48 protein-coding genes (1 of these 48 only partly in view) are annotated in these 56534 nt (G+C 37.9%); 19 read left to right on the top strand and 29 right to left on the bottom strand.

Annotated elements, in window-relative coordinates; genetic code table 11:
• Nucleotides 1-1459 precede the first annotated feature (1459 nt).
• From MM213_RS15605 to MM213_RS15575, 7 genes are all read left to right on the top strand, one after another.
• On the top strand, nt 1460-3715 hold the full coding sequence (locus MM213_RS15605; protein ID WP_241413737.1) for an ATP-dependent helicase: 2256 nt from the start codon (nt 1460-1462) through the stop codon (nt 3713-3715).
• A gap of 211 nt (nt 3716-3926) precedes the next feature.
• Complete coding sequence (locus MM213_RS15600) at nt 3927-4598, top strand: DUF4290 domain-containing protein (RefSeq protein ID WP_241413733.1); 672 nt, start codon at nt 3927-3929, stop codon at nt 4596-4598.
• Nucleotides 4599-5906, top strand: a complete 1308-nt coding sequence (gene murA, locus MM213_RS15595; RefSeq protein ID WP_241413731.1) for a UDP-N-acetylglucosamine 1-carboxyvinyltransferase — start codon at nt 4599-4601, stop codon at nt 5904-5906.
• Nucleotides 5907-6037: 131 nt separating this feature from the next.
• Nucleotides 6038-6685 carry a hypothetical protein gene (locus MM213_RS15590; RefSeq protein ID WP_241413729.1) on the top strand — a complete coding sequence of 216 codons (648 nt, stop codon included), beginning with the start codon at nt 6038-6040 and terminating at the stop codon, nt 6683-6685.
• Nucleotides 6686-6687: 2 nt separating this feature from the next.
• Nucleotides 6688-7974, top strand: a complete 1287-nt coding sequence (locus tag MM213_RS15585) for a M20/M25/M40 family metallo-hydrolase (protein ID WP_241413728.1) — start codon at nt 6688-6690, stop codon at nt 7972-7974.
• 258 nt (nt 7975-8232) lie between these two features.
• The gene (locus MM213_RS15580) at nt 8233-8823 is read left to right on the top strand and encodes a hypothetical protein (protein ID WP_241413727.1); all 591 of its coding nucleotides are present in this window, start codon (nt 8233-8235) and stop codon (nt 8821-8823) included.
• A 313-nt stretch (nt 8824-9136) separates the two neighbouring features.
• Nucleotides 9137-10918: an alpha-amylase family protein gene (locus tag MM213_RS15575; RefSeq protein ID WP_241413726.1), complete on the top strand. Its 1782-nt coding sequence runs from the start codon at nt 9137-9139 to the stop codon at nt 10916-10918.
• A gap of 619 nt (nt 10919-11537) precedes the next feature.
• Here MM213_RS15575 and dnaN read toward each other — a convergent pair.
• The 10 genes from dnaN to MM213_RS15525 form a co-directional block, all read right to left on the bottom strand.
• The gene (dnaN, locus tag MM213_RS15570) at nt 11538-12662 is read right to left on the bottom strand and encodes a DNA polymerase III subunit beta (RefSeq protein ID WP_241413725.1); all 1125 of its coding nucleotides are present in this window, start codon (nt 12660-12662) and stop codon (nt 11538-11540) included.
• 588 nt (nt 12663-13250) lie between these two features.
• Entirely contained in the window at nt 13251-14945 is a 1695-nt protein-coding gene (gene gldG / locus MM213_RS15565; RefSeq protein ID WP_241413724.1) for a gliding motility-associated ABC transporter substrate-binding protein GldG, read from the bottom strand.
• Complete coding sequence (gldF, locus tag MM213_RS15560; protein WP_241413723.1) at nt 14942-15664, bottom strand: gliding motility-associated ABC transporter permease subunit GldF; 723 nt, start codon at nt 15662-15664, stop codon at nt 14942-14944. The genes gldG and gldF overlap by 4 nt, the downstream gene beginning before the upstream one ends.
• A gap of 4 nt (nt 15665-15668) precedes the next feature.
• Nucleotides 15669-16580, bottom strand: coding sequence for a gliding motility-associated ABC transporter ATP-binding subunit GldA (gene gldA, locus MM213_RS15555; RefSeq protein WP_241413722.1), 912 nt, complete (start codon nt 16578-16580; stop codon nt 15669-15671).
• Between the two features lie 130 nt (nt 16581-16710).
• A complete protein-coding gene (locus MM213_RS15550) occupies nt 16711-17874 on the bottom strand; it encodes a DUF4934 domain-containing protein (RefSeq protein WP_241413721.1) in 1164 nt (387 codons plus the stop codon).
• 69 nt (nt 17875-17943) lie between these two features.
• Complete coding sequence (locus MM213_RS15545; RefSeq protein ID WP_241413720.1) at nt 17944-18192, bottom strand: hypothetical protein; 249 nt, start codon at nt 18190-18192, stop codon at nt 17944-17946.
• Nucleotides 18193-18525: 333 nt separating this feature from the next.
• Nucleotides 18526-19641 carry a DUF4934 domain-containing protein gene (locus MM213_RS15540; protein WP_241413719.1) on the bottom strand — a complete coding sequence of 372 codons (1116 nt, stop codon included), beginning with the start codon at nt 19639-19641 and terminating at the stop codon, nt 18526-18528.
• Nucleotides 19642-19703: 62 nt separating this feature from the next.
• A complete protein-coding gene (locus MM213_RS15535; RefSeq protein WP_241413718.1) occupies nt 19704-19946 on the bottom strand; it encodes a hypothetical protein in 243 nt (80 codons plus the stop codon).
• 184 nt (nt 19947-20130) lie between these two features.
• A complete protein-coding gene (locus MM213_RS15530; RefSeq protein WP_241413717.1) occupies nt 20131-20940 on the bottom strand; it encodes a purine-nucleoside phosphorylase in 810 nt (269 codons plus the stop codon).
• Between the two features lie 320 nt (nt 20941-21260).
• Entirely contained in the window at nt 21261-21773 is a 513-nt protein-coding gene (locus tag MM213_RS15525) for an FKBP-type peptidyl-prolyl cis-trans isomerase (RefSeq protein WP_241413716.1), read from the bottom strand.
• A gap of 134 nt (nt 21774-21907) precedes the next feature.
• Between MM213_RS15525 and uvrA the strand changes: the two genes are divergently transcribed.
• Together uvrA and prfA are read left to right on the top strand one after the other, a co-directional pair.
• Nucleotides 21908-24730 carry an excinuclease ABC subunit UvrA gene (uvrA, locus tag MM213_RS15520; protein WP_241413715.1) on the top strand — a complete coding sequence of 941 codons (2823 nt, stop codon included), beginning with the start codon at nt 21908-21910 and terminating at the stop codon, nt 24728-24730.
• Between the two features lie 267 nt (nt 24731-24997).
• Nucleotides 24998-26074 (top strand): peptide chain release factor 1, encoded by a 1077-nt coding sequence (prfA, locus tag MM213_RS15515; RefSeq protein ID WP_241273981.1) that lies wholly within the window; start codon nt 24998-25000, stop codon nt 26072-26074.
• 244 nt (nt 26075-26318) lie between these two features.
• Here prfA and MM213_RS15510 read toward each other — a convergent pair whose 3' ends face one another.
• Both MM213_RS15510 and MM213_RS15505 read right to left on the bottom strand, forming a co-directional pair.
• The gene (locus MM213_RS15510) at nt 26319-26846 is read right to left on the bottom strand and encodes a hypothetical protein (RefSeq protein WP_241413714.1); all 528 of its coding nucleotides are present in this window, start codon (nt 26844-26846) and stop codon (nt 26319-26321) included.
• Between the two features lie 97 nt (nt 26847-26943).
• Nucleotides 26944-27351, bottom strand: a complete 408-nt coding sequence (locus MM213_RS15505) for a hypothetical protein (RefSeq protein WP_241413713.1) — start codon at nt 27349-27351, stop codon at nt 26944-26946.
• Nucleotides 27352-27689: 338 nt separating this feature from the next.
• Here MM213_RS15505 and MM213_RS15500 point away from each other — a divergent pair, with 338 nt between their 5' ends.
• The 3 genes from MM213_RS15500 (at nt 27690) to MM213_RS15490 (ending at nt 29418) form a co-directional block, all read left to right on the top strand.
• Nucleotides 27690-28193 carry an Xre family toxin-antitoxin system antitoxin gene (locus tag MM213_RS15500; protein WP_241413712.1) on the top strand — a complete coding sequence of 168 codons (504 nt, stop codon included), beginning with the start codon at nt 27690-27692 and terminating at the stop codon, nt 28191-28193.
• On the top strand, nt 28193-28663 hold the full coding sequence (locus MM213_RS15495; RefSeq protein ID WP_241413711.1) for an RES family NAD+ phosphorylase: 471 nt from the start codon (nt 28193-28195) through the stop codon (nt 28661-28663). Before MM213_RS15500 ends, MM213_RS15495 begins: the two co-directional genes overlap by 1 nt.
• A 212-nt stretch (nt 28664-28875) precedes the next feature.
• Nucleotides 28876-29418 carry a GNAT family N-acetyltransferase gene (locus MM213_RS15490; protein WP_241413710.1) on the top strand — a complete coding sequence of 181 codons (543 nt, stop codon included), beginning with the start codon at nt 28876-28878 and terminating at the stop codon, nt 29416-29418.
• A 120-nt stretch (nt 29419-29538) separates the two neighbouring features.
• On the opposite strand, the gene MM213_RS15485 is transcribed toward MM213_RS15490, so the two are convergent.
• Together MM213_RS15485 and MM213_RS15480 are read right to left on the bottom strand one after the other, a co-directional pair.
• Nucleotides 29539-30783, bottom strand: a complete 1245-nt coding sequence (locus MM213_RS15485; RefSeq protein WP_241413709.1) for a cystathionine gamma-synthase family protein — start codon at nt 30781-30783, stop codon at nt 29539-29541.
• A 248-nt stretch (nt 30784-31031) separates the two neighbouring features.
• The gene (locus MM213_RS15480; RefSeq protein WP_241413708.1) at nt 31032-33845 is read right to left on the bottom strand and encodes a YCF48-related protein; all 2814 of its coding nucleotides are present in this window, start codon (nt 33843-33845) and stop codon (nt 31032-31034) included.
• A gap of 181 nt (nt 33846-34026) precedes the next feature.
• On the opposite strand from MM213_RS15480, the gene MM213_RS15475 reads away from it, so the two are divergent.
• From MM213_RS15475 to MM213_RS15460, 4 genes are all read left to right on the top strand, one after another.
• Nucleotides 34027-34680: a Tll0287-like domain-containing protein gene (locus MM213_RS15475; protein ID WP_241413707.1), complete on the top strand. Its 654-nt coding sequence runs from the start codon at nt 34027-34029 to the stop codon at nt 34678-34680.
• 23 nt (nt 34681-34703) lie between these two features.
• On the top strand, nt 34704-35744 hold the full coding sequence (locus tag MM213_RS15470; RefSeq protein ID WP_241413706.1) for a WD40/YVTN/BNR-like repeat-containing protein: 1041 nt from the start codon (nt 34704-34706) through the stop codon (nt 35742-35744).
• A 280-nt stretch (nt 35745-36024) separates the two neighbouring features.
• Nucleotides 36025-36765: a 1-(5-phosphoribosyl)-5-[(5-phosphoribosylamino)methylideneamino]imidazole-4-carboxamide isomerase gene (locus MM213_RS15465; RefSeq protein WP_241413705.1), complete on the top strand. Its 741-nt coding sequence runs from the start codon at nt 36025-36027 to the stop codon at nt 36763-36765.
• Nucleotides 36766-36953: 188 nt separating this feature from the next.
• A complete protein-coding gene (locus tag MM213_RS15460) occupies nt 36954-38351 on the top strand; it encodes an MltF family protein (RefSeq protein WP_241413704.1) in 1398 nt (465 codons plus the stop codon).
• A gap of 392 nt (nt 38352-38743) precedes the next feature.
• On the opposite strand, the gene MM213_RS15455 is transcribed toward MM213_RS15460, so the two are convergent.
• The 4 genes from MM213_RS15455 to MM213_RS15440 all read right to left on the bottom strand — a co-directional run bounded on the left by MM213_RS15455 (nt 38744) and on the right by MM213_RS15440 (nt 41325).
• Nucleotides 38744-39217: a T9SS type A sorting domain-containing protein gene (locus MM213_RS15455; RefSeq protein WP_241413703.1), complete on the bottom strand. Its 474-nt coding sequence runs from the start codon at nt 39215-39217 to the stop codon at nt 38744-38746.
• 38 nt (nt 39218-39255) lie between these two features.
• The gene (locus tag MM213_RS15450) at nt 39256-40185 is read right to left on the bottom strand and encodes a M12 family metallo-peptidase (protein ID WP_241413702.1); all 930 of its coding nucleotides are present in this window, start codon (nt 40183-40185) and stop codon (nt 39256-39258) included.
• Nucleotides 40166-40663, bottom strand: coding sequence for a hypothetical protein (locus tag MM213_RS15445; protein ID WP_241413701.1), 498 nt, complete (start codon nt 40661-40663; stop codon nt 40166-40168). The genes MM213_RS15450 and MM213_RS15445 overlap by 20 nt, the downstream gene beginning before the upstream one ends.
• 191 nt (nt 40664-40854) lie before the next feature.
• Nucleotides 40855-41325, bottom strand: coding sequence for a hypothetical protein (locus tag MM213_RS15440; protein WP_241413700.1), 471 nt, complete (start codon nt 41323-41325; stop codon nt 40855-40857).
• 502 nt (nt 41326-41827) lie between these two features.
• Between MM213_RS15440 and MM213_RS15435 the strand changes: the two genes are divergently transcribed.
• Complete coding sequence (locus MM213_RS15435; RefSeq protein WP_241413699.1) at nt 41828-42967, top strand: DUF4221 family protein; 1140 nt, start codon at nt 41828-41830, stop codon at nt 42965-42967.
• A 53-nt stretch (nt 42968-43020) separates the two neighbouring features.
• Here MM213_RS15435 and MM213_RS15430 read toward each other — a convergent pair whose 3' ends face one another.
• The 6 genes from MM213_RS15430 to MM213_RS15405 form a co-directional block, all read right to left on the bottom strand.
• The gene (locus MM213_RS15430; protein WP_241413698.1) at nt 43021-43443 is read right to left on the bottom strand and encodes an organic hydroperoxide resistance protein; all 423 of its coding nucleotides are present in this window, start codon (nt 43441-43443) and stop codon (nt 43021-43023) included.
• A 3-nt stretch (nt 43444-43446) separates the two neighbouring features.
• On the bottom strand, nt 43447-43893 hold the full coding sequence (locus tag MM213_RS15425) for a MarR family winged helix-turn-helix transcriptional regulator (RefSeq protein WP_369413940.1): 447 nt from the start codon (nt 43891-43893) through the stop codon (nt 43447-43449).
• Nucleotides 43894-43963: 70 nt separating this feature from the next.
• Nucleotides 43964-45277, bottom strand: coding sequence for a Gfo/Idh/MocA family protein (locus tag MM213_RS15420; protein WP_241413697.1), 1314 nt, complete (start codon nt 45275-45277; stop codon nt 43964-43966).
• Nucleotides 45278-45472: 195 nt separating this feature from the next.
• On the bottom strand, nt 45473-46510 hold the full coding sequence (locus MM213_RS15415; protein ID WP_241413695.1) for an ABC transporter ATP-binding protein: 1038 nt from the start codon (nt 46508-46510) through the stop codon (nt 45473-45475).
• Nucleotides 46511-46530: 20 nt separating this feature from the next.
• Entirely contained in the window at nt 46531-48168 is a 1638-nt protein-coding gene (locus tag MM213_RS15410) for an ABC transporter permease (protein ID WP_241413694.1), read from the bottom strand.
• 9 nt (nt 48169-48177) lie between these two features.
• Nucleotides 48178-49209: a Fe(3+) ABC transporter substrate-binding protein gene (locus MM213_RS15405; RefSeq protein WP_241413692.1), complete on the bottom strand. Its 1032-nt coding sequence runs from the start codon at nt 49207-49209 to the stop codon at nt 48178-48180.
• 143 nt (nt 49210-49352) lie between these two features.
• On the opposite strand from MM213_RS15405, the gene MM213_RS15400 reads away from it, so the two are divergent.
• Both MM213_RS15400 and MM213_RS15395 read left to right on the top strand, forming a co-directional pair.
• Nucleotides 49353-50285: a hydrogen peroxide-inducible genes activator gene (locus MM213_RS15400; RefSeq protein ID WP_241413690.1), complete on the top strand. Its 933-nt coding sequence runs from the start codon at nt 49353-49355 to the stop codon at nt 50283-50285.
• A gap of 100 nt (nt 50286-50385) precedes the next feature.
• On the top strand, nt 50386-51486 hold the full coding sequence (locus MM213_RS15395; protein WP_241413688.1) for a BamA/TamA family outer membrane protein: 1101 nt from the start codon (nt 50386-50388) through the stop codon (nt 51484-51486).
• A 262-nt stretch (nt 51487-51748) separates the two neighbouring features.
• Here the strand turns inward: MM213_RS15395 and MM213_RS15390 are convergent, their stop codons facing one another.
• From MM213_RS15390 to polA, 5 genes are all read right to left on the bottom strand, one after another.
• The gene (locus MM213_RS15390; RefSeq protein WP_241413686.1) at nt 51749-52234 is read right to left on the bottom strand and encodes a KilA-N domain-containing protein; all 486 of its coding nucleotides are present in this window, start codon (nt 52232-52234) and stop codon (nt 51749-51751) included.
• A gap of 63 nt (nt 52235-52297) precedes the next feature.
• The gene (radA, locus tag MM213_RS15385) at nt 52298-53674 is read right to left on the bottom strand and encodes a DNA repair protein RadA (protein WP_241413684.1); all 1377 of its coding nucleotides are present in this window, start codon (nt 53672-53674) and stop codon (nt 52298-52300) included.
• 240 nt (nt 53675-53914) lie between these two features.
• A complete protein-coding gene (locus tag MM213_RS15380; protein WP_241413683.1) occupies nt 53915-54241 on the bottom strand; it encodes a nucleotidyltransferase domain-containing protein in 327 nt (108 codons plus the stop codon).
• Entirely contained in the window at nt 54225-54689 is a 465-nt protein-coding gene (locus tag MM213_RS15375; protein WP_241413682.1) for a nucleotidyltransferase substrate binding protein, read from the bottom strand. Before MM213_RS15375 ends, MM213_RS15380 begins: the two co-directional genes overlap by 17 nt.
• Nucleotides 54690-54814: 125 nt before the next feature.
• Nucleotides 54815-56534 carry the 3' portion of a DNA polymerase I gene (gene polA, locus MM213_RS15370; protein ID WP_241413681.1) on the bottom strand. It continues 1103 nt past the right edge of the window, so the window shows 1720 of its 2823 coding nt (coding positions 1104-2823); its start codon lies beyond the right edge, outside the window; the stop codon is at nt 54815-54817.

Below are 56534 nucleotides of genomic sequence, written 5' to 3'. Positions count from 1 at the left end.
CTTAATTTTTCTCCCGAAGAAACCCCAGATCTACGCAGAAAGGACAAAAACTTATCTAAAACCAAAATCCAATTTAAAAATCTGCGAGCATCAGCGTAATCAGCGGGCCATAATCTTTCTCACGAAGAAACCCCAGATCTACGCAGAAAGGACAAAAACTTATCTAAAACCAAAATCCAACATAAAAATCTGCGACCATCAGCGTAATCAGCGGGCCTTAATTTTTCTCCCGAAGAAACCCCAGATCTACGCAGAAAGGACAAGAACTTGAATAAAATAAAAATCCAATTTAAAAATCTGCGAACATCAGCGTAATCAGCGGGCCATAATCTTTCTCCCGAAGAAACCCCAGATCTACGCAGAAAAATCAAAAACTCCTATAAACCCAAAAACCAACATAAAAATCTGCGACCATCAGCGTAATCAGCGGGCCTTAATTTTTCTCTCGCAGATACCACAGATCTACGCAGAAAAATCAAAAACTCCTATAAACCCAAAAACCAACATAAAAATCTGCGAACATCAGCGTAATCAGCGGGTCTTAATTTTTCTCCCGAAGAAACCCCAGATCTACGCAGAAAGGACAAAAACTTATCTAAAACCAAAATCCAATTTAAAAATCTGCGASCATCAGCGTAATCAGCGGGCCATAATCTTTCTCCCGAAGAAACCCCAGATCTACGCAGAAAGGACAAAAACTTATCTAAAACCAAAATCCAATTTAAAAATCTGCGAACATCAGCGTAATCAGCGGGCCTTAATTTTTCTCCCGAAGAAACCCCAGATCTACGCAGAAAGGACAAAAACTTATCTAAAACCAAAATCCAATTTAAAAATCTGCGACCATCAGCGTRATCAGCGGGCCATAATCTTTCTCCCGCAGATACCACGAACCTATGCAGAAAGGACAAAAACTTATCTAAAACCAAAATCCAATTTAAAAATCTGTGAACATCAGCGTAATCAGCGGACCATAATCTTTCTCCCGAAGAAACCACAGATCTACGCAGAAAAGACAAGAACTTGTATAAAACCAAAATCCAACATAAAACTCTTCGAACATCAGCGTAATCAGCGGACCATAATCTTTCTCCCGAAGAAACCCCAGATCTACGCAGAAAAATCAAAAACTTATCTAAAACCAAAATCCAATTTAAAAATCTGCGAGCATCAGCGTAATCAGCGGGTCATAATTTTTCTCCCGCAGATACCGCAGATTTACGCAGAAAGGACAAAAACTTGTATAAACCCAAAAACCAACATAAAAATCTGCGAACATCAGCGTAATCAGCGGGCCATAATTTTTCTCCCGAAGAAACCCCAGATCTACGCAGAAAGAACAAGAACTTATCTAAAACCAAAATCCAATTTAAAAATCTGCGACCATCAGCGTAATCAGCGGGTAATTAAAGCCAAAAAATCCATTAACTTTGAAGCTTGTAGAATGGAAAGATTAACAATGGATTACCTTAAAGGACTGAACCCCCCACAAAAAGAAGCTGTAGAACACACTGATGGGCCTGTGATGATCATCGCAGGTGCCGGATCAGGCAAAACACGGGTGCTTACATACCGTATTGCGCATTTGATCCATGCCAAAGGTGTTGACCCTTTCAACATTCTTTCATTGACTTTTACCAACAAGGCTGCGGCAGAAATGAAGGGTCGGATTGAAAGGCTTATAGGTCTAGAAGCTCGAAATACCTGGATGGGAACTTTTCACTCTACTTTTGCCAAAATACTCCGTGTCGAGGCCGAAAAACTCGGTTACCCTTCCAATTTCACTATTTACGACTCTGATGATAGCAAATCGCTCATCCGCTCTATCGTACGAGAAATGAAGCTCGATGATAAGGTCTACAAGGCAAACACCGTACTTTCTAGAATTTCAGGCGCCAAAAACAGGTTAATTTCGTGGGAAACTTACCTCACTGATCCCTACATCAAGGCAGATGATGATGCAGCGATGAAACCAAAGATGGGGGAAATCTACAAAACCTACCAAAAACGACTCTTCAAATCCTCTGCAATGGATTTTGATGATTTGCTATTCAACACAAACGTACTCTTCAGAGATCATCTTGATGTCTTGAACAAATATCAGCAACGCTTCAAATACGTGATGGTAGATGAGTTTCAAGATACCAACCTTTCACAATATCTCATTACCAAAAAACTGGCTGCGGTTCACCAAAATATTTGTGTTGTTGGCGATGATGCACAAAGTATCTATGCTTTCCGCGGTGCGGATATCCAAAACATCCTGAATTTCGAAAAAGATTACCCTGACCTTTTTGTAGTCAAACTCGAACAAAACTATAGATCGACCAAAAACATCGTACAGGCAGCCAACAGCATCATTGCCAAAAACAAAGCGCAGCTCAAAAAGAATGTCTGGACACAAAATGATGAAGGCGACATGATCGAACTCATAAAGGCAAGTTCAGACAGTGAAGAAGGAAGAGTAGTGGCAACAACGATTTTTGAGGAGAAAAATAACAAAAAACTGAACAACAGTGATTTTGCCATCCTATATAGAACCAACTCTCAATCAAGATCCATGGAGGAAGCTTTGAGAAAAATGAACATCACTTACAAAATTGTCGGTGGTTTGTCATTCTACCAAAGAAAAGAGATCAAAGATTTGATGGCCTATATGCGCTTTGTGGTCAATAGGGACGATGAAGAAGCTTTCAAAAGGATCATCAATTATCCAAAAAGGGGTATTGGTGATACCACTGTAGAAAAAATGCTTGTCGCTGCTTATGAGCATGACATTCCCCTTTGGGAAGTGATGATAAATGCCAACAGTTTCTTGTCGGGACGAGCTTCCAATGCCGTGGAAGACTTTACGACAATGATCAAAAGCTTTAGTATTGAAGTCGAACGGAAAGATGCATTTGAAGCTGCCTCATCTATCTCCAAACAGTCTGGACTGCTTAGAGATCTGTACGAGGATAAGACTATTGAAGGCCTCAATCGATATGAAAACGTCCAAGAATTGCTCAATGCGATCAAAGAATATGTTGACAATCCGGAAAATGAGGACAAATCTTTGGGAGCTTTTCTTCAGGAAATAGCCCTATTGACTGACAATGATAGAGACAAAGACACTACAGATTCTGTGACCCTGATGAGTATTCACGCATCAAAAGGACTAGAATTTAAACAAGTATTTGTCGTAGGAATGGAAGAAGATCTTTTTCCTTCCCAAATGATGATGCAAAGCCGTGAGGATCTAGAAGAAGAAAGGCGACTATTTTATGTAGCATCTACCAGAGCTATGGACAAACTTTACCTGACATATGCCTTGACAAGGTATCGCTATGGGAGACTTTTGAACTGTGAGCCCAGTAGGTTTCTTGAAGAAGTGGATCCTGAGTGTATCCGCGTCAATAAGCGTATGACAGCTTCGCCGGCAGGTGCATTGCGAAATGAAGGTAGTGAAGGAAGAAATGGATTTATTGGTATCAAAAAAAATCCATCCATGCGACCACAAACTACCGCTAAAGTTCATACCCCAAGCCCTGATTTCAAGCCTTCAAATACCAACAATCTTGGTGAAGGTATGAAAGTAGAGCATCCAAAATTCGGTTTTGGCAAGGTTTTGAAGATAGAGGTAGAAGGAATCAATAAAAAAGCAACGATACAATTCGAGAATTTTGGAGAAAAGACTTTATTACTTAGCTTTGCAAAGCTTCGAATAATGGAATAATTGGTACTTTCTCAATTATTATCATTTAATTGCAGATGATTCGTTATAGATTTGAAAGACAGAGATTAAATTATCAAAATTTGATCAATGCAAATCATCAATATATGAATGCAGTATAGCAAATAAAGTTGCTAAAAGCATATAATTAAGTCAGGCCTGATATTGTGAGATTTTTTGTAACTTCATCACGATATTATGAATGGTACTGATCATGAATAATTTAGAAGAAAATAAACATACAGTCATTTTGAAAGAATACGGAAAAAATATCCAAAGGCTAGTCATGCATGTGACTGGCATTGAGGATCGTGAAAGGCGAACACAAAGTGCCTACACACTTGTTGAAATTATCAAGCAACTGAACCCCAACCTCAAGCTGGAAAGTGACCAAAAACTTTGGGATGATTTGTATATCATGTCAGACTTCACCTTAGAAGTAGATGGCCCTTACCCCATGCCCGAGAAAGAATTGTTAGGCAAAAAGCCACTTCCTATCGGATACCCAATTGGTGAAGTGAAATTCAAGCACTACGGCAGAAACATTGAAAAGCTCATCGAAAAAGCGGTAGAAATCGAAGACGATGAAGAACAGGAAGCTGCAATCATCTACATTGGACAGTTGATGAGGAGTTTTCATTCGACGTGGAACAGAGACAACTTTGATGATCAGATCATTTTGGATGATATCAAAACACTCTCCAAAGGAAAATTACACATAGACCTGGAAAAGGTGAAGGAAATGGGACTTTTCGAAACCAATACAAGAAGAGATTTCAAAATCCCAATCGAGGCGGAAAATTCAGGAAGCAACCGCAGAAACTTCAGCGGAAACAATAGAAGAAGAAATAACAATAACGGCGGTCATTCCAAAAAACGTAGATAAATGTCTTCATTCAGAGTAAAAGGTGGGTTGAAACTAAAAGGAGAAATCACACCTCAAGGAGCTAAAAACGAAGCGCTTCAAATTCTTTGCGCAGTGTTACTTTCTCCAGAAAAAATCACCATCAATAAAATCCCCAACATCCGCGATGTAAACAAGCTAATCGAATTGCTTGGGGATATGGGTGTGAAAGTGGAAAAAATCGGTCCAGAATCTTACACTTTCCAAGCTGATCAGATTGACTTGAAATATTTGGACACAGAAGACTTTTTGAAAAAAGCTTCTTCGCTTAGAGGATCAGTAATGATATTAGGCCCCCTTTTGGCAAGGTTTGGGACAGGTAAGCTTTCAAAACCAGGAGGAGATAAGATCGGAAGAAGGAGGATGGATACCCATTTTACGGGCTTTCAGAAACTTGGAGCAGAGTTTCGATATGACAATAAAAGGGAAATCTACCATATCGATGGCAAAAACCTCAAAGGGGCTTACATGCTTCTCGACGAAGCTTCTGTAACAGGTACAGCAAATATCGTCATGGCAGCAGTTTTGGCAGAGGGAAAAACTACCATCTATAATGCCGCATGCGAACCATACTTGCAACAGCTTTGTGAAATGCTCAATAGAATGGGAGCTAAGATTTCTGGAATTGGTTCTAACTTATTGAACATAGAAGGTGTGAAGTCACTCAAAGGAACCGAGCACACATTACTTCCAGATATGATTGAGATTGGGTCATTTATCGGCCTTGCTGCTATGACCCAATCAGAAATCACCATCAAAGATGCGCAAATCCATAGATTGGGGATTATCCCAGATACATTCAGAAGGATGGGGATCAATTTGGAATTCCGAGGCGATGATATTCACATCCCGGCACAGAAACACTATGAAATCGATACTTTTATTGATGGGTCTATTCTGACAGTTGCAGATGCAATTTGGCCTGGATTTACTCCTGACCTATTGAGTATCATTTTGGTAACTGCGACACAAGCTAAAGGAACCGTCTTGGTTCACCAAAAGATGTTTGAAAGCAGATTATTCTTCGTAGATAAACTGATAGACATGGGGGCTCAAATCATACTTTGTGATCCACATAGAGCAACAGTAATTGGTCTTGACAGAAAATATGCATTGAGAGGCATTCGCATGACTTCTCCTGACATCAGAGCGGGTGTAGCATTGTTAATTGCTGCACTTTCTGCTGAAGGAACTTCTGTCATAGATAATATTGAGCAAATCGATCGTGGATACCAATATATAGATCAGCGATTGAATGCACTTGGAGCAGATATCGTAAGGATAGATTAAGCTCAAAAAGATATTTTCTGACATAACGATATAGCAATATCACAATGACCATCAGCATTTATTTGCTGATGGTTCTTTTTTTAACTGTAGAATCGATTAAATTGTACTTTCAATCACTTATCTTCCTCATTATGAAACTGCAAACATTCTTGATTTCCGCTTTAATCTGTATAGCTATTCTTGCTTGCTCCACACAAAAAGAAGAACTTAGCACACCTCAAAAAGTTGCTAAAGCCTATGGATTTGACAATTTCGAAAAGATCAATTCCATTGCATACACTTGGAATGTCCAAGCGGGAGATTTAGTTCGAACTAGAGATTGGAAATGGAACATCCAAGAGCGTACTGTTTATTTTGCTGATGCTGACACAAGCTACACTTACAGCCTTGATCTTCCACAAGAAGAATTGCCAAAAGCAGATGCAGGGTTTATCAATGACAAGTATTGGTTGATGTACCCATTCCAACTGATGTGGGACTCGGGATATACCTATGAAGAATCCAAAGATGTCCCTTCCCCTATTTCTGGAGAAGTCAGCACCAAACTTACCATTGTTTACAACAATGAAGATGGATATACTCCAGGAGATGCTTATGACCTTTATTTAGACGAAACTTTCATGATCCGAGAATGGGTATTTCGAAAAGGAAATGGAACAGAAGGAAGGGCATTCACTTGGGAAACTGAGCAAACTTTTGAAGGTGTCACTTTCGCTACAGAGCATTACAATGATCAAGGAGTGAAATTCATTTGGTTTACAAATATTGAGGTCAAATAGATATGAAGAAGCTAATTATTGTCTTTTTACTTTCGATTTCTTTTCAGATTTCGGCCCAACAGCTCAGTAAAGTAGAACAAAAACTTATTGAAGCGATTGAAAAAAATTATAATGAAACTATCAAACTTTTAGAGGAAACAGTAAATATTAACTCTGGGACATTCAACCTCAAGGGAGTACGAGAAGTTGCCAAAGTCTATGAAAGGGAATTTGCTAAAATCGGTTTTCAAATAGAATGGATCACTTTGCCAGATTCACTACAGAGAGCTGGACATTTTGTGGCTAGCAGAAAAGGAAACAAAGGCAAAAAACTCTTCTTTATTGGCCATTTGGATACTGTTTTTGAAAAAGACATGCCATTTTATCCCTTTTCCATCATAGATGAAAATACGGCAAAAGGACAAGGAGTAAATGATATGAAAGGTGGTAATGCGATGATTTTCGCAAGCTTGAAGGCATTGCATGACATGGGTTTATTGGAAGACCGAACCATTACAGTCTATTTCACAGGAGATGAGGAAAATTCCGGAAAACCAAGTTGGGTAAGCAGGTTGGATTTTGTAGAAAGAGCTAAGCGGCATGACATTGCATTGGGTTATGAAACTGCTCAAGGATTCAATATCGCTACAGTTGCCCGAAGAGGTGCTTCAGGCTGGACATTGAAGACTACTGGCAAACAAGTGCATTCATCTGGAGTATTTGGAGGTAATGCTGGTTATGGAGCAATCTTTGAAGCCTCTCGAATCCTAAATGATTTCAGAGTACAGTTGGCAGATGAACAGTATTTGACATTCAACCCCGGACAAATCATTGGGGGCTCAGACGTGCTTTATGACCCAGTAAGCGGAAAAGGTGAAGCCCTAGGGAAAACCAACATCATATCAAGAGAAGCTTTTGTCACAGGAGATTTAAGATTTTTGGGTGAAGAACAGAAAGAAACTGCACGAGAAAAGATGAGACAAATTGTTTCTCAAAACTTGAATGGCACTACAGCTGAAATTGAATTTGAAGACGGAATTCCTTCAATGCCTCCCACAGAAGGAAACATGGCACTGGTCAACATTCTCAACAAAGTAAGTACTGACATGGGATTTGGTGAAGTAAAAGCTGGAGATCCAGGCTCAAGAGGAGCAGGTGATATTTCTTATGTGGCTGATTATTTAGATTGCATTGATGGCATTGGAGCTTCAGGCACCGGCGCACATTCACCCGCCGAAACGATAAATTTGAAACAGTACCCTGACTTGATCAAAAGAAGTACTTTGTTTGTGTATAGACTCTTGAAGTAGCTCAAAACTAATATTGGCTCTACTTAAAAAATTGAATTATTATTTTACACATACCCTAAAAATTTACGCTATGGAGCAATAGTTATCAGTCGATTAGGGATTGGTACATCAAATGATTTTATATATTTTAATTTGCTCCCTTAGTGCAAAAAGAAGTGTTTTAACTAATTTGAATCACGATATTTTTCTATTAAAAAATAATTCGTTTGAAAAAGAAATTTTTATTCTATATTTCACCAAAATTCTAAAATCCAATCAATGAAAAAACTTCTAATTCTCTTGGCATTTGTGCCATTGGTTTCTTTTGGTCAATTCTCAAAAGGGACAAAAATGATAGGTGGAAATGCTTCCTATTTCTCCTCAAAAACCGAAATCGGTTTTCTTTCTGAGCCTGCTCGTTCCGTATTTTCAATGAATGGTCATCTAGGATTCTTTGTCAGTGAAAGTCTAGTGGTCGGACCAAAAATTAATGTTTCACGAGCAAAATACCCTTTCCTAAACCCGTCAACAAATCAATTCTTTTTCACCGAATTAAACGGAATTTCAGGAGGCCTTTTTGTGAGGAAATTCTTTCAGCTTAACGAATCATTCTACTTTAGTCTAGAAGGAAGTGGAATGATAGGAAAGACATCTAGAGCTTCTGGAATACCTACTGTTGAAACGAGTGAAACACAATATCGCATAGCTATCACTCCCGCATTCACATTTATGCCAAACAAAAAATGGGGCATTGAAGCTGGAGTTGGTGAATTAAGTTATAATTCTAAATGGAGCAACATAGAAAACAGTGATTTTAGAGCAAATCTAGGACAAGTGAATTTAGGTATAAATTATTTTTTTGGAAGGTAAAGAGCAAAAATTTTAACTTTTCATCTTCCTAAAATAACTTACTCGAAGTAAACATATTAAACAGTAAGAATACTATCAGCTAATAAATAACACATTCTTTTTACCTTGAAACAAAGAGGTAAGAGATAGACAAAAGCCCCTTCTCTTACCTCTTTATTCATAAATATTGGGTTACAAAATTTTACTCGCGCTAATATTTTTTATATTTGGAAATATGAAAATTTCCCCAAATAAACCCATCATTGTTTTATTCATGCTTTTCGGGATGATAAGTTGTGATCACCCAAACCAACAAAAGGAACAAAAATTGCAAATGGAACAGAACAACAAAGTAGTAGTCTATCAAGTTTTTACACGTCTTTTTGGAAACACAAATACCACCAACAAACCTTGGGGTACTCTTGAAGAAAATGGAATTGGCAAATTTTCTGATTTTTCAGATAACGCACTTCGAGAAATCAAAGGTTTAGGGGTGACGCACATTTGGTACACCGGAATTCCGCATCATGCTATAATTAGGGAATACACAGCATATGGGATATCCAATGATGACCCAGATGTAGTCAAAGGACGTGCTGGTTCGCCTTACGCAGTAAAGGATTATTATAATGTTAATCCCGATTTGGCAGATGATCCCTCCAAGAGAATGGAAGAGTTTGAAGCTTTGATCCAAAGAACACACCAAAATGACTTGAAAGTCATCATCGACATTGTACCCAATCATGTAGCACGAAGATACGAGGGAAAAAACAACCCTGAAGGCATCAAGGATTTTGGAGCGGATGACGATACGAATGTCGAATACAAAAGAGATAATAATTTTTACTACATCCCCGGCAAATCATTTGAAGTTCCGATTGCTCAGAATGAATATCGTCCATTAGGAGGAGAGAAACATCCCCTTTCTGATGGAATATTTGAAGAAAATCCTGCGAAATGGACTGGAAATGGTTCTCGTGAGGCAAGACCTGATTTCAACGACTGGTACGAAACTGTCAAAATAAATTATGGTATCAAACCAGATGGAAGCAAAGATTTTGAAGAATTACCACTTCATTTCAGAGAGGAAGACTACAAAGCCCATTTTGAGTTTTGGAAAAACAAAGAGGTGCCTGATTCTTGGAAGAAATTCAAAGACATTGCTTTATTTTGGACGAAAAAAGGTGTCGATGGATTTAGGTTTGACATGGCGGAGATGGTACCAGTTGAATTCTGGAGTTATATGAATTCAGCCATCAAAATGGAAAATCCTGATGCTTTCCTCCTTGCTGAGATCTACAATCCAAGAGAGTATAGAAACTATATTCAACTAGGGAAGATGGATTATCTCTACGACAAAGTAGAACTGTATGATACTTTGAAAAACATCATGCAAGGCAGAGGTTCCACAGACAACTTGATCCAAATTCAGCATGGACTTTCAGATATCAGCCAACACATGTTGCATTTCTTGGAGAACCATGACGAGCAAAGGATCGCCAGTCCTGAATTTGCCGGCAAAGCAGAAATCGCCAAGCCAGCGGCGGTGCTTTCTGCTACAATAGATCAGGCACCTATGATGATTTACTTTGGTCAAGAGGTTGGCGAACCAGGTGCTGAAAATGCTGGTTTTGGAAGTCCAAGTAGGACATCGATTTTCGATTATATTGGTGTCCCACACCATCAGCGTTGGATGAATAACGGGAAATTTGATGGAGGGCAGCTTAGCGCTGCTGAAAAAAACCTGAGAGACTTCTACAAACGTTTGCTCAATTTCACAGTAAAAAGTCCTGCCTTGGCTGGAAACTATGCTGAGATCCATTCCTTCAACAGAGGAAATACAGAATGGTATAATGATAGGGTGTTTTCTTATATAAGATGGTCACAGGATCAAAAGCTCATCATCATCACCAATTTTGACAAAAATGATTCATTTGGGTTTGATTTGCAATTACCTGCAAGTATGGTGACAGCCTGGGGAATGAAGGATGGGGAATATGAATTAGAAGAAAAGTTATATGGAAAAGTCAATGCTAAACTTTATGTTGCTCAAGGTCAAGCAAAAGTCAGGGTAGATTTGGAGCCTTTGGAGAGTTGGATTTTGGAGATCAAGTGAGTTGAAAGTTGAATAAGTTATTGATTAATTGGTTAATTGAATTGAGATTTAAAAGCCCTTTAAGGGGAGCTTTTTTCTATTTATTCTAAAAACATAAATGCAGAATTATTTGGCTAAAGCCTAGATAAAATCATTGACCTAATTCCCTCCAGCTAAAGCAGGAGGCAATTGAAGAAGTATGTGATATTCAATTGGGATGTGGTTTTGGCTATAGACCTGCTTTAATTTAAATGATTTGGCTTAAGCCTTAATCAAAATTATGACTTTCACTTCAGCCAACTAATGCAGGAGAAAATTGAAGAAACAGGCATTATTCAATTGGGATGTGGCTTTAGCCCATCCTTATGAGGAATCGTAATTTAAAGAGGCTTTAGCCAAAATATTTTGATCCAACAAATGTGTGAAAGAAGAAATTTGTGCCTTTAAAAGTACACTTTATCATAAAAACTGTACTTTCTGAGATACATCTCCAAAGTGTAAAATATTCCTGATTCTAGAATAATTTAGATACTCCAATAAAAAAGCCTTAGCTGAATAGCTAAGGCTTTTTTTATAATTATATACTGACAATGTCACCTATCTAAAATAGATATAATTTACTTGTATCAATCAATAACTTTTATACATAATTGTTCAACATCACTGGCATCACCAACATCAAGATGTCTTCGTTGTCTGATTTGTCAGAAGGAACGATCAAACCTGCTCTGTTTGGAGCTGAGAATTGAAGTGTAACTTGCTTAGAAGAAATGTTGTTGAGCATTTCTACCAAAAACTTCGCATTGAATCCAATTTCAATATCCTCGCCATCGTGCTCACAAGACAATCTTTCGTTTGCTTCGTTAGAGAAGTCCAAATCTTCAGCAGAAATCTGCAATTCGCTTCCAGCCAATTTTAACCTTACCTGATGGGTAGTTTTGTTTGCATAGATAGCTATCCTTCTCAAAGAACTCAAGAACTCAATTCTATCGATAGTCATGTGGTTTGGATTATCCACAGGAATTACATTTTCATAATCAGGGAAGCGCTCATCGATCAATCTACAGATCATCTTGATACTACCAAAATTGAAATATGCATTGGAACTGTTGAATTCTACAGTCACTGGGACATTTTCAGAAGGAAGTGTAGATTTCAATAGGTTAAGAGCCTTTCTTGGGATGATAATGCTTGCAGCATCTGGGGAAGCGATATCCACCCTTCTGTATCTGATCAATCTGTGACCATCCGTAGCAACAAAAGTAGCATTGGTGCTGCTTAAGTTGATATAAACACCCGTCATAGCCGGTCTCAGTTCATCATTACTTGTTGCAAAAATAGTATTGCTGATAGCACTGCTTAGAACCTCAGTGGACATATCTACAGTAGTAGCATTGCTTACTGTTGCGATTTTCGGGAAATCAGTAGCGTTTTCACCTGCCAATTTATACCTACCATTATCAGAGCTGATCTCAATACTGTAGGTATCATGGTCAATGCTAAAAGTAACAGGTTGCTCAGGTAAGTTCTTCAGCGTTTCTATCAAAATCTTCGCTGGCACAGCAATGTTCCCATCTTCTTTCGCCTCCACGTCAATTTCAGTCATCATGGAAGTTTGCAGATCAGAGGCAGTTACGGTCAATTTCCCTTCTTTGATTTCAAAAAGAAAATTCTCCAAAATAGGTACCACAGGATTGGTAGTCACTACCCCGTTGATCGCTGAAAGCTGCTTTAAAAGCGCAGAAGAAGAAACAATAAATTTCATATCGATTAGCTTATTTTATGTCGAAATATTATAACAGGGTAAATTTAGAAATAAAATCATAAACACAGCCAATGACTTGGATTTTCATTGAAAAAAAGTGTTTTTTTAGATATGAGACATGAGACTCAAGACATGAGATATGAGACATGACACTACGTTGTGAGACTTAATACTTGACAAAAAAATGAGAATATGCCCTGAAAGGGCAACTGACACTAACATTGGGTTTCAACCCAATGCAATAGTAAATGTATGATTCACTTTTGCCCTGAAGGGGCAATTGAATACCTGAAGAGAATAAAGAGAAATCAATAAAAAAAGTATCAACTATTTTCAAGACTTCACACGGAGGACAGATCAATAGCCCTAAAATGATTAACCTTTTTGTGAATGAGAATTCGACCTTTTCAGGATCGGAAGTTGGTGGGGTCTTTGTCATTGTTTTCCTCGGGTTTCACCCGAGGCTATTGAGAGGTTTGACCACTTCGTGGTCGGTGGATCGTATAAAAACCAATTTATCTAACGACTGTGAAGCCGTCAAATTTTTCAATATTTCAATTTTATAATCTGACAATCAAAACAAACGATTCATCTTTTTCCCTTTGCACCTCTCCTACCTTTGCGAGAAAACATCCACACCAACGAAAGTAATCCCATCAAAACCACAGGCAAAACTACATTGATTACTTGCCATTTTACTTTTTCTTGGCTGACTTTTACTTTGTTTAGCGGTCTGATCTGGTATTGTTTGGTTCTAGTGGAAATGATTCCATCTGGCTCGACTAGGTACGTAATCATGTTTTGAAGCAACAAGCGATTGGCGTATTGCACATCTGAGAAAGGATCGATACCCAAAGGTAATGGTTCCCCACTGCGAGGATCTATTGAGCTCTCGAAAAGACCTCCTGTTCCGGCAACTAAAACCCTTCCTTCTTTTCCTGATTCCAAAAAGCTTTCTTTCGAAACTCCATCAGGCAAAAATCTATTTTTGAATAAAGAAGTGAACTCTCCCTCCAATAAGTAAAGTAAAGGCAAATTACTTAGCCCAAAAGACTCCAAATCTGGACCATTTTCCATATCCTGAAAAGCAATCCTTACAGGAGCTGAAAGTTTCTTCACAAAATCGGAACCGAAGATCAAAGGTGTTTTTCGAATACCATCAGCTTTGACAGTATCCAAGCTGGAGGTAAACCTAAAAATAACTTGATCCAAACCTTTGGTCACAGGATGCTTAGCCATTCTTCCAGCTGAAATATAGAAAGGCCATGGCAAAGGAACCAACTGCTGCTGATCACCAAAATTTCCTGCCATCACAGGATGATATCCAAAATTCATATCTTGGACAAAATCCTTGTTTACCCTAATTCCATACCTAAAGAGCATCTGATTCAAGCCATTTTCGAATGGCATCGCAACTGTTCCTTCCCCACCAGCTTCATCTATTTCATAAGCCAATGCATTTGGCAAAACAATAAGATTCCCTCCTTTCATCAAGTATTGATCTACGAGATAAATCTCCCTTTCGTCATAGGCTTCTTTTGGTCCGGAAATAATCAAAACATCAAAAGGATCCAAATCTTCTACTTTCTGGGCTTGTTCTAGGGGAATTTTGAACACCTCAAAATCTTCAACCAAAGCCTCCACTATTCCAAACCCATCATCTCCTTCCAGCTCACCATTACCCATTAGCATTCCGACTGCAAATTGTTGCTTGCTGACAAGTTTACGGATCGTATTGATCAACTCATATTCAAGGTTTTCGACAGAGTTATTCAAAATCTCATCAGGTGACATTCCTTTTTCACCTCTTAAGATCAAAGCTCCTATTTCATACTCTGCATCTTTGACAAGTACTCCTGGGAAAATCATTTTTGTCTTTTGACCCCCATCTTCTGTGACAAACAAATTGGTGGGTTGTATTCCATATTCTGTCAATGCCACTACAAAATCCTCCTGTTCTGCCTGAGGCAAAGTCAAAGGATCTAAATAGTAAAAACTAATTTTCTGAGAACTGTAGGCATTGAATGTTCTAACTGTTTGCTCGATCGATCTTTGCAATCTTCGCATCCCTCCAGGCAGGTTACCTGAGAGTAAAATTTCTACTTCGAGAGGATCTTCCAAGTTCTCCAATACCTCAATTGTTGCAGGGTGTAGCGAATATCTTTTTTCTTCTGTCAAGTCAATTCTAAAATCAATCAGACTGAAAAGCACATTGATGACAACGATGGTCAGGAGGATGACACCGAGTATTTTGAGGATTTGCTTGCTGCTCTTATTTTTCATTTTCTTCGGATCAAAATAACAGTCAAACCTAACATCAATATCATGATGGAGAGAAAATAAGCTACATTTTGCGCTTCTATCACTCCCCTACTCATACTTTCATAGTGGTAACTTAAACTCAACTCCTCCAGCAAAAGTGCAAAGGAAGACATCACTTGCAGCTGAACCAATGCCGTCAATCCGAAGTAAAGCAGGAAAATCATAAAAACTCCCCAAATAAATGCGATGATCTGATGGCTTGTCAATGCGCTGGCAAAAATCCCAATGGAAGCGAAGACCGCCCCAATCAGCAAAAGTCCAATCCAAGATCCAAAGAATCCAGCATGATCAATATTCCCTACAGGTTCACCTAGCTGCACAATGCTGTAATAATAAACTAAAGTGGGTAACACGGCGATAAAAACCAGTGTAAAAGCAGCTAGAAACTTCGCTAGTATAATTGCCAAATCTCCAAGTGGTGAAGTTCTCAAAATTTCCCAAGTCCCTGATTTTCTTTCTTCTGCAATCATCTTCATCGTGATCGCAGGAATCAGGAAAGTGAAAACATAAGGTGTATAGACAAATAGTGGCTCCAAATCCGCGAAACCATAAGCCAACACTGACGAGTCAGGAAAAACCCAGACCATCAAACCAATAGAAATCAAGAAAACAGCCAAAATCAGAAACCCAGATAGGTTTCCAAAAAATGCGTTGATTTCTTTCCAATATAATGCGCGCATCAAATTATTTACTTTGGGTGATTTGTTGAAAAATAGATTCCAAATTCTTTTCCTTTTGCTGAATACTTATCAAATTCAACTCTTTTTCCTGTACGATCTGAAGCAAAGCTTTTCTGCCGACACTGCCATCTTCAACGAGAATCGAAACGACAGATTGCTTATCATGCAGAAATTCAACTTTCCCAATACCTTCAAACCAACCCAATTCTAAAGGCTCTTCTGTTTCTAAAGTCAGTGCTACTTTACCAGCTTCTGACTTCAGGTTGGATAAAAGGTCAGAAGCTACGATTTTTCCTTTGTTGATGATCACTACTTTCTCGCAGATGGCTTCTACCTCCTGCATAATGTGAGTACTGAGAATCAAGGTTTTTTCCTTGCTGATTTTCTTGATCAATGCGCGAATTTCCACCAATTGATTGGGATCGAGGCCAGTAGTAGGTTCGTCGAGGATGATCACTTCTGGATCATGGATCAGTGCTTTGGCCAAACCAACACGCTGTCGATATCCTTTGGAAAGTTGATGGATCTTTTTTTGTGCTTCTACCTCCAAACCACAAAGCGGAATCAATTCGTCGATTCGCTTTTTTACTTGCTGCCCCTTTATTCCATAAAGTCCGGCAATAAATCCCAAAAACTCCTTTACATACATCTCCAAATACAACGGATTGTGCTCTGGAAGATAGCCAATCAGCTTAGAAACTTCCTTTGGAGATTGTAAAACCGAAATGCCATTGATCAGCACATCTCCTTCATCAGGGAGAAGAAAACCTGTGGCAATTTTCATGGTGGTGGATTTCCCGGCACCATTGGGTCCCAAAAAACCCAAAACCTGCCCTTTTTCAGCTTCAAAAGAAACTTGATCTAGGGCTTTTTGCTGTGCATAGATTTTGGTTAGATTCTGAACGATCAGGGACATAGTCGATTGATAAGGAAATTATCCGACGAAGTTACGCAGATGTAGGGAAGTAGCAAAAAAATCCCCATTGAAGGGGATTTTTTATTTGATTTAGAAAATTTGAATATTCTATTTTAGTATTAAAGAAGGTTTATTTTAAAGAAAATAAAACCAGTACCTTATCTTCTCTATCTATATCTTCAAACTGCTCAAAATTTTTCTTAACAGGTTGAATTTCTTTTATTTTATTGATGTCTTTAGTATTTAATATACCGATAAACTCACCGTTATCATTTGCTCCTACTATTCTTTCTAAAACTCCACCTACCAAATGTTTTGACAATAAAGTTTCGAAACTATGTAATTCTCTTTTCTCCAAATTATATATGAATGTTTCAAAACCACTAGGGCTTAGTCCAGAATATGTAACGAAGTTGTCAACATGAAAAATATTGTTAATTCCAGTTAGAAAATTTGAATCATAAAATAATTCTTCCTGTTTTTCAAATGGTAGCATTAGATAGTCTTCAGGAAATTTTCTACTTCCATAATCAACTACATATCTCGCCATAACTTCTTCTATTTTGTAGTTAAACTCGTAAATAGTATCTCTACCACCTAATGAAAAAAATGCTATATCACCAAATTTAAAAATAGAGTTTTCATTAACAATCATTGTATTGTCTAGCTTATCATCGAACTTTATAAAGTTTTTATTTTGACCATTTCCACTTAAAAAAATAACATTATGACCCGAATTCGTAAATGAAGAATTTAAAATTAATCGATCATTATCAAATAAAACAAAATCATTTACTGAAGTGCCTGGGTCTATTTTTATCTCTTCAATAAAGTGTCCTTCAGAGTCAAATGACATTCTTTTTGACAAGTGCATAGGAAGCAACCATAGTTTTTCCATTTTTTCATCCCAACCAATTTGATTGATAAATTTATACTCCCCAGGCCCCAATCCATTTCTGTAAATATGATTATTATACTTTCCATTTAAGTCATAAAAGAAAATAGCTCTATTTGCCATTTTATCACTGATGATAAGCCTATCTTTTATTTGAATAACCTTTTCTAAAATTACAATTTCGGAAAAAGGGTTGGTATTTAATTTTATTAGATTAATGTTTTTTAGCTCTAGGCTATTAGGACTTAAATTATCAATAGACAGAGTTATAAGTTCATCACTTTTCAATTCTTTTACCTCACTATCGCAAGAGCTCAAAACAAAAAGGCATATATAGAGCCCTAACAATGAATTGAGAAATGCAAAAGTTTTCAATTTTCTAAAATGCTGAATTTTCATAGATTAATATAAAGATAGAAGGGAAGATTGTCGACAATTTGAATATCGACAATCTCTTAGTTTTATAAACTAGGCAGGCCCATTAGTAAATTCACATGATGTGTCAGACTCCTTATTACACCGAACTCCAAATACGAGACCAAAGTTAGAAGTTCTTAAGTTACAAACTGTCACAACTATAAGTGGCCCATCATGATTAATTGATTCCTCACATGGTTCTTCGAGACCATCTCCATCTCCACCTGAATCTTGTGCAATATTCTGACCCAAAAAGAGTCCTGAAAACATCATTAGCGAAAATAAAATTAATTTTTTCATCTTTGTGAAATTTAGTATTGATATATCACTCTTCCAACCATTGGCAGAGTTGAACTAAAAATCAAGCGCTCTATCTAATTCTATTGTAAACTAGTAAATTTTACCCCCCCCAATAATATTTAGTTGAAAATTATTCAAAGCAAAGCATAACTTATTGATAATCAGTTTAAAAAATTTTAGTTTACAAAACCGACTTCACTAACCCCTGCAACTTCTCCCCTGCTGCTGTTGCCACATCCACCACATCTTCATGGGCAAAAAGCTTATTATCAGTTGGATTGCATTCGTTGGTGATGACGGAGAAGCCGAGGAAGATCTTTTCTTTTTCAAAATCTATTTTAAAGAAAATAAAACCAAAACTTTGTCTTCCCTATCAATATTGCGAAAGCTATCGAAGTTTTTCTTGATTGATTGGATTTCCTTAATATTTTTGATGTCTTTAGTATCAAGTAATCCTATAAAACGCCCATCACGACTAACACCAACTATTCTATCCAATTTTCCATTCTCTAATTTGTCATTTAGCAATTTCTCCGAAGAATGTAGGATTCCCTTTGCAGTATTATAGAAAAAAACTACAAACCCTCCAGAACTCATTGTTGTAAATGATAAAAAATCGTCGGCTTGATAAAGAAAATCAATTCCAAAATAAACATCTTCGTTCGTGATATATTTAAAAAATTCATGATCAGAAAGTTTTTGTTCCAAGGATAAATCAACCTTTTTAGATCCAAAATCAATAAAGTATTTGGCTGACACGTTTTGGGTTTCATTATCGTATTGGTAAATAGAATCTCTGGCATTTATTGCAAATAGCACTTTCTCATCAATCCTACACATTGCTTTATTGGTCAACACCGGGGTATTATCTAATTCATCTGAATACGGCAACCATTTGTTTTCTATATCTTCACCTTTAAGAAGCATAACATTATCTTCATGATTCATTCTGGAAATATTGAAAACAAGCCTATCATCTCCAAAGTCGACAAAATCTGAAAAAATAATATTTTGATTCGTTTTCCTCTCATTTAAATAATTCCCATGTATATCAAATTTTAGTTCTTTATTTAAATCCATCGGAATCAGAGTCAACTCCTTTAAGTCTTCATTCCAAACTATCCCTTTAATCCCCCTGTATTCCCCTGGACCTTCTCCCTTTCTATTTATATGGTGTTGGTATTTCCCTGATTCATCATATAGAAAAATGGTGTTGGTAGCCGTTTTATCATTTATAAAAAAACCTTGTTCAGAGTGAATAACTTCTTCCAAAATCACAATTTGAGAAAAAGGATTATCTTCTAACCGAATCAACTCAATTTCGTCCAATTGTATCTTGCTATTTAAAGATTTATCTATTTGGATAATTTGTGTTCCATCTAAATTCAAATATGGTTTTTCGCAAGAAACAGATAATACTACGATTACTATAATTAACCTTAACTTCATGGTAGAAATAAAGTAACTAAATACTTTTTTACTAAAGCATTTAGTTACTTCTTTATTTTTTGTTATAAATTAGTAAATTGACACATTTCATTTGCAGGTGCATTGCAAAATGTCATCATCAAATATCCAAAGCCATTTGTCCTTCTGTTACATACTGTTACAGTAATGGGACCACCTTCATCTGGAGAATCAATAGATTCCTCACATGGTTCTTCGAGACCATCTCCACCTGAATCTTGTGCAATATTCTGACCCAAAAAGAGTCCTGAAAACATCATTAGCGAAAATAAAATTAATTTTTTCATCTTTGTGAAATTTAGTATTGATATATCACTCTACCAACCATTGGCAGAGTTGAACTAAAAATCAAGCGCTCTATTTAATCCTTTTCTAAACTAATAAATTTTACTCCCCCCCTCAATAATATTTAGTTGAAAATTATTCAAGACAAAGCATAACTTATTGATAGTCAGTTTAAAAAATTTTAGTTTACAAAACCAATTTCACCACCCCCTGCAACTTCTCCCCTGCTGCTGTTGCCACTTCGACTACATCATCATGTGCAAAGAGCTTGTTGTCAGTTGGATTGCATTCATTGGTGATGACTGAAATACCGAGTACTTTCATCCCCATTTGATTGGCAGCAATGACTTCTGGAACTGTACTCATGCCGACGGCATCACCACCCAATGTTCTGTAATATCGGATTTCTGCTTTGGTTTCCAAGCTTGGGCCAGTCACTCCGGTGTATGTACCCTCACGCAAATTGATCTGTAATGATTTTGCTTTTTCCGTGGCTAAATTTCTCCATCCGAAATCATAAGGCTCACTCATATCAGGAAACCTCACCCCAAAATCTGTAGCATCTTTGCCTCTCAATGAATTTGATGGAAACTTGTCGATATGATCTGTGATAAGCATCAGGTCACCTACTTTGAAATCAGGATTCAAGCCACCTGCAGCATTGGATACGATCAAGTTCTTTACTCCCAGCAAACTCAAAACTCTTAAAGGAAATACGGTCTCACCCAATTCATAGCCTTCATAGTAATGAAACCGCCCATTCATTACCCAGATCCATTTCTCACCAACCTTACCCAGCATCAACTCGCCTGAGTGACCAGCAACTGTAGAAACAGGGAAATATGGAATCTGACCATAAGGAATGGAAACAGCTTCTTCCAAAACCTCCACGAATCCCCCCAAACCCGATCCCAAAATCACTAGGGTATCTGCCACCTTTGAAATTTGAGATTGAATGTGTTTCGCTGCTGCTTTTGCTTTCTCTAAGTAGGTCATGGGGAAAAATTGAAAGGTATTAAAGTTGTAAGGTTAGAAGGTTTTTGGTTAGCGATAAATTGGGGGATTGGATGAACTTATCCGAGGTGGATTGGAAAATTTTAAAGATTTTAAAATTGAAAGATTGGAGGATTATAAAGATATAAGGTTCTTGGCTAGATATCTACTCTTGAATTTCAAAGGTTCTTTTGACAATGCAAAAGAACCCTTATCACAGAATTTTCACACTCCACTCTACATGACACTTTGTCTCTTGCTTCTCAGCTCTAAAATCTATAGTCTGCAAACTCCTCCCTCACACTTCTCACTTCATCCTTTCCTTAGTGCTGATGCCCTCCTGGGCCGTGTACGTGGCCGTGGTCGATTTCTTCTGGATCGGCTTCTCTGATTGAGATGATCTCTCCTTTGAAGTAAAGATCCAATCCTGCAAGAGGTGAATTGAAATCCATATGGACTCCTTTGTAATCGATTTTGGTGATCTCTCCGCGAAGTTGGTTTCCTTGGTCATCCTTCATTGGGATCACTTTCCCGACTTTGAGTAAGTCTTTGTTTTTCTTGCCATTGTCCTTGAAGTTTGACTTTGGGACAATGGTTTTTTTGCTTTCATCATAATCTCCGTAAGCATTCTCAAAATCTATGAATACTTCGAAACTTTCTCCTGCTTCTTTTCCTTCCATCGCAGCCTCCAAAGCAGGCAATACATGACCTGTTCCATACAGAAATTGAAATGGCTTTACCTTCTCTACTTTCTCAAAAAACTGTTTTCCATTTTCTCCATCATCGACATGGAGTTCGTAGCTTACAGCTACCACTTTATTTTTTTCTACTTTCATTTGCTTGATAGGTTGACGTTCCCAATCCAAAGAAAACAAATTTCTCAGAGTAAAATTCGATTTTGTAAAAAATACAAGGCTAAAATCCGCAACAAATTATCATTATACAGGTTAGTTGGGTAACTTTGCAAGTTATGAATTCAAGCACGCCAGTTCAGAAATTATCCATCGACGACCTTGATCCCAAGGAATATATCATCATCAAAAATGCCAAGGTAAACAACCTAAAAAGCCTCAGTGTAGCCATCCCAAGAAATAAATTGGTGGTGGTAACTGGACTTTCGGGTTCTGGGAAATCCTCTTTGGCATTTGATACGCTTTTTGCCGAAGGCCAAAGAATGTATGTGGAAAGCTTAAGTTCCTACGCAAGGCAGTTTTTGGGGAGAATGGAAAAACCTGATGTGGAGTACATCAAAGGTGTATCTCCTGCTATCGCAATCCAACAGAAAGTCAGCACCAAAAACCCTAGGTCAACAGTTGGAACAACAACTGAAATCTATGATTATCTCAAATTGCTTTTCAGTCGAATTGGCAGAACTTTCTCTCCAGTAAGTGGAGATGAGGTAAAACACCACACAGTAACAGACGTGGTCGATTTCATCCATTCATTTGAAGAAGGTGATCGTGTGATGATCTCATGTCCGCTTCAGATTCTGAATGAAAGATCTATCAAACAAGAATTAGAATTATTGTTGCAAAAAGGCTTTACGAGGATTTTGATTGATGGGGAAGCTTTTTTTGTGGAAGATTTGGTCACAGAGAAGAAAATGCCAAAAGGTCGATATGAAATTCTGATCGACAGGGCTACTGTACAAAAAGAAGACGAAGACAATCAATTCAGAATCGCTGATTCTGTTCAGACGGCTTTTTTTGAAGGTCATGGAGAATGTACCATTCTGATTCCTGACAAGGCAAATAGAACCTTCTCTGACAAATTCGAACTAGATGACATCACTTTCGAATTACCATCTGTGAATTTCTTCAGCTTCAACAATCCTTATGGTGCTTGTAGAACTTGTGAGGGATTTGGCTCAGTGCTTGGACTCGATCCTGATTTGGTAATCCCAGACAAATCAATGTCAGTGTACGAGGGGGCAATTGCACCTTGGAGAGGTGAGACGACAGGGAAATGGCTAGAACCTTTGGTAAAAAAAGGGATTTATTTTGATTTCCCCATCCACCGTGCATATGAAGACCTGACTGAAGCAGAAAAAGAATTGCTCTGGACTGGAAATTCATACTTCAAAGGCTTGAATGAATTCTTCAGTGAATTGGAAAGCAAAACGCATAAAATCCAGTATCGCGTGATGCTCTCTCGATTCCGTGGAAGAACTACCTGCCCAGATTGTAGGGGAACGCGATTGAGAAAAGATGCTTCTTATGTCAAAATAGCAGGCCATTCTATCACAGACATTGTTCTAATGCCAATAGAGAAAGCACTCCCATTTTTCCAAAACCTAGACATTAGTCCTGCTGAACAAAAAGTCGCGAACAGACTCTTGAAAGAGATCCTGAACCGTTTGGAATACATTGATAAAGTTGGCTTAGGCTATCTTACGCTGAATAGACTTACTTCTTCCCTATCAGGCGGAGAATTCCAAAGAATCAAATTGGCCACTTCTTTGGGTTCTGCTTTGGTCGGATCAATGTATATTTTGGATGAACCGAGCATAGGACTTCACCCTAGAGATACAGACCGCTTGATTGAAGTGCTAAAGGCATTGCGAGACATGGGGAATACGGTCATTGTGGTAGAACATGAGGAAAAAATCATGAAAGCTGCCGATGAAATCATAGATATTGGTCCAGATGCAGGTGTAAAGGGAGGTAATTTGATGTTTCAAGGAAATCTGGAGGAATTGATATCCAGTTCCGACACCTACACAGCCCAATACCTCAAAGGAGAAGAGAAAATCAATATCAAGCAATCTAACAGAAAGTGGAAAGATAGCATTGTAGTCAAAGGAGCAAGGGAAAATAACCTTAAAAATGTGACTACCAAGTTCCCACTTCACGCCCTGACCGTAGTCACGGGTGTCAGTGGGTCAGGAAAATCTACTTTAATCAAAAAAGTACTTTATCCTGCTTTGGGAAAAATCCATGGAACTGTCATTGATGAAACAGGAAAATTTGATAAGCTGGAAGGTGACTACAAGAAAATCACCCAAATTGAGTTTGTAGATCAAAACCCAATTGGAAAATCTTCACGCTCGAATCCAGTCACTTATGTCAAAGCTTATGATGCCATCAGGGCATTGTTCTCGGAACTTCCTGTATCCAAGCAAAGAGGTTACAAACCGGCATTTTTCTCCTTCAACGTAGATGGTGGTCGCTGTGAAGCATGTCAAGGCGAAGGTACACAGACTGTAGAGATGCAGTTTATGGCAGATATTCACCTGACTTGTGAATCCTGTAAAGGCAAGAGGTTCAAGGCTGAGATTTTGGATGCCAAATACAAAGAAAAAGACATCTCCGATATTCTTGACATGACTATTGATGAGGCAATGGAATTTTTCCAAGGGAAAAACCAAATCATCAACAAACTCCAACCACTACAAGAAGTTGGACTTGGCTATATTGGAATGGGGCAATCCTCAAATACCCTTTCTGGAGGTGAAGCACAGCGTGTCAAACTTGCATCATTCCTTGGAAAGGGAGGCAATAAGTCTGGAGACCATATCCTCTTTATTTTCGATGAACCTACTACAGGCTTGCATTTTCACGACATCAAAAAGCTCCTCCACTCTATCAATGCGCTGATCGATCAAGGACACACAGTGATTATCATCGAGCACAATACAGAAGTCATCAAATCTGCAGATTGGGTTATTGACATAGGTCCAGAAGGTGGAGAAAGGGGTGGAAACATCACCTTTGAAGGAACACCTGAAGCATTGATGGAAGTAAAAGACAATTATACTGCGAAGTATTTGAGGGAGGCTTTTGATGGAAATTGATCATTTCCAATAATCACCATTTACCCAGATACAACCTCATATTTTCGAATGCTTTGATTTTTCTCATTAACAAGAAAGCAAAAAATCAAAGCATCATATTACAACCACCAGAGGGCTGTTGTCAGTTGTCAGTTGACAGTTGACACTTATCCGTATGAATTCTGAGTATAATAAGCAATTGATGTATTTGCGGATAATTATAAAATATTTTATTCCTAGGTTTAGAGGAGTTATCTTTGCCACTCTTATTAAAAACGACGAACAATTATGCTTGACAAATTACAAGCGCTAAAAGATAGATTTATTGAAGTCGGACAATTGATCATCCAGCCGGATGCCATGTCCGATATGAGCAAATACACCAAACTTTCCAAAGAATATAAGGATTTGGAAAAAGTGGTTGAGCTTCTTGATGAATACAGTTTGGTATTGGACAATATCAAAAGTTCCAAAGAAATTCTAGAAAAGGAAAAAGACCCTGACTTCAGGGATATGGCCAAGGCTGAATTGGACGAATTGAAAGATCGTCAAATCAAGCTTGAAGAAGATCTGAAACAGCAGCTGATCCCCAAAGACCCGAATGATTCCAAAGATTGTATCTTGGAAATCAGAGGTGGTACAGGTGGAGATGAAGCCGCGATTTTTGCAGGTGATCTATTCAGGATGTATCAGCGCTTTTGTGACAAGCAAAACTGGAAACTTACAGTACTTGACTTAACTTTTGGTTCATCAGGTGGCTACAAAGAAATCATCAGCACAATCACTGGTGCCGATGTCTATGGCATGATGAAATTCGAATCCGGTGTACACCGTGTTCAGCGAGTACCGATGACCGAAACCCAAGGGCGCGTCCATACTTCAGCTGCTTCTGTGGCAGTACTTCCAGAGATGGATGAAGTAGAGGTGAACATTGACATGAATGAAGTTCGAAAAGACACCTATTGTTCTTCTGGACCTGGTGGACAGTCGGTGAACACAACCTATTCGGCCGTTCGATTGACACATTTACCCTCTGGACTTGTAGTGACTTGTCAGGATGAAAAGTCTCAGATCAAAAACTTCGAGAAAGCCCTAAAAGTATTGAGATCCAGGCTGTATGAAATAGAACTTGCCAAGCACAACGATGCTGTTGGTGCCCAAAGAAAATCCATGGTAGGAAGTGGTGACCGCTCTGACAAAATCAGAACTTACAACTATCCGCAAAGCCGAGTAACTGATCACCGAATCAACAAAACTGTCTATAACCTGCCAGATGTCATGGAAGGAAACATTGAGGATTTTATCTCAGCACTTCGATTTGCAGAAAATGTCGAGAAGATGAAGACTAGTGGGATGGAAGAGTAGAAAGAAGGAGGAAATTTGAAGGAGGAAGGATGAAGGATGAAGGAGGAAGAGGAAGACATTAAGATTGAATTTAGACAAGCCCGAAGAGCCTGTCCCGTGCCTATAGTTATCGGCACGGGAGGTTGAACTTTAAGTAACTTGTCAGCCGTGGCGGAGCCCCGTACGTAATGCGGGGACAATAGGTTATTGATAAGATAAAGAAATGCCGTAGGTACGATCGATGTGAATAATTTTTTTTAATACTTTAAGTACAGTTTTTATTTAAAATATCTATAAAACAATCTCTATATATTCTTAATTTCCTTCGATACCAAAAAGGTATTAATATCAAAACTAATGGGAACACTCCCCAACTTAAAGCTAACATTGTTAAAGTCTCTACACCTGAAGACACCAATAAAACTAAAACAGACCACAATACTAAAAAGCCCATAACCATATAAAAAGTAAAGAGGTATAAGCCATTATAAGGTATAATCTCACCTTTGATATGTGTACCCGAATTACTTTCATCAGTGTGAAGATTCATACGTATTTTACCAGCACCTCGAAACGGATTTAAAATTTTAGCTTCAACATCAATTACTACATTTCCATCAAGAATTGTAAATTCATTAAAATCCAGAGGACTACTTTTTATAAAGCTAAAAAAATCTTTTTTTTTGCTCTTTTCATAATTAATGTAATTATTTACAGCACTTTTGGATTGATTTATATTTACAAAAAATGGCTCGTTAAATCTTATAAACATACCTGATTTTATTGTAAGCATATAAAGGTTTCTTTAAGTAGGGTAAACTTTGAAATTTTCTTCATATCAAAATAAATTTAATAAGAATGGTTAATAAAGGACTCATACACCTAAAAAACTAAGACATTCTTTTTAACTTACTGTATTTTAGTCTCGCCATTTTATCAGTTAAAACAATCAAGATTAATCCAGTAAATTCTTTGTCTAAATAAAGTCCTTCAAGTCCCCTATCAACTATAGCTATGTTTACTTTTCCTGTTGTCAATTGAGCTTTAAGAAACTCTTTTTTCTTTTCATAGGTAATGTCGTCAATTACAACACCATCAATTATTAAAATAGGGACCTTCAAATGATCTAAAGGGTTTAATTTTTCTCGATTTTCAAAAAGCCTACCCTTGATTAATCTTAATTGCAAATCTTTATCCGCAATGGCAACTTTCGCTAACCATTCATTATTTTGTTCACTTGTCATGCCATAGGTTGCATCTGCATTAGCTTGACTAAACGCACTTTTTGTTAATACCATAAAAATTAATATGGTTACAAATTTTCTCACTATCATTTGTCAAAATAATTCTACAGTAAACAAAATTTCTCAATTTGAAATAAGTAAGCTTCCAAGGCTTTGTGAATTTAAAGGTTACACAAAAACTGCAAGCATCGTAAATTTAAACTCCCGATATTCCTTTTAGTGAACTTGTGAGTTTTATTTTTTTAAGTCAGAAATTTCAAATTACGCATAAAATTTGAAATAGTTAGATTCTGAGATTTCGCAAATTCCTCTAATCAAAATTACAAGGGGATTGAAATCATTTAGAAATTAAAATTGTATATTTACTATCATACAAGTGTAAAAATACTATTATGAATAAAGTAAAAACTTCTAGAAGTGTTGGAAAAAAAGGGACAAGTAAACATCTAAATCTTGACAAGAAGATAGCTAATAACACTTACATGGATAAGTTTTCTCCAGCATGGGTTGTTGTTCATGGCAAAGATGCACCCAGTCATAACTTGGAATTAATCGACCGGATACGCGAAGGAGTTAAAAAAACAGATTGGAAAGATTTGATTTCATATATAGATTCAACAGAAAAAGAGTTTGAAAATATTCTTCCTGCATCGATAAGTAGTATGCAAAAAAAGGAAATTTATAATAAAGAGACTTCTCAACGAATCTATGAATTAGCGAAGTTATTCGGGTTAGGCTACGAAGTATTTGACTCCAAGGATAATTTTAAGAATTGGCTAATGACTCCATCAAGAGCACTTGGGAATAAAAAACCTTTTGAATTGCTCGACAGTAGTTTTGGTTTTGATATTGTTGAAAATGAAATCATTAGAATTCAATATAATGTATATAGCTAATGATCGTTTACCGAATAGCCAATGTGAAATATAAAGAGTCAACTTTATCTGGAGTAGGCGCTGAAAAGGTTGGCGGCAGGTGGAATGAAATAGGCACAAGAGCAGTCTATTGCTCGGAAAACATCTCATTGGCTTTGCTAGAATACTATGTTCACTCAGAAAATATTGCATACTTACCTGCCAATATTTTAATCGCAAAAATCGAGTTCCCAGAAGATTTTTTAATTGAAGAGCTAAAGGAATTGCCCCATAAATGGAATCAATATCCTTACTCCTCACAAACAACTTCAATATTCACAAACCTTGCTAAGCATCGAGATTTTTTTGCACTACGGGTACCTTCCACAATTGTCAATTTGGAATCAAACCTAATACTTAATCCATTGTATAAAGATTTCGAAAAAGTCAGGATTGTCGAGTTTATTGAATTAGCCATAGATGAAAGGCTTAAAATGAACCAAAGACGATAATACATTATGATTGATTGTCAACAAAAACAATTTTTCTCCTCACAGCTCACCCCCCACTACCCTACTCACCATCCTCCAATCCTCTGATTACCAACAGTTCTTATTTCTCAACTAAATGACGTAACTATCCTTTAAAACATCAGATTGAATCAAAAAATTTGTCTTCTTCGAAAATTAAGTTAAATTAACCTTAACTAACCCAACGCACCAATATGAAGATCACAGGTAAAGGTAATATCGCTTTGGTAAGATGGAATGATGGACACTTCCACAGTCTTTATCCTATAGCCAACAATCCTAATATCGCCAAAAACTTAAAGGACACTTTTCCACAGCCATATACCATTCATGATGCCAGACATTGGATAGAACATAATATCAAATTTAATCCTCCACAAAATTTTGCCATTGAATACAATGATCAATTGGTAGGTTCTGTGGGTGGTGAAATCTGCAAAGATGAATTGAGGACTAGTCTGGAAATTGGTTTTTGGGTTGCAGAACCATTTTGGGGCAAGGGGATTGCCTCTGAGGCAGTGCAGCTATATTCTGAATATGTTTTGGATAAATTCCCTCATATCAAAAGGATTTTTTCACAGGTCTTTGATTACAATACTGCAAGCATGAAAGTGTTGGAGAAATCAGGATTTATCCCTGAGGCAATCCTTAGAGACGCCTATATTAAGGATGATAAAATAGGCGATATCTTTCAATATGTGATCATCAGATCAGAAGTTGAAAAGGTGGATAGATAAGGGAAATTGTTAATTCTTTCAACGTACTATACGGCACTCCAAAATGCTGCAATACGAACAAAAAGCCATACCTATCACAGACAGGTATGGCTTAAGCAAAACGCAACATTTAAATTCTAATCACACTTTTTCCAAAGCTTGTTCTATATCCCAAATGATATCGGAATGATGCTCCACGCCTACTGATATTCTTACAAGTTTCTCTGAAATCCCAAGAAGCTCTCGGTCCTCAGCCGAAACATCACTGTGAGTCATGGTAGCTGGATGCTCTGCAAGTGATTCAGTACTTCCAAGAGAAACTGCCAACTTCATCAGTTTGAGATTGTTCAAAAAAGTAAACGCCTCCTTTTCACCACCTTTCACATCAAAAGATATCATTGCTCCAGCAGAAGTCAATTGCCTTTTGAAAATTTCATGTTGCACAGACCCTTCTTCCAAATGACCTAAATAATAGACTTTCTCCACTTTTGGATGGGACTGAAGAAAATCTGCGACTTTAACTGTATTTTCTGCTTGCTTGGTCATCCTTACCTTCAGCGTCTCGAGACTTCGCATGAGCAACCAACCTGTCCATGGACCTGCCATATTTCCAAGGAATGTCCGAAGTGTCCTAACTCTCACCATATGTTTGGACTTACCCAAAACCGCACCTGCGATCAAATCTGAATGACCACCGATATATTTTGTCGCCGAATACACAATCAAATCCGCCCCATGCTTCAATGGATGTTGCCAAAGAGGCCCCATGTAGGTATTATCCACGCAGACTACGACTTCTTTTTCATCACCTGACAATTCATCGGCTACTTCTCTACAGATTTTCAAGTCAAAAAGCGCATTGGTTGGATTGGCGGGAGTTTCAATATAAACCATCTTCACTTTTTCTTCCTGACCTTTGACGAGCTGCAAAATTTCTTCTTTGCTTTGCACACTTGTAAATCCAATACCTTTGATTCCGTATTGTGGCAAAACTTTGTTCACAAAATGATCTGTTCCTCCATAGACGGGCTTGCTATATAGCATCACATCGCCAGGTCTCAAAAATTCCAACATCACGGTTGAGATTGCAGACATACCACTTTCAAAAACCGCACACTCATCTGCTCCATCCCAAAGACACAGTCTTTCTTCCAAAATCTGTAAATCCGGATTGTTCAACCTGCTATATATCAACCCCAACTCTTCATTTGGCTCTTTCTCTCTTTGACCGTATGCAACTTGAAAAAAGGCTTTCCCTTCTTCTGCCGACTTGAAAACAAATGTCGAAGTCTGAAAAATTGGGCACTTGATCGCTCCTTCTGAAAGTTCTGGCTTGTATCCATGAGTCATCATCAAACTCTCTGGATGAAATTCTCTATTCATCATATTTGTGGGTTTATCGATGCAAATCAGCGAAAAAACCTTTAAAAAATCAAACACGTAATCGAAATAATATTTCGATTACGTGTTTGATTTTTTATTATTATTCTGAATATTAATGTTTAAATGATGTATTTTTTGTAAAACAAAATATAATTTTGTTTTACCTAGAGAAAAACCCCTTTATTTTGAAAAAATATGGCAAAAGAATTTTGCTGTATTGATACCATTAACCTTTATTATGTTGACTAATCTCACTCAACAATAATCTTTTTAAAGTACTCATTCTCTCTAGTTCTAAGAATCAAAGTGTGAACCCCTCTTGGTAAATCGACAACATTATATTCAAACACCCCTTGTGTAGGTAAAACTTGCCTGAGCGTTTGACCCAGACTATTGACAATGCTAATATCCCTAATATCTGATAGTCCTGACGTAGAAATACGAATGTTGCCAATTGATGGATTCGGATAAATTTTCACAAAAGAATCTACAACTTTTTCTTCTACTATACTTGTAATTAGATTCACGACAACTTTCAAAGTACTTGTTGGCCCAGTATTACAACTATTCATAGGAGTCACTGTCAAATCAAACTCTCCTTCTCTTGCCCATTTTACCACAACCTTATTTGAACCCTGCCCTTGGATAATTGTCCCTCCATTTCCTGAAATAGACCAAGTATAGTTCATCCCAGGAACATTGACAACTTCATAGTCGTACTCTATCAAACCTGCCATTTCTGCACCACTTATCTGGGAAGGCGCAGTTGGTGGACTTTGAATTGTAATTGGTTTTGAGAACAAAGTTCCTGATCCACATGGATTACGAGGAGTTACTGACAAAGTTTGTGAGCCAAGACCAGTCCATTCAATCGTAACAGTAGCCGTACCCTGGCCTTGCCTCACAAGACCTCCACTTGCCTGCCAAACAAACTCTGTCCCAGGAACATCATTTACTGAATATGTTACAAATGAATTGGAGCATACTGCACCTTCCCCATTAATCTCTGGAATAGCTTGTGGTGCTACAGAGACCAAAACCTCAAGGCCTTTGGTTCCTCCATTGCCACATTCATTTTGTCCTCTTACCAAAACAGCGTTTCTTCCTGGAGTATCCCATCTTACAATAATTCGATTTGAACCTTGGCCTTCCAAAATAGTCCCACCATCTACTCGCCAATCAAATACTTCTCCTGCTTCACCTGAACTTTGGACACTATATGCTTGCTGACTAAGGCAAATATTTGATTCACCAAAAATCAAAGTCGGAGTATCTGGAACAGCACATCTATATTGAAACAAACTTCCCCTTTCTCCTACTGCATAGCCTATACTCAAAGAACCAAAACTCAAACCTGAAAGATCCTGAAATGTACCGGTAGGCATTCGAACCCACGTTTCCCCTCCATCTTCAGTTTTTAAAATCAGACCCTTTTCCCCTGAAATAAACCCAACCAACTCATCCAAAAAATCAACTCCTGTGAAATTAAAGTTGAATGACGTAGAAATACTTTTCCATGTCAAACCCTTGTCTTCCGTTTTGATGATGGTACCATTACTTCCTATAGCTATCATGGAATTTTGGTCTAAAATCGTAATATCTACCAAGGATGATGACGTAGGGACAGACACTTGTCCCCATTGATCTCCACCATCATCAGTTCTACTCAAGAACCCATCATCTCCTACTACTACACCTATAAATTCATCATAAAACAAAATTTGATTAAGGCTAACTGTAGTATTTAGACCTGATACTTGCTGCCAATTGATCCCTGCATTTTCTGTTTTTGAAACAAAACCATTCTCACCTACTATGTATCCTAGATTATTGTTGAAAAAATATGCTCCCTTCAAATTTAGGTTAGTGTTTAAGTTCAGGGAAGTCCAATTGGTTCCAGAATTGGATGTCCTTAGTACAGTACCACCATCTCCAACAATGTAACCAAAAGCATTTGTAGTAAAATAAAGGTTATTAATTGTTACTGTAAGTGGTCTTGATCTGTCTGAAATGCTATTACCCCCATTTGAAGTGAAGAAAAACTTACCTTCATTTCCTACAAAAAAACCTAAATTTTCATTTCTAAATGTGGTCGCATTATAATCATTTCTGATTCCAGACAATCTCACTGCCCATGAGCCGCCTGAGTTGGTTGATGCCAAGACAAAACCACTAGTCCCTACAGCAAAAACGACATTTGAATTTGCCCTAAAACTTGCGGATAAATAATCTTGTGTATTATTGCTATTGATCCCATCAAAAGTCTGCCCAGCATTGATCGTCCTGAGCAAAGTGGCAGATTTGCCTACAATCACACCCAAGTTAATATTAGCCTTATTGAATGAAACACTTATCAAATCCCTCTCAGTACCCGAATTCACTAAAGACCAGTTTACTCCTGCGTCACTAGTCTTTAGAATAGTCCCACCATTTCCTACAGCATATCCAGTCTTTCCTGTAGAAAAGTATATGCTATTCAATGTTCTTGTATTTTGAGTGTTTAGGATTGTCCAATTATTCCCTTGATTGAAAGTTCTCAAGACAGCGCCATTTGCCATTGACACGTACCCAGTATCCTGATTTGCAAAAGTCAATCCAGTCAAATCAGCTGTAGCCCCCACATTCTGTCTTGCCCATGACTGTCCTCCATTAGTCGATCTATATAATTCCCCGTTGTCACCTACTATGTATGCTCTATTTTGATTCAGGAACTTAACCTTTTTCAATGAACTTGATGTATTTAATGAAATTAAACTCCATGTTGTCCCTGAATCTGTAGTTCTATAGATTTGACCGGAATCACCGACTATCAAACCTATGTTTTCATTGAAAAAATCTATTCCGTTCATTTTGTTCTTTGAAGGGGCTTCTTGTTCAGCCCAACTTAGTCCCCCATCTACTGTCTTGAGGATAACCTGATCTCCGGACATAAATCCAACTTCATCATTAACCCACGTAATTCCTGAAAACTGATTTCCCCAGCTCCCTACTCTTCTCCAAGTCTGTGAAATACACAAAGAGCAAATTAGAAAAAAGAAAACTGATAAAAGGTATGATTTTTTCATTGATACAAAGTGGAGGATTGATTAAGTTTTGTAAAATTAAAATTATTACCCAATAAAGAAAGTTATTTTTATAGCTTTATACATTGGCGTTTGAGTCATTATGAATCATTAAAAACAAACAGCATTTAACCCTTTAAGAAATGGTTTTTTAGCCGTATTTTTAGGGAAAGACATTAGAATTATGAAAAAAATTATTTCTACAATTTTCTGCGCACAATTACTTTTCTCATGTAATTCAAACGAAAAAATAAGCAAAGACATCTTTGAAGAAGTAAATAAAAGCATGGAAGTCAAGAAGCTTAGTGAGGTAGATATCTTGGAGGAAGCTATGAAATGGGGAGATGAAATCAGCAATGAAGCACAGACGCAATTAATCACCGCATTGCAAAAAGCAATTGCAGAAAAAGGAATTGCCGAAGCTATCGCTTTTTGTCACGTCGAAGCACTGCCAATACTCAGCGAGGTAAGCCAAAAACACAATATTTCAATAAAAAGAGCTTCTACTGATTTCAGAAATCCACTAGACAAGCCTACCGAAGATGAGCTTTCGATTTTGGATGCGTATGCCTACAATTCAGAAAACGACATCAAGAACGAACCCAACATCCAAAAATTCGAGAATGGGGAAGTCTTGCTTTATACAAAAGCTATACAGATCCCTAATGGTCTTTGCTTGAACTGTCATGGAGATCCCGAAACTGATATCAATAAAGAGACTTTAGAGAAAATTCAGAAACTATATCCTGAAGATAAAGCAAAGAACCATAAAATCGGAGATCTTCGTGGAATGTGGAGTATAAGAATTCCGAAGGCCGAAGTCATTAAAAGACTTTGACTCCAAATCCCCAAGCCATAAATATGAAAAAAAGACTCTTGCTTGTAGTTGCCATTGCAGTCATTCTCAATTCTTGTCAAGAGAATCGTAAGCACCCGAAAATCGATTCCCCAATAGGATGGGAAATTATGGAAGTCCCTAGTGACGCTTCCATTCGAGGACTATCTCCCCTTACATCAGAAATCATATGGGCCAGTGGTTCCAAAGGCACTTGGTTGTTGACTTTGGATGGAGGGAAAACTTGGTCTACAGGAGTCATTGATGGGCTCGATTCTGTTGATTTTAGAGATATAGAAGGGTTTAGTGCTTCTACAGCTATTGCAGTTTCTGCTGGGCAACCTGCTGTCATTTATAAAACCATCGATAGCGGTAAGACTTGGCAAAAAAAGTATCAGGGTCCAGAAGAGGCTTTCCTTGATGGTATTTCATTTTTCAAAAATCGTAAAGGTTATGCAATTGGGGACCCGATAGATGGCAAATGGATGGTTTTGGAAACAATGGATGGAGGGGAAAGCTGGACTTGGCTCGAGTCAAGCCCGAGTGCAGAATCCGGTGAAGGGTCTTTTGCTGCAAGTGGATCTACAATTTTGACAGATAACGAGTTCATTTGGTTTTCAAGTGGTGGCAGTAAAAGCAAAATCTATCGTTCCAAGGATGGCGGACACAGATGGGAAATCAAAGCAACACCTATTATTCAAGGAGAACCCTCACAAGGCATATTTTCACTTTCAAAGTTAGACAATGACAACTTGATCGCTGTGGGTGGTGATTATTTACAACCTGACCTTTCTCAAAAAAACGCAATCTATTCTCCAGAACTCGGAAATAGCTGGGAGTTGTTATCTGGAAATTTGCCTACAGGATATAGGTCGGGGGTAGCATACTTTCCGAGACATCACTGGGTAGTAAGCGTGGGTACTAATGGAAGCGACTTTTCAAAAGATGGGGGGATAAACTGGGAAAAATTTTCTGATGAAGGCTTTCATGCAGTATTTATAGACAAATCTCAGGGAAGCATATGGGCTTCAGGTGCAGGAGGTAAAATTGGCCGATTGATTTATTGAATTTGAGATGCACAAAAATAGTGTATAGCTAATTTTATTTCGGTGGGTATCAGATTAACTTCTTGGTATCATTACAGATCATCTTATTTACTTACTTTCACATTTGCAGAAAATCATATTTTTAAATTATCTTGTACAAGAAACCAAACAATTTACCAGAGAATTGCCAAATAATGGGTTCTTCTATTATCTTTAGAAATCCGAAGAAAAGGTAAATTGCCCTCATTTTCTGAAAAAACACTGAACCTTAGCATTATTATCAATAAAAGCCTATAAGACCATGTTTGATATTATCCCATCTATTTATTTGATTAATGGAAAATGTGTCCGACTCAAGAGAGGAGACTTCTCGACAGAGGAAGTTATTTCCAACAACCCTCTAGAAATTGCCCAAGCATTTGAAGACCACGGAATCCGATGGCTTCATTTGGTAGATTTGGATGGAGCTAGACGAGGAGAACCAAAAAACTATCACATCCTAGAAGCAATTGCTGGCTACACCAATTTGAATGTCGATTTCACAGGTGGAATCTCCACTGATGGAGATGTGCTCAAATCCTTTGAACACGGTGCTCGCGCAATCACAGCGGCCTCTGTTTCTGTATATTTCCCTGAAAGATTTGCTCAATGGATTATGTCCTATGGTAGAGAAAAAATCAACTTGGCAGCCGATACCAATCCTGAAGATCATAAAATCAAGACAAAGGGGTGGACAAAAAAAACAGAGGTAGATCTTTTTGACCACATAGAAAACTTCTATTCAAGAGGCTTGAAATACTTGAAATGCTCTGACGTAACGAGAGATGGGGTCATGGAAGGGCCAAACTTTGAGCTTTATAAAGAAATCGTAGAAAAATTCCCAACAATTCATCTTGCTGCCAATGGTGGCGTCAGATCCATCGATGATTTTATTCAATTAAAAGAAAATGGAGTCACAGCAGTAGTGTTTGGAAGAGCGTATTATGAAGGTAAAATAACCTTACAAGACTTGGACAAATTCATGGCTGCCCATGGGAATTAATACTCACTAACGCTTTAGACAATTTTCATTAATACTTAAAAAAAGCCTCTCTAACATACCTAGTGAGGCTTTATTTTTTTATTTCAGACTCAAGATTTTCTAATATTTAAAATTGGTATATTATTTGCTAAATGTGGTGGTTGACACCACTTTAGCGGTTTATTTCTGTTTGTACCAGAAGGTATTTTATGCGTAAATCATTCACATCTTTCATATTCATTTTGCTCCTTTTGACTTTTGGAGTACAGTGTACATTTTTAGAAAAAGAGAGAAATGCTTCAATTTGGGAAAACCCTGTGGACTTAGACCTGGATCAAATCATCAAAAGAGGCTATATCCGTGCTGTGGTTGATAATTCTTCGACTAGCTATTATATCTATCGCGGTAGAAGAATGGGGTACGAGTTTGAGTTGTTGAGAAATCTCGCAAGTAGCCTAGGAGTAAGATTACATTTGATAGTGAAGTCTGACATAGAAGAAGCGTATGTACTTTTGAACAAAGGAAAAGCAGATATCATAGCAATGAACCTTGAAATGTCATCAGAGCGAAAAAAATATGGCAATTTCTCCAGTCCTTTGGGCGAAGTAAGCACTGTATTGGTTCAAAGAAAGTCAGGTCAAATGATTAATACAGTAGATCAATTGAAGGATCAGGTGATTCATATTCCCCAAGGTGCTATTTACAAATCGCAGATTTGCAGTTTAAGTCAAGACAGTACTTTTTCGGTGGGAATCATGGAAGTCAGGGAAGGAAGAGAGCAGTTGATTTCTAAAGTCTTGGAGAAAAAAATTGATTATACTGTAGTTGATAAAGATTTAGCTTTGGTAAACGCTACATATAATAACGAGCTTGATGTCAGTCTTGAAATCAGCGAACAATCACCAGTAGCATGGGCTGTGAGACCGAATGCCCCAAACCTTGAAAACGCTATCAATTCTTGGATTGCAAAAAGAAAAAAATCAGGTTACTTTGCTACACTATATTCCAAGTACTTTTTGAATTCAAAAAACAGTTACTATAGATCAAATAGTGCATTTTCTTCATTGGGAGGGAATAAAATTTCTGCCTATGACGATATTATAAAAACAGCAGCCGAAAGCCTAGGTTGGGACTGGAGGTTGTTGGCTTCATTAGTCTATAAAGAGTCTGCATTTAATCCTGAAGCTACATCATATGCTGGCGCCACAGGTTTACTACAGCTGATGCCTGTGACCTTAGAAAGGTTTGGTGTAGATGATCCAAATGATCCTTACCAGAGCTTGATGGGAGGTGTAAATTTCTTGAGGTATTTGGATAAATTCTGGAGGGAAAGAATACCCGAATCCAATGAAAGAATAAAATTTATATTGGCTTCTTACAATATCGGTCATGGCCATGTCGAAGATGCTTGGAAGCTCACGATGAAATATGGAAAGAACCCACAATATTGGGAGCATGTATCACATTTCCTCAAACTAAAAACTGATCCGGAATATTACCGTGATCCGATTGTACGGAGTGGGTATGCCAAAGGCCATATTGCGGTCAACTATGTTGATGATATTTTGATTTTGTATAACTCTTATAGGGTTTTGGTTGAGCCGTAGGTCTTTATTGAATTTTTACCCGTTTGCCTTATTGTAAGGATTGTCAACCTAAGGTGTGTCAGAAGAAGTATATTTAAGGTGTAGATGCAATCTTCATTAGAAGGGAAATTGTAGTTTTTATAGTTTCTACCTACGAAAGGCAGTTGCTTGCCCCTGAGCGTAGATTGCATCTACGCTTCCATATCTGGGGAATATGTTATTCCATTTTGGGTAAATCAAATCCCCCCGGATCAGGATATTTAAGATGCTTCGTTAATTTAAAACCTGACTGAAAAATAAGAACGGTCTCTTCCCCTCTCATTTCGTCCCTTTCCTCATTATACGAGCATTCAAAACCAAAAAAAGACCCAGTCAATAACCGGGTCTTTCCTTCCTTACTCAACCTTGATCTGCTATCGGATAATGGCTTCTTTGTAGTAGATGTGGATATAGTAAAGTCCTTTTTTGAGTTTGCTGAAGTCTAAGGTAGTCTCAATATCAGCTTGGGCTCTATTGATGATTTCCTTACCTCTTTGATCATAAAGACTTACCTCAAATGGGTCTGGGCTTGTTTCACTTGCACTTTTGATTGGGTTACTTTTTTTGGTAATGGATATGAAGTCAGTCGTAGGGTTGGGATAAACCATAAACATATCCCATGGATTATATACCCATACCGGTATTTCCGAACCTCTTGCGCCACACGGATTTACCAAATCTACACTGACAGAATACACCCCACCACTACTGAAAGACAAGGTAATCCCCTGTTCTCCTTGACCATAAAGCCATTCATTTCCTGAAGGATAAACTTGCCAATCAAAATATAAATTAAATGGATAGCTTGGTATGACTGCATAAAAATTCTCAACTGTATTGATTTGCATCTCGTATGGGCCATTTATTGATGGAAAAGAGGCCATCCCTACCCAAAAGCTCTTATCACCACTCCACAATCCGTAGTGATACTATAAGTAAGAGTCGCCGCTCCGGAAGCTGAACTGCTGGCAGGACTTAGATTGGCTGTAGCACCTGTGCCGGAAGTGGCTCCAGAGAACAAATGCGTAGGAGAAACAGACCAGGAGACCGTACTTCCAACAGGTGGGTTTTGAAGAGAATAGGAAGATGTGGAGCAGAGGAAGTCGGGACCGGAGATGGTGGCGCTGACACATTCGCAAAGGCAATCAGCGTTTGCCACACTGTTTCTTATCACATTGCCCGGTTGAAGACCGAAACCAAGGTTAAAATTAACGCCTACACTCTGCAAATGGCAATAACTCATAATTGTGCCGCCACCTGAAGGAACACCGGGATTAGGGCAATTTTGACATCCCCCACCATTAGGATCAGGATTCTCCATACAACCCCAACATCCATCGATAGCCGTGTTATTTCCATTCCAAACACATGCATGGGTATGGCGAGAGCCGAACAAATGGCCAAACTCATGGGCTACTATATGGACAGTCCAACTATAAGTAGGAACAGTCTCATAGTTGTTATGTAACATTGCAACAGACAATCTCTCAGAAATGTCTGGATTACATATACCATCCATTTCGAGAGCAGCAATACCTCCTCCCACGTCTGTTCTAAATGTCAGCAATTGACCCAAATCACCGTTAAATATGGTTCTATTGGTTTGGAATTGCTGCAAAAGAATACCTAAGTTATTGGACGTATAGGGATCAACAGTAGTCCATACAAAAATCTCAGAAATCGATGTTTCTATATTTTCATTTTGATAAAGTGTAGCAACTTGGTTGAACACAGCAGCTACAAAACTTTCCACCGAGGCCACGCTTCCTCTTGTCTGGAAAATATCATGTTCGGTTTCAAAGTAAAAATCGGACACAAACGTCTTCCGAACTGATGGAAGATTTTGATGCTTGGGATAAGATTTCTGGATCATAATCTGTAATACCATGCCCATGAGTCTCACATTGAAAGTCCAATTTCTCCTTTAGATTCCTGTCACTATAAAAAATGTGTCTTCCACTTTTTTTATCCAATGCCAGATTGAAATTGCCTTCATCTGTAGCGATCAAGCCTATCACCTCATCTTCCATAAAACTGATGGCTACAAGACTGTTGGGGTCACCTTTTACGATTCCCCTGAAGTGCTTGATATCCTTGTTGGCCGATAGGCTTTGCCCATCACTGGTTACCACTTTGTAGCTGTAAAAAGAATCGGGAACTTCTAGCAGTTCAAGTTGGAGTTGCCCGGTTTTTAGGGGAATACTAAGTGAAACAGCCTCTTGTAAATCAGCAAAAACAGAGTTTTCATAATGTAAAAAATGAACTTCCTCTGAACTTTCAAAGTTGCCGAGCATTACCTCATCATCCCAAGATTGCGCAAAAACAGTTGATACTACCCGGAACTACATTTTACGGGTCTTGGCCTCTTGTACACTCTTGAGCAACAGGTTTTCCTGACCAATAACGATTGTAGATAAAAAGATGAAAGCTAAGAAAGGTAAATTACAAAGTAACTTTTTCATAATGCTGTAATTTGAGTTGGAAATTATTCAATCCTTAAAAAGAGGGAAATTGGACCATCGACGTGCGCCATATTTAAAGTCATCTCACTTTCCCCAATCTTAAAAGGCCATTTTAAATCACCTATACGTAATTTAATGTGATCTTCATTTTCAGCAGGAGGAATAAGTTCATAATTATAAACACCAGTTTCATATCCCCAACCCCCAACATTATCATTAATTTGCAACACTCCATCTGGTTTGAAGCAGTATAAAACATTGTCACAGGAGTAGTCCTTGACCTCAATCTCTCCACTAAATAAACTTATTGTCCTTCTCTCAACCAACTTCCATTTCCCTACCACATCATCTTCCTGACCTTCCACCGCCTCCACAGGACATTTAAGTTCACCTTCGGGCAATCCATCTTCCTGACAAGAAGCTATCATCATTAATACCAAAAACAGCAATCCAACCCCCCACGCTCTTACTGATTGAATCTTTTTATTTTTCATTATTTCTACAGTTTTTATGGCTTTCGAATCTGACTCAAGTAATCTAATCCCTGATAATATTAAGACGAGTCAAAAATCTAACCTGTTTTAATTTAATAAATAGTTTTAAAAAATCAAAAAGCAATCCCTGAACAATGGAATTGTAAATTATTGGGAAAGTCAGGTATAGATGCAATCTACAACCAGATGGGTAAATTGTAGTTTTTCCTATGAGAAGTAAGTGCTTGCCCCTGAGCGTAGATTGCATCTACGCTTCCATATCTGGGGAATATGTTATTCCATTTTTGGATAGATTTTCCCTCGAAAGGCTTAATAAAAATAGGCTATGATGGCGCTAACAATAAAATCATTAAACAAATAACAGACCTGAAATGCTCTTTGAACAAGTGGCTAAATCCATTATATATTTTAAAACCTAAGCTATTTTAAGACTCATTAACAAGTCTTTGGGTTTTTATACTATAAGAATAATTACTTTTAGAAAAAAATAAAAGACATAATTATGAGATGCATTTTGCCTATTCTGGTTTTGTTGTTTGGATTTAGTTCATGTTCTAAGTCACTGGAGAATTCAAATCATTCACTTAAGCCCTATACATTTACTTTTGACACATTGATGATCGATGCAAAAGAAGAACTTCTATTTATGGAGGTTGGATTTTTTGGGGCGACATTAAGCAATGATGAGAAACATTTATACAAACTTGGTGGTATGACTCCAAAGGTTGAGGTTATAAATATTGAAGACTTTAAGCTGGAAAAAATCTTAGAGTTTGATAGTGAAGGGCCTAACGGAATAGGGGAATTTATTAGTGACATAAAGGTCAATACCACAGGAGAACTTGTCTTGTCAAGTTATGAACGATTAGGAGTGTTTGACGAAGAAGGAAAAAAGATTTTTGATATCAGTCCAATAACCTTAGATTTCGATGATTTAGAAAGGGGTGAACAATTATACCCATTTACCATACTTTCTGACGATAAGAAAAAGCTTTTTACTCAAATTGAATCAAATACGAATGGCTTTGTTTATTTAGGAATAATTGATACTGAATCCAAAACACTTAAGAAGCTCAAAATTCCAGATTTCGAATATGCTAAAAAATTTAGATTTAGCTTTATGACTGGAAGATCTGGTGCGATTAATCCAACCGGCCCTTCCATGCAATTTTTGAATAACGAAATACTCTTCACCAATAAATATTTCAATACAATTTCAAGATATGATATGAAATCTGATTCTATGATCAATATTTCTTATGATCCAGTTTTGACTGCGGATAGAAAAATTGGAAACTATCTAATAGATCATGGTAGCTTTGAGAGCTTTCAAGATGAGATAGTTAAAACTGAAAAAGAAGTATCATTTGGGAAATTACTTTGGGATAGAAACAGTAGGGTTTATTACAGGTTTTCACAAATAGGAATATCGACTTTTGATGATAAGGGGAAAGAAAAAGTAGAAACCTATCAGGTATATTTGACAGTTTTAGATGACGCCTTCAATCCAATTGGTGTTGAAAAAGTAGATGCTTTAAATAAGATGCCAGAGCATGTTTTTGTAAAAAATTCAAAAATATGGCTTGACTTTAATATCAATGATGAACTTGCAGTTGTCCAAATGGGAATTCACTCCAAATAATTATATCAAAAACTCATAAAAAAAGAGCCACCTTTTTGGCGGCTCTTTTATTTTTATTCTACTGCTTTCACATTCACTTCAATATTCCCTCTAGTTGCTTTAGAATATGGGCATACTTCGTGGGCAGCTTCTACCAACTTCTGGGCTTCTTCCAAAGATCCAGCTTGTGGTATTTTGCAGATGATATCCACTGCCAAGCCAAATCCACCAGCTTCAGTTTTTCCAAGATGCGCTTTCACTGTGATCTCGGCATCATCCAATTTCACACCTTTGGCTACAGCACCCAATGCACCACCAAAGCAAGCTGCGTAGCCTGCCGCAAATAACTGTTCAGGATTGGTTTTTCCACCTGTTCCTCCAATTTCTTTTGGCATTGCAACATCAAAGTCCAATTGGCCATCATCTGTTTTTACGTGACCTTTTCTGCCACCGGTATTAACGGCTGTAGCTGTGTAATCAATTTTGATTTTTTCCATTTTTTAAGGTTGGTTTAAAGTTTTTACTAATTTGTTTACTTCAGATTTAAAGTTTACTAACGTCTCAGGCTCCCAACTGTTCAGGCACTCCAAGATTTTTGCAGGAATCTTTTCTGCTTTGGATTTCATGGATTTACCTTGAAAAGTCAGTTGAATCTCAACTTTCCTTTCATCGTCTTCACTTCTCACCCTTTTGATCAGGTTGTGACTTTCTAATCTTTTTAGTAGAGGAGTAAGTGTGCCAGAGTCCAGAAAAAGTCTTTTTCCTATTTCATTTACGGCCAAACCATCTTTTTCCCAAAGAATCATCATCACCAAATACTGTGGATAGGTAATCCCAAGTTCCTCCAAAGGTTCACGGTAAGCCTGAATGATCATCCTTGATGCTGCATATAAAGGGAAGCAAATCTGATTCTCAAGTAAAAGTAAATCTTGTTCTTTTGTCATCATTTTTAATTGTAAACAATTAAATTTAATACAATTTTACTAGAATAAAAAAACCGATGCTGTTTTTTTTGATTTATAGCTTATATCCATTTTCATAATTGTAGTGAAGCTTTGCACTTGCTTCCCAATCATGAGGAAATGTTTCTGTCTTGGGGTCCCAGGCAAGAGGTCTCTTTAATTCCTCAGCTATATTGCCAATAGTACAAATCGTACATGTACTGTGGCCCACTTCTACTGGGACAATTGGATCTTTTCTGGAAATTACTGATGTAATGAAGTCACTATAATGGTGGGAATATTCTTGTTTGGGAAGGATTCGTGTTGGCTTTAGACTTTCATCTGAAGATTGAAAAATACCTCTATTCACTTGAATCCATCCATCAGAGCCGATGAACCGCACTCCTTGTGGGCCTTTATCAAAAGGAGCAACAAAAATCTTTATTCCGTTTGCATATTCATAAGTTAGAGGGTTGTCATTCGATGCCGGAATTACATTTACAGGTCCATTTCTATCCATGCCTATTCCCCACTGCGCTATATCTAACATGTGGGCTCCCCAGTCTGTCATATGTCCTCCACCTGTCTCCTTGTACCATCTCCATGAGGCCCAAGATTTTTCGTTCGTTTCTGGATTTAGGCTGATTTTTGGGGCCAAAGCCTGATTATATTGTATTTGCTTCAAAGGGCCAAGCCAAGTTTTCCAGTCTAGACTAGCTGGAATCTCTTCTGCTGGCAGGTCGTATGGTTTTGGATGTTCTGGACTGCCTACATGCACCAATACCTTTTCAATTTTTCCAATCTTGCCCTTTTGGACCATATGTGCAGCATGTTGAAAATTCACCTCTGATCTTTGTTGGCTTCCTACTGCTAGTACAATACTATTTGCCCTTACAGCTTTGACTAACTCCTGTCCTTCCTTGATCGTGAACGTAAGTGGTTTTTCCAGATAAATGTCTTTTCCTGCTTTGCAAGCAGCTATGGCTGTCAAGGCATGCCAATGGTCTGGAGTTGCTATGACAACTGCATCAATATCATCCCTTTCTAGCAATTGATTAAAATCGGCATAAGTAGAAATCTCAACCTTATCTTTGCCATTCTCTTTTGTCAGCCGAGTTGCTCTGACTTGAAATCTTTCTCGCTTGTCTGAATCTACATCTGCACACGCCAATACTTGAACCCCAGGTATTTTCATCATGCCGTTGAGAATGCCCATCGCCTGCTGTCCAACACCTATAAATCCGAGCCTTACTTGATGGATATCTTTTGGATCGGTGCTTTTTTCATATGGAGAATATGCAAAAGAGGATAGGCTTGTAAGTCCTGCAATCGACAATAGAGAGTTTCCTATGAATTTTCTACGTGATGAATCTTTCTTTTTTTGGTTCATGGGTTATCGGTTTGAGAGTGGGTTCTGCAATGATTTTTTTCAAAGCAATTCTTAATAATAACATATAAAGTTGAGATCTGAAAAAGTACAATGAAAGATATGGTCATTAGGCCATTTCGGATACCATAGTCAAAGCATGTCTGCCCAAGTCTTGATTGCCTGATATTTGAACTCTATTAAATATACAAATTGATCTTAGAATGCCTCCTCAATATCATATTTCCACAAATAGAAAAAAGCTCTTTCCGATTCATCAAAGACTCTTCCAGGATTGGTTCTGATGGTAACACGAAACCCCTCATCATCAGAAATTTTCACCAACTGATGGCTACCAAAGTACGATACTTTGACTATTTTACCACTGAGTTGTTGCCCTTTGCGTTGGACCACCTCTCCATGTTCTGGTCTAAAAAGAAGTTTGACTGCAGCTTTATAATTCTTGGCTTCAACGTCTGCAATAAACCCAAACGAGGTATAAAACCCATCTTCACTAGGTGTAGCCAATATCTCATTCCTTTTTCCAAAAAAATTAGCTACATAAGGATTGATTGGATTTTCATAAAGGACTTTTGGAATATCTATTTGTTGCAAAAAGCCTTTATGCAAAATGGCAACCCTATCTGCCGTGGAGAGTGCATCCTTTGTGTCATGTGTAACAAAAATTGCTGTAATGCCTGTTTTTTTGATGATTTGACGTATTTCTTCACGAACTTGATCCTTGAGCATGGCGTCCAAGTTACTGAAAGGCTCATCCATCAAGAGAATTCTTGGGTTTGGAGCTATAGCCCTCGCCAAAGCCACACGTTGCTGCTGTCCACCTGATAGTTGGTGTGGATATTTGTTGAAATCTTCATTCAAACCAACCAACTGCAAAGTTTCTTTGGCGATTTGCGCTCGATTTCCTTTAGATTTTTGGATCCCAAACATGACATTTTCCAAAATCGTCAAATGTGGGAAAAGTGCATAATCTTGAAAGACCATTCCGACTTTTCTTGCATGGGCAGGTACTGTTTTTTTGCCTTCTACGATCACTTGACCGGAAAGCGAAATGCTTCCTTGGTCTGGATGCTCCAATCCGGCAATCAGTCTCAATAGCGTTGTCTTGCCAGACCCACTTTCACCAACCAAAGCTAATATCTCCCCTTCAGTTACATTGAAGGAAATATCATTGACAGCAAAGTCTTTGGCTTGGCCATATTTCTTGTTGATATGTTGAAGTGATAAGATTGGCATCTTTATAATAATATGTAAACTTATATTTCTCTTTTTTTGATCATCCGGTTAAGGAAGATGATCGGGATAATCCCAGTCAAAATAATGATTAAAGCGGCGTTCGCAGATTCTGCAATCATCTCGTTGGTCGCCATGTCAAAGGCTTTGGTTGCCAAAGTTTGGTAATTGAAAGGACGAAGGATCAAAGTTAAAGGTAATTCTTTCAACACGTCTACAAAAACCAACAATATACCTGAGAACAAACTGGATTTAATGAGTGGAAGATCTATTTTCCAAAGTGTTTTAGAACTTCTGATTCCCAGTAATCTACTGGCTTCGTTTACATGAATCCCTATTTTTTGAAAACCAGATTCTACTGGGTTGTAGCCTACTGCCATAAATCTTACGATATAGGCAAAAGTCAACGCGAACAGCGTTCCGGACAGGAAAAGTCCTGCAACTCTAGAAGACAATATTGTGTCATATATCCATTTATCAAATGAAAGTAGCGGAATCATTACTCCAACTGCGATGACTGCACCAGGTATGGCATAACCCAATGTTGCAATTTTTGTAATGCTCTTGACCCATTTGAATGGACTAAGTCGCAGTGCATAGAGTAGAATAATGGAAAAAAAGACAACCAAAACCCCAACAAGCGCTGCAAGCCCAAAACTTCTAAATATCAATAAGAAGAATTCTTGATTGACTACTTTTTCATAAGTCATAAACACCCATTGGAGTAACTGTAAAAAAGGAATAAAGAAACTGATCAAAAAGAGCATGGTGCATATCCCTGTGTAGAGAAATTTGCTTTTGGTAGAAACCTCTTTTCTTGCTTGTGGCTTATTGAGTCCGTTGACAGATGAATATTGCCGATTTCCTCTTTGGATAGATTCTAAGTATAATAAGGCAAAAACAAAAACCATCAAAATCGCGGCTAGATAGATGGCTGTAGTAGCATCGCCCATAGAAAACCAAGCTCTGAATATCCCGGTGGTAAATGTGTTTACACCAAAATATTTGACTGTTCCGTAATCATTCAAAACTTCCATCGAAGCAAGTGCTATTCCAGCTACGATTGCTGGTCTTGCCATAGGTAGTGCTACTTTGAAAAAAGTTTTTGCACGATTTGCTCCCAAGAGAGAGGAAGCTTCCTGCATTGTTTTGGATTGCTGCAAAAATGATGACCTAGCTATCAAAAATACGTAAGGAAATAAAGTGATAGACAAGATGAAGATTGCTCCAGGCAGGTTCATGATATCTATGAGACTGCCTTTAATTTGAATTCCAAATGAATTCCTTAGGAATGTCTGAATGGGGCCAGTGTAATCGAGAAGTCCCACATAAGTATATGCCATGATATACCCAGGAAATCCAAGTGGCAAAATCAGCAGCCATTCAAAATACTTTCTTCCAGGAAACTCGTAGCTGGAAACTAGCCAAGCTGTAGTCACACCAAGGACAAAGGTACTGAATGCCACTCCTAGTAGGATTAGGAGGGTGTTTTGAAAATACCCAAAAAGGAGGTTGTTGGCTATATGTGACCAACTACCTCCCGGGCTTGTAAATAGTTTGAATAAAATAGTGAAAAGTGGTGTGGCTACTACCAATAAAATCAGCAATGCAAAACCAGTCCACTTATTCCACCAATAATACTTTTTATCAATGATTTCCAACGCTTCTCTTTATTTCCATCCAATACGGTCAAAGACAACTACTGCATCTTTGTTGTATTTACCAAGTTCTGATAAATTGATTTCGTCTGCTTTAAATTCTCCCCATTCTTTTAACAAATCTGAAAATTCAGCTGATTTGTTTACTGGATATTCGAAATTTATGCTTGCCAAGAAATTTTGTGCTTCTACTTCAGACAAAAACTCAATCAATGCCGTCGCATTTTCTTTGTTTGGTGCATATTTTGTAACTGCAGCACCAGAGATATTTATGTGTGTACCTCTATCATCTTGATTTGGGAAGAACAATCCGACTTTTTCTGCAGCTTTTCTTTCTTCTTCATTGGAGTCATTCAACATGATACCAATATAATAGGTGTTTACTATAGCTACATCTCCTTCTCCTGAAGCTACAGCTTTTACTTGATCTCTATCGCTTCCTTTGGGGTCTCTTGCCATATTAGCCAATAGCCCTGAAGCCCAATTTTGAGCAGCTTCCTCTCCGTTATGGGCAATGATTGATGCCAATAAGGATTGGTTATATATGTTTTCGGAGGATCTTGTCAAGACTCTTCCTTTCCAAGCTTCTTCTGTCAAAGCTTCATAAGTGGACAACTCCTCTGGATTCACCCTCTCTTTACTATAAGCAAATATCCTTGCTCTATAGGTTAAGCCAAACCATCTGTTTTCAGGATCTCTGAACTTGGATGGAATGTTTGTTTCTAAAGTAGAAGATGAAATTGGCTGTACCAAATCTTTGTCAACTGCTCTCTGAAGCCTTCCTGCATCAACTGTGATCAAGACGTCAGCTGGTGAATTGGCGCCTTCCAACTCTAATTTTTGAATCAATTCATCCGCACTTGCACTTACGACATTTACTTTGATGCCGGTTTTTTCTGTAAACATATCAAAGAGCTTTTGATCTGCTTCGTAATGCCTATGTGTATATACGTTTACTTCATTTTTGCTTTCAGAAGATCCTCCACATGAATAGAGAAATCCTGCGATTAAGGCTAAAGAAACTGCTTTGAGGAAGTTTTTCATATTGATTTTTTTGTTTGACGAGCCAAAATTAATCATTATTTAAATCAAATCTAAATAAAAAGAAAAAGATTTTTATATTTGCATCAGGCTTCTGATGAGAGGTGAAAATAATGGTTTTTCAGATTTTAGATCAGGAATAAATAATGACAATCCAACAACTGGAATATATTTTAGCGATAGATAAGTTCAGGCATTTTGGAAATGCTGCTGAATCATGCTTTGTGACCCAGCCCACATTAAGTGCCCAAGTTAATAAACTAGAAAAGGAGCTTGAAGTTATTATTTTTGATAGGTCAAAAATGCCCGTAATCCCAACTGAATCGGGTGCTCAAATCATTGAACAAGCCAAAAAAGTAGTCTCACACAGCAAAGGGATATACGAGATCGTAGCACAACTCAAGGGAGATATAAGCGGAGTTATCAAGCTTGGTATAATACCTACTTTAGCACCTTACCTTTTGCATAGATTTATTAGGAATTTTATAGAAAAATATCCTAATGTACAGCTTCAAGTAGAAGAAATGGTAACTGAGGAAATCATCAGAAAATTGAAAAACGATGAGCTCGACCTCGGTATAGTTGTTACGCCCTTAGAAGAAAGTGGGCTGTTGGAAAAACCTATGTTTTATGAAAAGTTCTACGCCTATCTTTCTGAAGGACATCCTCTGCTTTCAAAGAAGACGATCAGTGTGTTAGATTTTGAGAGTACTGATATGTGGGTTTTGCAGCAAGGACATTGCTTTCGGGATCAAGTGTTGAATTTTTGTAATAAAGCAAAATTCCAAAAAATGAATTTCCACTATGAAAGTGGTTCATTGGAAGGCTTGAAGTATATGGTCAATGAATACAAAGGAGTAACTTTGTTACCTGAGTTGGCGACTTTTTATATGACTGAAAATGAAAAAAACAGATTGAGATCCTTTGAAGGAGAAGAGCCTACTAGAGAAGTTAGCATCGTTTTGACAAGGAGTTTTCTCAAACAAAAACTTGTAGCGCTACTCTACAATGAAATTACGGCTTCGATCCCTCAAGAAATGACATCAAAAGCACACGGGAAAATCGTCAGATTCAAATAAATTTTCATTAATTTCGATGTCGCTAAGCGGAAACTCTTTTCTGCTCCTTTCGTTTCTGTTTTCTATGATAAAAACCCCCTTTGCTTTATTGATCTGTTTGATGATCTTAGGATCAAACGCTAGTAGCTTTGGGCAGTCATTTTTCAGAAAATATGTCAACAGCCTGGTCAATGATACTTCGGATATCAGTAAGCCGCAGTTTTTGATATACCCCACACTTGCTTATGCCCCAGAGACAAGCTGGGAAATAGGATTATCTTCTCTATATGTTTATTATGCAAATAGGGATACCACAAACAGACTCAGTGAAATCAATGGGTTTACTTTTGTGACTCTAGAGAATCAATATGGTCTTTGGTTTGACCACGCGATCTACACAGATCAGAGCAAGTGGTTCTTTTTGGGAAGATTGAGATTTCAGAGTTTCCCCCTCAAGTATTATGGAATCGGAATGGATTCTCCATCAGAATACCTTGCTTTGGTAGATGCAAATCAAATACTGATCAAAGAAAGAGTACTTAGAAAAATCAAGAACAACTTATTTTTTGGTTTGGAAGTGGATTTTCAGAGACTGGCAGGTACTGACTTTAGATTAGCACCCGATAATCCCACTTTTCCTTTGCCACGAGGAAGTGAAGGCTCCACAAACATTGGTATTGGCGCAGGTTTAGTTTATGATAATAGGCACAATGTGCTGAATGTAAGAGATGGGTTTTTCTCAGAATTGGCTTATTTGCGCTATTCATCTGCCATCAGTACTTTTGGATTCAATTCTGTTATTTCAGATACGAGATATTATAGATCAATTAGCAAAAACACAGTTTTTGCTGCTCAATTACTAGGTCATTTCAATTCCGGAGATGTGCCATTCAATCAACTGGCATTGATGGGAGGAGAATCGATGATGCGAGGTTATTACACAGGACGATTTAGGGACAATAATCAATTGGCGACACAAGCAGAATTTAGGTTTTTGCCACTTCCTTTGGGATTTACGGATAGGATAGGTGCAGCTGTTTTTGGAGGAGTTGCCACAGTTTTTCCAAATTTTGAAAATCTGAACCTCAATAAAGTCGCTTGGTCTGCCGGTGGTGGCTTGAGATTTTTGTTGTTCCCTAAGAAGGATATTTACACCAGAATTGATTATGCTTTGACCAAAGAGGGATCCGGTTTTTACTTGTTTATAGGGGAAGCATTTTGATCAGGGAATCCGTGTTTAACAATCTTTAGAAAAGACCCATTAAGGGTTAACCTATTTGAAAGCAAATAAAATATTTTATTCAATAAAAATCTTTTTATAACAAACCCTTGAAGGGTTCTTGGGGTAAAATCGATTTCCCTAGCTTTTTAGTATTACATTTCTTCTAGGGAAAGCGCAAGGTAGGTAGGTTTGTAATTTGGAAGTTGGATTAAAACTGCTTTTGATTTCTCTATCAAAAGGGAGATATCAATTTTTTGTTTGTTTAGTTTACTTTAGCCAAAGTGCGCTGAAAGTTCCATTCAAGCTTAAGTCTTTCATTTTCATCTTCTTTTTGTCGTTGAAACTCCTTGATTATATAAAGCTTGAATTCTATAGAGATCCATGAAGCAAATTCAAGAGCAATATCCTTATGCGCATATGTTCCTCCATATCTTCCCGGTTTAGAGATGATTCCAATAGCATTTGTGGTTTCTATCCATCGCTTTGGCGTCAGAACGAAACTGTTTAATCCCGCTAATTTTCTAAACCCCTCGAATTCGAAGGGTTTAAAATTCGGGTTGTACATTACCTCCCAGAAACCTAAAAGCTCTACTGTGTTTCTATTTCTCATCCAGTTTTGAATAATAATATCAGTACTTGAAGAGTCTTTAAATCTTGCTATGTCGGTAATTGAAATGTAATCGTTTTGATCGCTTAGGATTAAAGTGATTTCTGTCCCTTTTACATTTATTTTTTTGTTTTTAGCCATTGTCTTCTACTTTAAAAAAGATTCTTGAAAAATTATCTTCCTCAAGATCGGAAATTTTGAGCTCTAAGAAAACAACCCCTGATACATTTCTTCTAGCTTGCTTACTTGGATGACTTTGATGGAGTATTTGGCCATATCCATGCCTTTTACGGCATATTTGGAAACCATGATTCTTTTGAATCCCAATTTTTCGGCTTCCGCTATCCTGTTTTCGATACGATGTACTGCTCTGATTTCCCCACCCAAACCTACTTCTCCAGCAAAGCATAAATCTGCAGGAACAGGTGTGTCTTCGTAGGAAGAAATCAAAGAAGCACAAACCGCCAAATCCAATGCGGGATCGTCCACCCTTAAGCCCCCTGCAACATTCAAGAAAACATCTTGCTGACCAAGGCGCATTCCGCCTCTTTTTTCCAAGACAGCCAAAAGCATATTGAGTCGCTTGGCATCATGCCCTGTACTACTTCGTTGTGGTGTGCCGTAAGTGGCGGGACTTACTAGAGATTGAATCTCAATCAAAAGAGGTCTGTTTCCCTCCATCATTGCACCGATGGCAACTCCGTTGAGCAATTCTTCCCTTTGGGTAAGCAAAATCTCAGAAGGATTTGCTACTGGCCGAAGTCCCTCAGCACGCATTTCATATATCCCCAATTCGTGTGTTGAGCCAAATCGATTTTTTGAAGTTCTGAGAATTCTATAAGTCAGATGTCTGTCACCCTCAAATTGCAGCACTGTATCTACCATGTGTTCAAGAACCTTTGGACCAGCTATCGCACCGTCTTTTGTAATATGACCTACCAAAAATACTGGAGTGCCAGTTTCTTTGGCAAATTTCATCAACTCTGCTGTACATTCCCGCACCTGACTTACTGATCCAGCTGCTGATTCCACATGTTTGCTGTGGAGTGTTTGGATGGAATCAATTACCAGCACATCAGGATTGAGGACTTCTATCTGTTGAAAAATGGATTGTGTATTGGTTTCAGAAAGTACATAGCAATTTTCGGATTTGAGAGGCATTCGTTCTGCACGCATTTTTATCTGCGATTCGCTCTCTTCACCAGATACGTAAAGGATCTTTGTCTGATTGAGCATCAGGGCGATTTGGAGCATCAAGGTGGACTTTCCTATCCCAGGCTCGCCACCAATCAAAACCAAAGATCCAGCAACAATCCCACCTCCCAAAACACGATCCAATTCGGCATCATGCGTAATCAATCTCGGTTGATCCTCAAAATTTATTTCTTGCAATCTCTTTGGTACACTGGCTCGCTTTTCCTTTGCACCACCTTGCTTCCATGAACCACGACCTACTTCTTCTTTCTGCACCACTTCTTCCACATAGGTATTCCATTCTCCACATGAAGGGCACTTGCCAAGCCACTTAGGGCTTTGAGCACCACAGTTTTGACAGAAGAAAGTTGTTTTGGTTTTGGCCATTTAATTTTAGATTTTAAAGGGTAGATTTTAGATTAGTGGGATTTGATTTAGGATTAGCTTATTGGGTTGTTAATGAAGTGTTTTGGAGGCCGTTGAATTGGGAATTATCCGAAATCCGCAGTAAATGACTGTAAAAGGTTGATTGACAAAAAGAAAATCTTCTTTTTATCACTTGCTAGTCCAATAGAAAACAGCATCTCAATTAATAAAACCTGAAAGGTTTCTGGAGCTTAGGGATTATCAATTCTTACTATAAAACACTTTACCTACTCTATCAATATGTCCTAATAAGTCAGGATTTGATATATCATGATAAGTAGAAACATCAAATTTGTATGGAAGCATAAGGTCATCCAATGCAAATTCTATTTCTTGTTGTGTGGTAAGGTTTAGTTTTTCACCAAATAAGCATAAATCAATATCTGATGCAGGCTTGAAATTTCCCATTGCCCTGGATCCATAAATTTTAACCATAGCGACTTCCATAAAATCAGAAAACACGCTTTGAATTTTCTGAATGTCTTCCAGATCTAAGCCGCAGTTTATTTTGTCAGCTGAATTGATCATTATTGCCATTTTTTTTTGATTCCATATTTCTTTCAAAATCAATGAAAGCTTCGTGGTATTCATTTAAAATCTTAAAATAAATCTCCTCAGCAGTTTTGTTGTTATATGTATGGGAGGTCTTGTTTCTACTTCCTATCATATCCATCCAAACTTTTCCATTTTCTATTAATTGAAGTTGAAAGGCTTCTCTAGTTGCGTCTCTGCTTCCCCCTATCATTTGTATTCCTTGATATGAAGCATAATCCTTCATTAGATTCCAAGCTAATTCGTGGGTATATTCAAAACGTTGTATCAAACCTTCTTTTATCATCTCATTCAAAACATCATTAACATCCTTATCAGCATCTTCCTCAAGGTTTTTATGAATAAAATCAACAGCGTCTGTGAGCTTTTTCAATGCTTTTTTGAAATTTGAGAAGCGTTGTTCCCATCTGATGTCTTCTTTCATGTTTGTTTAAATTTTTTCTGTTAAATGAAGAAGTTCAACCCTGTCTGACGCGAGGCGGGCCAATTCGGGTTTGATTGCATCTTCGCTTCTCACTTCGCAATCCAACCTTCCTGCTTTCTTCTCAATTAGTGTGCTTCCAACCAATCTTTACCTAGTCCAACTTCCACTTCCAACGGCACAGTTATTTTTACAGCATTGGACATGATCTTTGGAATTTCTTTTTTTAGAAGCTCCACTTCATCTTTGTGGGCGTCGAAAACCAATTCATCATGTACCTGAAGAATCATTTTGGACTTCAATTTTTCTTGGATCATCCAATTATGAACTTGGATCATTGCGACTTTGATCATGTCTGCAGCAGATCCTTGTATGGGTGCATTGATGGCATTTCGTTCAGCAAACCCACGCATTGTTTGGTTTCTGCTATTGATGTCTCTCAGGTATCTTCTTCTTCCCAAAATCGTCTCTACATATTCATTTTTTCTAGCTTTTTCTATACAGCCATCCATATATTCTTTTACAGCTGAAAACTCTTTGAAATAAGAATCAATGATTTCTTTGGCTTCTGATCTTGGTATACTTAGCCTTTGGGAGAGCCCAAATACAGAAATTCCATAAATAATTCCAAAGTTGGCTGTTTTTGCCTTCCTTCGCATGTCTGAAGTAACTTCTTCCAATGGAACTTGGAAGATTTTGGCTGCAGTAGTAGCGTGGATATCCCTGCCGTTTTTGAATGCCTCTATCATGGATTCATCCTTTGCAAATGAGGCCATTATTCTCAATTCTATCTGAGAGTAATCAGCCGCCAAAATCACGTGGTTTTCATCCCTTGGAACAAATGCTTTTCGAATCTCTCTTCCTCTTTCTGTTCTGATTGGGATATTTTGAAGGTTTGGATTGATAGATGATAGCCTTCCTGTTGCTGCTACAAATTGATTGTAAGTAGTATGGATTCTGTTTGTCTTGGGATTGATCATGGTAGGTAAAGCATCCACATAAGTGGATTTGAGCTTTACCATTTGCCTATATTCCAAGATGGCGGCTGCAATTTCGTGCTCTCCAGCCATTTTGCTCAACACTTCCTCACCGGTTGCGAATTGGCCTGTTTTGGTTTTTTTTGCCTTTGGGTCCAATGCAAGCTTTACAAAAAGAATCTCCCCAAGTTGTTTTGGTGATGCTAGATTAAACTCTTCTCCAGCCAATTCATACACGCGCTGCTCTATGGCTTTGCTTTCTTCTTCTAAGATACCCGACAATTCTGCCAAACTCTCAGTATCAATTCGTACCCCTTCAAATTCCATTGCAGCCAAGACATTGATAAGTGGGTTTTCTACTTCATGGAGTAGTTTTTCCAAGCCATTCTCTTTGATCATAGGATCAAAAGTCTGCTTGAGTTTCAAGGTGATATCAGCATCTTCTGCTGCATAAGCCGTCACTTCATCTTCATCTACATCCCGCATATTCCCTTGATTTTTCCCTTTTTTGCCAATTAAGGATTCTATGGAAACAGGCTTGTAATTCAAATATTGCTGGGCAAGCCAATCCATGGAATGTTTCCCTTCGGGCTCTATCAGGTAGTGGGCAAGCATGGTGTCGTAGAATTTTCCTTTGACTTCCATTCCATAGTTTTTCAAAACCAGAATGTCATACTTTACGTTTTGCCCGATTTTGGTGATTTTTTCATTTTCAAAAAGCCCTCTAAAAAGCTCAAGCTTTTCTTTGGCTTCTTTTTGGTCAGCTGGAAATGGGATGTAAAATGCTTCCCCAGCAATGTAAGCAAATGAAAGCCCTACCAATTCAGCTTCATTTGGATTCAGTGCGGTAGTTTCTGTGTCAAAGCAGAAT

The sequence above is a fragment of the Belliella alkalica genome (assembly GCF_022549785.1).
Taxonomy (GTDB): Bacteria; Bacteroidota; Bacteroidia; order Cytophagales; family Cyclobacteriaceae; genus Belliella; species Belliella alkalica.
Note: the sequence above shows the minus strand (reverse complement) of the source record. Positions and strands in the feature narration are given on the sequence as shown.

Coding starts and splice junctions, on each gene's coding strand:
- murA (WP_241413731.1), top strand. CDS start 4,599: ATGTCTTCATTCAGAGTAAAAGGTGGGTTGAAACTAAAAGGAGAAATC.
- MM213_RS15590 (WP_241413729.1), top strand. CDS start 6,038: ATGAAACTGCAAACATTCTTGATTTCCGCTTTAATCTGTATAGCTATT.
- MM213_RS15575 (WP_241413726.1), top strand. CDS start 9,137: ATGGAACAGAACAACAAAGTAGTAGTCTATCAAGTTTTTACACGTCTT.
- MM213_RS15400 (WP_241413690.1), top strand. CDS start 49,353: ATGACAATCCAACAACTGGAATATATTTTAGCGATAGATAAGTTCAGG.
- radA (WP_241413684.1), bottom strand. CDS start 53,674: ATGGCCAAAACCAAAACAACTTTCTTCTGTCAAAACTGTGGTGCTCAA.
- MM213_RS15490 (WP_241413710.1), top strand. CDS start 28,876: ATGAAGATCACAGGTAAAGGTAATATCGCTTTGGTAAGATGGAATGAT.
- MM213_RS15530 (WP_241413717.1), bottom strand. CDS start 20,940: ATGACCTACTTAGAGAAAGCAAAAGCAGCAGCGAAACACATTCAATCT.
- MM213_RS15510 (WP_241413714.1), bottom strand. CDS start 26,846: ATGCTTACAATAAAATCAGGTATGTTTATAAGATTTAACGAGCCATTT.
- MM213_RS15415 (WP_241413695.1), bottom strand. CDS start 46,510: ATGCCAATCTTATCACTTCAACATATCAACAAGAAATATGGCCAAGCC.
- MM213_RS15445 (WP_241413701.1), bottom strand. CDS start 40,663: ATGCTCGGCAACTTTGAAAGTTCAGAGGAAGTTCATTTTTTACATTAT.
- gldF (WP_241413723.1), bottom strand. CDS start 15,664: ATGCGCGCATTATATTGGAAAGAAATCAACGCATTTTTTGGAAACCTA.
- MM213_RS15580 (WP_241413727.1), top strand. CDS start 8,233: ATGAAAAAACTTCTAATTCTCTTGGCATTTGTGCCATTGGTTTCTTTT.
- MM213_RS15585 (WP_241413728.1), top strand. CDS start 6,688: ATGAAGAAGCTAATTATTGTCTTTTTACTTTCGATTTCTTTTCAGATT.
- gldA (WP_241413722.1), bottom strand. CDS start 16,580: ATGTCCCTGATCGTTCAGAATCTAACCAAAATCTATGCACAGCAAAAA.
- MM213_RS15545 (WP_241413720.1), bottom strand. CDS start 18,192: ATGAAAAAATTAATTTTATTTTCGCTAATGATGTTTTCAGGACTCTTT.
- MM213_RS15430 (WP_241413698.1), bottom strand. CDS start 43,443: ATGGAAAAAATCAAAATTGATTACACAGCTACAGCCGTTAATACCGGT.
- gldG (WP_241413724.1), bottom strand. CDS start 14,945: ATGAAAAATAAGAGCAGCAAGCAAATCCTCAAAATACTCGGTGTCATC.
- MM213_RS15600 (WP_241413733.1), top strand. CDS start 3,927: ATGAATAATTTAGAAGAAAATAAACATACAGTCATTTTGAAAGAATAC.
- MM213_RS15540 (WP_241413719.1), bottom strand. CDS start 19,641: ATGAAGTTAAGGTTAATTATAGTAATCGTAGTATTATCTGTTTCTTGC.
- MM213_RS15470 (WP_241413706.1), top strand. CDS start 34,704: ATGAAAAAAAGACTCTTGCTTGTAGTTGCCATTGCAGTCATTCTCAAT.
- MM213_RS15475 (WP_241413707.1), top strand. CDS start 34,027: ATGAAAAAAATTATTTCTACAATTTTCTGCGCACAATTACTTTTCTCA.
- MM213_RS15405 (WP_241413692.1), bottom strand. CDS start 49,209: ATGAAAAACTTCCTCAAAGCAGTTTCTTTAGCCTTAATCGCAGGATTT.
- MM213_RS15605 (WP_241413737.1), top strand. CDS start 1,460: ATGGATTACCTTAAAGGACTGAACCCCCCACAAAAAGAAGCTGTAGAA.
- MM213_RS15550 (WP_241413721.1), bottom strand. CDS start 17,874: ATGAAAATTCAGCATTTTAGAAAATTGAAAACTTTTGCATTTCTCAAT.
- MM213_RS15440 (WP_241413700.1), bottom strand. CDS start 41,325: ATGAAAAATAAAAAGATTCAATCAGTAAGAGCGTGGGGGGTTGGATTG.
- MM213_RS15500 (WP_241413712.1), top strand. CDS start 27,690: ATGAATAAAGTAAAAACTTCTAGAAGTGTTGGAAAAAAAGGGACAAGT.
- MM213_RS15380 (WP_241413683.1), bottom strand. CDS start 54,241: ATGATCAATTCAGCTGACAAAATAAACTGCGGCTTAGATCTGGAAGAC.
- prfA (WP_241273981.1), top strand. CDS start 24,998: ATGCTTGACAAATTACAAGCGCTAAAAGATAGATTTATTGAAGTCGGA.
- MM213_RS15460 (WP_241413704.1), top strand. CDS start 36,954: ATGCGTAAATCATTCACATCTTTCATATTCATTTTGCTCCTTTTGACT.
- dnaN (WP_241413725.1), bottom strand. CDS start 12,662: ATGAAATTTATTGTTTCTTCTTCTGCGCTTTTAAAGCAGCTTTCAGCG.
- MM213_RS15435 (WP_241413699.1), top strand. CDS start 41,828: ATGAGATGCATTTTGCCTATTCTGGTTTTGTTGTTTGGATTTAGTTCA.
- MM213_RS15425 (WP_369413940.1), bottom strand. CDS start 43,893: ATGATGACAAAAGAACAAGATTTACTTTTACTTGAGAATCAGATTTGC.
- MM213_RS15455 (WP_241413703.1), bottom strand. CDS start 39,217: ATGCAAATCAATACAGTTGAGAATTTTTATGCAGTCATACCAAGCTAT.
- MM213_RS15505 (WP_241413713.1), bottom strand. CDS start 27,351: ATGGTATTAACAAAAAGTGCGTTTAGTCAAGCTAATGCAGATGCAACC.
- MM213_RS15465 (WP_241413705.1), top strand. CDS start 36,025: ATGTTTGATATTATCCCATCTATTTATTTGATTAATGGAAAATGTGTC.
- MM213_RS15480 (WP_241413708.1), bottom strand. CDS start 33,845: ATGAAAAAATCATACCTTTTATCAGTTTTCTTTTTTCTAATTTGCTCT.
- MM213_RS15395 (WP_241413688.1), top strand. CDS start 50,386: ATGATCTTAGGATCAAACGCTAGTAGCTTTGGGCAGTCATTTTTCAGA.
- MM213_RS15525 (WP_241413716.1), bottom strand. CDS start 21,773: ATGAAAGTAGAAAAAAATAAAGTGGTAGCTGTAAGCTACGAACTCCAT.
- MM213_RS15390 (WP_241413686.1), bottom strand. CDS start 52,234: ATGGCTAAAAACAAAAAAATAAATGTAAAAGGGACAGAAATCACTTTA.
- uvrA (WP_241413715.1), top strand. CDS start 21,908: ATGAATTCAAGCACGCCAGTTCAGAAATTATCCATCGACGACCTTGAT.
- MM213_RS15420 (WP_241413697.1), bottom strand. CDS start 45,277: ATGAACCAAAAAAAGAAAGATTCATCACGTAGAAAATTCATAGGAAAC.
- MM213_RS15375 (WP_241413682.1), bottom strand. CDS start 54,689: ATGAAAGAAGACATCAGATGGGAACAACGCTTCTCAAATTTCAAAAAA.
- MM213_RS15535 (WP_241413718.1), bottom strand. CDS start 19,946: ATGAAAAAATTAATTTTATTTTCGCTAATGATGTTTTCAGGACTCTTT.
- MM213_RS15485 (WP_241413709.1), bottom strand. CDS start 30,783: ATGATGAATAGAGAATTTCATCCAGAGAGTTTGATGATGACTCATGGA.
- MM213_RS15495 (WP_241413711.1), top strand. CDS start 28,193: ATGATCGTTTACCGAATAGCCAATGTGAAATATAAAGAGTCAACTTTA.